This window comes from Exiguobacterium sp. s11 (genome assembly GCF_018619015.1).
In the GTDB taxonomy this organism is placed as follows: domain Bacteria; phylum Bacillota; class Bacilli; order Exiguobacteriales; family Exiguobacteriaceae; genus Exiguobacterium_A; species Exiguobacterium_A indicum.
On sequence record NZ_JACSNF010000006.1, the window covers coordinates 172,105 to 223,798 of the forward strand.

50 protein-coding genes and 1 pseudogene (1 of these 51 cut by a window edge) are annotated in these 51,694 nt (G+C 47.2%); 24 read left to right on the forward strand and 27 right to left on the reverse strand.

What is annotated here, in order from left to right:
- The 7 genes from KNQ12_RS15835 to KNQ12_RS15865 all read right to left on the reverse strand — a co-directional run.
- On the reverse strand, nucleotides 1-749 hold the beginning of the coding sequence (locus tag KNQ12_RS15835; RefSeq protein ID WP_214749610.1) for a GGDEF domain-containing protein. It extends 1,039 nt beyond the left edge of the window; the window shows 749 of its 1,788 coding nt (coding positions 1-749); it begins with the start codon at nucleotides 747-749; its stop codon lies off the left edge, out of view.
- A gap of 10 nt (nucleotides 750-759) precedes the next feature.
- Nucleotides 760-2,601, reverse strand: a complete 1,842-nt coding sequence (locus tag KNQ12_RS17260; protein WP_214749606.1) for a diguanylate cyclase domain-containing protein — start codon at nucleotides 2,599-2,601, stop codon at nucleotides 760-762.
- Between the two features lie 171 nt (nucleotides 2,602-2,772).
- A complete protein-coding gene (locus KNQ12_RS15845; RefSeq protein WP_483298099.1) occupies nucleotides 2,773-4,668 on the reverse strand; it encodes an ABC-F family ATP-binding cassette domain-containing protein in 1,896 nt (631 codons plus the stop codon).
- Nucleotides 4,669-4,675: 7 nt separating this feature from the next.
- Entirely contained in the window at nucleotides 4,676-5,374 is a 699-nt protein-coding gene (locus KNQ12_RS15850) for a lysophospholipid acyltransferase family protein (RefSeq protein ID WP_058713981.1), read from the reverse strand.
- A 77-nt stretch (nucleotides 5,375-5,451) separates the two neighbouring features.
- Nucleotides 5,452-5,709, reverse strand: coding sequence for a hypothetical protein (locus KNQ12_RS15855; protein WP_023467272.1), 258 nt, complete (start codon nucleotides 5,707-5,709; stop codon nucleotides 5,452-5,454).
- 38 nt (nucleotides 5,710-5,747) lie between these two features.
- Nucleotides 5,748-6,053, reverse strand: a complete 306-nt coding sequence (locus KNQ12_RS15860) for a hypothetical protein (protein WP_023467273.1) — start codon at nucleotides 6,051-6,053, stop codon at nucleotides 5,748-5,750.
- A gap of 125 nt (nucleotides 6,054-6,178) precedes the next feature.
- Nucleotides 6,179-6,346: a hypothetical protein gene (locus tag KNQ12_RS15865; RefSeq protein WP_023467274.1), complete on the reverse strand. Its 168-nt coding sequence runs from the start codon at nucleotides 6,344-6,346 to the stop codon at nucleotides 6,179-6,181.
- Nucleotides 6,347-6,579: 233 nt separating this feature from the next.
- On the opposite strand from KNQ12_RS15865, the gene KNQ12_RS15870 reads away from it, so the two are divergent.
- The 5 genes from KNQ12_RS15870 (at nucleotide 6,580) to map (ending at nucleotide 11,737) form a co-directional block, all read left to right on the forward strand.
- Nucleotides 6,580-7,434 carry a CvfB family protein gene (locus KNQ12_RS15870; protein WP_023467275.1) on the forward strand — a complete coding sequence of 285 codons (855 nt, stop codon included), beginning with the start codon at nucleotides 6,580-6,582 and terminating at the stop codon, nucleotides 7,432-7,434.
- Nucleotides 7,435-7,766: 332 nt separating this feature from the next.
- On the forward strand, nucleotides 7,767-9,326 hold the full coding sequence (gene cshA, locus KNQ12_RS15875; protein ID WP_035398788.1) for a degradosome RNA helicase CshA: 1,560 nt from the start codon (nucleotides 7,767-7,769) through the stop codon (nucleotides 9,324-9,326).
- A 106-nt stretch (nucleotides 9,327-9,432) separates the two neighbouring features.
- Entirely contained in the window at nucleotides 9,433-9,699 is a 267-nt protein-coding gene (locus KNQ12_RS15880; protein WP_023467277.1) for a hypothetical protein, read from the forward strand.
- Between the two features lie 72 nt (nucleotides 9,700-9,771).
- Entirely contained in the window at nucleotides 9,772-10,962 is a 1,191-nt protein-coding gene (locus KNQ12_RS15885) for an EAL-associated domain-containing protein (RefSeq protein ID WP_023467278.1), read from the forward strand.
- 13 nt (nucleotides 10,963-10,975) lie between these two features.
- Entirely contained in the window at nucleotides 10,976-11,737 is a 762-nt protein-coding gene (map, locus tag KNQ12_RS15890; protein ID WP_023467279.1) for a type I methionyl aminopeptidase, read from the forward strand.
- A 290-nt stretch (nucleotides 11,738-12,027) separates the two neighbouring features.
- Here the strand turns inward: map and menC are convergent, their stop codons facing one another.
- From menC to KNQ12_RS15920, 6 genes are all read right to left on the reverse strand, one after another.
- A complete protein-coding gene (gene menC, locus KNQ12_RS15895) occupies nucleotides 12,028-13,098 on the reverse strand; it encodes an o-succinylbenzoate synthase (RefSeq protein ID WP_058713979.1) in 1,071 nt (356 codons plus the stop codon).
- Complete coding sequence (gene menE, locus KNQ12_RS15900) at nucleotides 13,095-14,468, reverse strand: o-succinylbenzoate--CoA ligase (protein WP_214749603.1); 1,374 nt, start codon at nucleotides 14,466-14,468, stop codon at nucleotides 13,095-13,097. The genes menC and menE overlap by 4 nt, the downstream gene beginning before the upstream one ends.
- Before the next feature lie 72 nt (nucleotides 14,469-14,540).
- Nucleotides 14,541-15,365 (reverse strand): 1,4-dihydroxy-2-naphthoyl-CoA synthase, encoded by an 825-nt coding sequence (gene menB / locus KNQ12_RS15905; protein WP_023469886.1) that lies wholly within the window; start codon nucleotides 15,363-15,365, stop codon nucleotides 14,541-14,543.
- Nucleotides 15,366-15,383: 18 nt separating this feature from the next.
- Nucleotides 15,384-16,160, reverse strand: a complete 777-nt coding sequence (menH, locus tag KNQ12_RS15910) for a 2-succinyl-6-hydroxy-2,4-cyclohexadiene-1-carboxylate synthase (protein ID WP_214749600.1) — start codon at nucleotides 16,158-16,160, stop codon at nucleotides 15,384-15,386.
- Nucleotides 16,157-17,800: a 2-succinyl-5-enolpyruvyl-6-hydroxy-3-cyclohexene-1-carboxylic-acid synthase gene (menD, locus tag KNQ12_RS15915; RefSeq protein ID WP_058713976.1), complete on the reverse strand. Its 1,644-nt coding sequence runs from the start codon at nucleotides 17,798-17,800 to the stop codon at nucleotides 16,157-16,159. The genes menH and menD overlap by 4 nt, the downstream gene beginning before the upstream one ends.
- Nucleotides 17,790-19,175, reverse strand: a complete 1,386-nt coding sequence (locus tag KNQ12_RS15920) for an isochorismate synthase (RefSeq protein WP_023467283.1) — start codon at nucleotides 19,173-19,175, stop codon at nucleotides 17,790-17,792. Before KNQ12_RS15920 ends, menD begins: the two co-directional genes overlap by 11 nt.
- A gap of 159 nt (nucleotides 19,176-19,334) precedes the next feature.
- On the opposite strand from KNQ12_RS15920, the gene KNQ12_RS15925 reads away from it, so the two are divergent.
- The 4 genes from KNQ12_RS15925 (at nucleotide 19,335) to KNQ12_RS15940 (ending at nucleotide 22,770) form a co-directional block, all read left to right on the forward strand.
- Entirely contained in the window at nucleotides 19,335-20,228 is an 894-nt protein-coding gene (locus KNQ12_RS15925) for a 1,4-dihydroxy-2-naphthoate polyprenyltransferase (RefSeq protein ID WP_058265775.1), read from the forward strand.
- A gap of 178 nt (nucleotides 20,229-20,406) precedes the next feature.
- Complete coding sequence (locus KNQ12_RS15930; protein WP_058265776.1) at nucleotides 20,407-21,318, forward strand: guanosine-inosine kinase; 912 nt, start codon at nucleotides 20,407-20,409, stop codon at nucleotides 21,316-21,318.
- A gap of 28 nt (nucleotides 21,319-21,346) precedes the next feature.
- Nucleotides 21,347-21,775: an NUDIX hydrolase gene (locus KNQ12_RS15935; protein ID WP_214749598.1), complete on the forward strand. Its 429-nt coding sequence runs from the start codon at nucleotides 21,347-21,349 to the stop codon at nucleotides 21,773-21,775.
- An 86-nt stretch (nucleotides 21,776-21,861) separates the two neighbouring features.
- Complete coding sequence (locus KNQ12_RS15940) at nucleotides 21,862-22,770, forward strand: YihY/virulence factor BrkB family protein (protein WP_023467287.1); 909 nt, start codon at nucleotides 21,862-21,864, stop codon at nucleotides 22,768-22,770.
- A 49-nt stretch (nucleotides 22,771-22,819) separates the two neighbouring features.
- Here KNQ12_RS15940 and KNQ12_RS15945 read toward each other — a convergent pair whose 3' ends face one another.
- On the reverse strand, nucleotides 22,820-24,769 hold the full coding sequence (locus tag KNQ12_RS15945; RefSeq protein WP_214749595.1) for a heavy metal translocating P-type ATPase: 1,950 nt from the start codon (nucleotides 24,767-24,769) through the stop codon (nucleotides 22,820-22,822).
- Between the two features lie 185 nt (nucleotides 24,770-24,954).
- Between KNQ12_RS15945 and KNQ12_RS15950 the strand changes: the two genes are divergently transcribed.
- Nucleotides 24,955-25,884 (forward strand): DMT family transporter, encoded by a 930-nt coding sequence (locus KNQ12_RS15950; protein ID WP_050677392.1) that lies wholly within the window; start codon nucleotides 24,955-24,957, stop codon nucleotides 25,882-25,884.
- Nucleotides 25,885-26,047: 163 nt separating this feature from the next.
- A complete protein-coding gene (locus KNQ12_RS15955) occupies nucleotides 26,048-26,335 on the forward strand; it encodes a hypothetical protein (RefSeq protein WP_023467290.1) in 288 nt (95 codons plus the stop codon).
- Between the two features lie 41 nt (nucleotides 26,336-26,376).
- Here the strand turns inward: KNQ12_RS15955 and KNQ12_RS15960 are convergent.
- From KNQ12_RS15960 to yfkAB, 3 genes and pseudogenes are all read right to left on the reverse strand, one after another.
- Nucleotides 26,377-27,531, reverse strand: a pseudogene (locus KNQ12_RS15960) (MFS transporter); the annotation flags it as partial.
- A gap of 68 nt (nucleotides 27,532-27,599) precedes the next feature.
- A complete protein-coding gene (locus KNQ12_RS15965; protein WP_023467292.1) occupies nucleotides 27,600-27,782 on the reverse strand; it encodes a hypothetical protein in 183 nt (60 codons plus the stop codon).
- 87 nt (nucleotides 27,783-27,869) lie between these two features.
- Entirely contained in the window at nucleotides 27,870-28,982 is a 1,113-nt protein-coding gene (gene yfkAB / locus KNQ12_RS15970) for a radical SAM/CxCxxxxC motif protein YfkAB (RefSeq protein ID WP_214749592.1), read from the reverse strand.
- A gap of 84 nt (nucleotides 28,983-29,066) precedes the next feature.
- On the opposite strand from yfkAB, the gene KNQ12_RS15975 reads away from it, so the two are divergent.
- The gene (locus KNQ12_RS15975; RefSeq protein WP_023467294.1) at nucleotides 29,067-29,279 is read left to right on the forward strand and encodes an SE1561 family protein; all 213 of its coding nucleotides are present in this window, start codon (nucleotides 29,067-29,069) and stop codon (nucleotides 29,277-29,279) included.
- Nucleotides 29,280-29,319: 40 nt separating this feature from the next.
- Nucleotides 29,320-30,705 carry a 23S rRNA (uracil(1939)-C(5))-methyltransferase RlmD gene (gene rlmD / locus KNQ12_RS15980; RefSeq protein ID WP_055966696.1) on the forward strand — a complete coding sequence of 462 codons (1,386 nt, stop codon included), beginning with the start codon at nucleotides 29,320-29,322 and terminating at the stop codon, nucleotides 30,703-30,705.
- Between the two features lie 50 nt (nucleotides 30,706-30,755).
- On the opposite strand, the gene KNQ12_RS15985 is transcribed toward rlmD, so the two are convergent.
- The 7 genes from KNQ12_RS15985 to KNQ12_RS16015 all read right to left on the reverse strand — a co-directional run bounded on the left by KNQ12_RS15985 (nucleotide 30,756) and on the right by KNQ12_RS16015 (nucleotide 37,289).
- Entirely contained in the window at nucleotides 30,756-31,634 is an 879-nt protein-coding gene (locus tag KNQ12_RS15985) for an aldo/keto reductase (RefSeq protein ID WP_075643178.1), read from the reverse strand.
- 32 nt (nucleotides 31,635-31,666) lie between these two features.
- Nucleotides 31,667-32,233 carry a TVP38/TMEM64 family protein gene (locus tag KNQ12_RS15990; RefSeq protein ID WP_244150250.1) on the reverse strand — a complete coding sequence of 189 codons (567 nt, stop codon included), beginning with the start codon at nucleotides 32,231-32,233 and terminating at the stop codon, nucleotides 31,667-31,669.
- A complete protein-coding gene (locus tag KNQ12_RS15995) occupies nucleotides 32,230-33,624 on the reverse strand; it encodes a sensor histidine kinase (RefSeq protein WP_023467298.1) in 1,395 nt (464 codons plus the stop codon). The genes KNQ12_RS15990 and KNQ12_RS15995 overlap by 4 nt, the downstream gene beginning before the upstream one ends.
- Entirely contained in the window at nucleotides 33,621-34,304 is a 684-nt protein-coding gene (locus KNQ12_RS16000; RefSeq protein WP_023467299.1) for a response regulator transcription factor, read from the reverse strand. Before KNQ12_RS16000 ends, KNQ12_RS15995 begins: the two co-directional genes overlap by 4 nt.
- Before the next feature lie 127 nt (nucleotides 34,305-34,431).
- Nucleotides 34,432-34,992 (reverse strand): GNAT family N-acetyltransferase, encoded by a 561-nt coding sequence (locus KNQ12_RS16005; protein ID WP_023467300.1) that lies wholly within the window; start codon nucleotides 34,990-34,992, stop codon nucleotides 34,432-34,434.
- Between the two features lie 230 nt (nucleotides 34,993-35,222).
- Nucleotides 35,223-36,362, reverse strand: a complete 1,140-nt coding sequence (locus KNQ12_RS16010; RefSeq protein ID WP_055966708.1) for an amidohydrolase — start codon at nucleotides 36,360-36,362, stop codon at nucleotides 35,223-35,225.
- A gap of 18 nt (nucleotides 36,363-36,380) precedes the next feature.
- Entirely contained in the window at nucleotides 36,381-37,289 is a 909-nt protein-coding gene (locus tag KNQ12_RS16015) for a TIGR01777 family oxidoreductase (protein ID WP_055966711.1), read from the reverse strand.
- 133 nt (nucleotides 37,290-37,422) lie between these two features.
- Between KNQ12_RS16015 and KNQ12_RS16020 the strand changes: the two genes are divergently transcribed.
- The 5 genes from KNQ12_RS16020 to KNQ12_RS16040 all read left to right on the forward strand — a co-directional run bounded on the left by KNQ12_RS16020 (nucleotide 37,423) and on the right by KNQ12_RS16040 (nucleotide 43,012).
- On the forward strand, nucleotides 37,423-38,238 hold the full coding sequence (locus KNQ12_RS16020) for a RecX family transcriptional regulator (RefSeq protein ID WP_058265788.1): 816 nt from the start codon (nucleotides 37,423-37,425) through the stop codon (nucleotides 38,236-38,238).
- A gap of 321 nt (nucleotides 38,239-38,559) precedes the next feature.
- On the forward strand, nucleotides 38,560-40,287 hold the full coding sequence (locus KNQ12_RS16025; protein WP_214749588.1) for an ABC transporter ATP-binding protein: 1,728 nt from the start codon (nucleotides 38,560-38,562) through the stop codon (nucleotides 40,285-40,287).
- Nucleotides 40,288-40,301: 14 nt separating this feature from the next.
- Entirely contained in the window at nucleotides 40,302-42,362 is a 2,061-nt protein-coding gene (locus KNQ12_RS16030; protein ID WP_214749585.1) for an ABC transporter ATP-binding protein, read from the forward strand.
- A 60-nt stretch (nucleotides 42,363-42,422) separates the two neighbouring features.
- On the forward strand, nucleotides 42,423-42,743 hold the full coding sequence (locus KNQ12_RS16035; protein ID WP_214749582.1) for a DUF1811 family protein: 321 nt from the start codon (nucleotides 42,423-42,425) through the stop codon (nucleotides 42,741-42,743).
- Nucleotides 42,740-43,012: a YfhJ family protein gene (locus tag KNQ12_RS16040; protein ID WP_023467307.1), complete on the forward strand. Its 273-nt coding sequence runs from the start codon at nucleotides 42,740-42,742 to the stop codon at nucleotides 43,010-43,012. The genes KNQ12_RS16035 and KNQ12_RS16040 overlap by 4 nt, the downstream gene beginning before the upstream one ends.
- Nucleotides 43,013-43,057: 45 nt before the next feature.
- Here KNQ12_RS16040 and KNQ12_RS16045 read toward each other — a convergent pair whose 3' ends face one another.
- Nucleotides 43,058-44,041 (reverse strand): metal-dependent hydrolase, encoded by a 984-nt coding sequence (locus KNQ12_RS16045; protein WP_058265791.1) that lies wholly within the window; start codon nucleotides 44,039-44,041, stop codon nucleotides 43,058-43,060.
- A 103-nt stretch (nucleotides 44,042-44,144) separates the two neighbouring features.
- Here KNQ12_RS16045 and mutY point away from each other — a divergent pair, with 103 nt between their 5' ends.
- The 4 genes from mutY to KNQ12_RS16065 all read left to right on the forward strand — a co-directional run bounded on the left by mutY (nucleotide 44,145) and on the right by KNQ12_RS16065 (nucleotide 48,069).
- Nucleotides 44,145-45,161 carry an A/G-specific adenine glycosylase gene (mutY, locus tag KNQ12_RS16050; RefSeq protein ID WP_023467309.1) on the forward strand — a complete coding sequence of 339 codons (1,017 nt, stop codon included), beginning with the start codon at nucleotides 44,145-44,147 and terminating at the stop codon, nucleotides 45,159-45,161.
- Entirely contained in the window at nucleotides 45,161-45,586 is a 426-nt protein-coding gene (locus KNQ12_RS16055; protein ID WP_023467310.1) for an SRPBCC family protein, read from the forward strand. Before mutY ends, KNQ12_RS16055 begins: the two co-directional genes overlap by 1 nt.
- 116 nt (nucleotides 45,587-45,702) lie before the next feature.
- Nucleotides 45,703-46,245, forward strand: a complete 543-nt coding sequence (gene ntdP, locus KNQ12_RS16060; protein ID WP_023467311.1) for a nucleoside tri-diphosphate phosphatase — start codon at nucleotides 45,703-45,705, stop codon at nucleotides 46,243-46,245.
- A gap of 90 nt (nucleotides 46,246-46,335) precedes the next feature.
- On the forward strand, nucleotides 46,336-48,069 hold the full coding sequence (locus KNQ12_RS16065) for an ABC transporter ATP-binding protein (protein WP_055966722.1): 1,734 nt from the start codon (nucleotides 46,336-46,338) through the stop codon (nucleotides 48,067-48,069).
- Nucleotides 48,070-48,118: 49 nt separating this feature from the next.
- Here the strand turns inward: KNQ12_RS16065 and KNQ12_RS16070 are convergent, their stop codons facing one another.
- Nucleotides 48,119-49,417, reverse strand: a complete 1,299-nt coding sequence (locus tag KNQ12_RS16070; protein WP_214749579.1) for a glutamate-1-semialdehyde 2,1-aminomutase — start codon at nucleotides 49,415-49,417, stop codon at nucleotides 48,119-48,121.
- Nucleotides 49,418-49,592: 175 nt separating this feature from the next.
- Between KNQ12_RS16070 and perR the strand changes: the two genes are divergently transcribed.
- Nucleotides 49,593-50,015: a peroxide-responsive transcriptional repressor PerR gene (perR, locus tag KNQ12_RS16075; protein WP_369792039.1), complete on the forward strand. Its 423-nt coding sequence runs from the start codon at nucleotides 49,593-49,595 to the stop codon at nucleotides 50,013-50,015.
- A 14-nt stretch (nucleotides 50,016-50,029) separates the two neighbouring features.
- On the opposite strand, the gene KNQ12_RS16080 is transcribed toward perR, so the two are convergent.
- The gene (locus tag KNQ12_RS16080) at nucleotides 50,030-50,392 is read right to left on the reverse strand and encodes a DUF2614 family zinc ribbon-containing protein (protein ID WP_029340912.1); all 363 of its coding nucleotides are present in this window, start codon (nucleotides 50,390-50,392) and stop codon (nucleotides 50,030-50,032) included.
- A gap of 114 nt (nucleotides 50,393-50,506) precedes the next feature.
- Here KNQ12_RS16080 and KNQ12_RS16085 point away from each other — a divergent pair, with 114 nt between their 5' ends.
- The gene (locus KNQ12_RS16085; protein ID WP_035398755.1) at nucleotides 50,507-51,376 is read left to right on the forward strand and encodes a nucleotidyltransferase-like protein; all 870 of its coding nucleotides are present in this window, start codon (nucleotides 50,507-50,509) and stop codon (nucleotides 51,374-51,376) included.
- Nucleotides 51,377-51,694 lie beyond the last annotated feature (318 nt).

Here is a 51,694-nt window from a genome sequence, read left to right on the forward strand (position 1 = left end):
TCTTCGATATGATCAATATGCCATAGAATAGCTGCACTTTGCACCAAACGGATCAAGATCGGGAAAAACAATAGATAATTCGCTGAGAAGTCCGGGAAATAAACACTTGAGACTTCGTAGATACCGCGAATAAAAATGGATAAAAACAATAAGAACAATGCCATCCTTGATACCCAATGGGTTTCTTGGATGAACGTGAAATAGAAGAAAACGAATAAACCGAGTGATGTATTCGTGATGACGATGATGGCATAAGGAACAGTTTGCAGTCCAGGATTCGTCAATTCATTGAGGACGTGAAACGCGACAAGTCCAATGAAAACGACGATGATCGCGGCATCGACGAAAGCGAGTACGTGTTGTCCGAGTGTCCGTTTTGTGATGATTCGGTAAAAAATCGCGTATAAGAATACGTAATGGGATATTGAAAATAAAATTAGGCTATAAATAGATGAAACTGGAAAGTCTGGATTGAAGAAATGTAATGTCTCAAGAACGGAACCGATACAGGATAAAACTAGTGATCCTAAAGCGATCAGCCAGAATTTTCGTCTTGGTACGACTAATGCTTGTTCCTTACGATAAGCAGTAAGAATAAAATAAGCAATCAATCCAAGAGAGGCATACTGTAGTACTTGTTCAACGATCCGATTAGAGATGGAAGGGGTCCATGTGGCAAGGATCATTAGAGCAAAAGACATGACGAGCATGGCAGGAAACCAACGGATGAAATAGTTCGATTTAAGCATGGACTCCCTCCTAACGTTTAATTTGAGTAGCGAACAAAAAATTGTTTTTTTCGGTCTTCTTAATATGGTACATGGCTTCATCTGCTCGAATCAATAATTGTTCTGAGCTTTTACCATCTTCAGGGTATAAGGAAATTCCGATTGATGGTGTGACTTGAAGCGTATGTGTCTGAATATAGAACGGATGATTTAGAACTTCGAGAACGTGTTCGGCAAACTGACGTGTTTCCGAAGCAGATGCCTGAATGAAGATCAAGAACTCATCTCCTCCAAGACGTGCAACGAGATCAGTTGACGTCGTCATCGATTGAAGGCGGCTCGCCGTCTCTTGTAACACGAGGTCACCAACATCATGCCCATAAGTGTCATTGATTTGTTTGAAACCGTCTAAATCAATGAATAGTAAGGAGCCGTATTCTAACGTCGGCAGAGTTAGATAAAGTTGTTCCTCGAAGTAACGTCGGTTTGGCAAATGCGTGAGCGAATCATGGTACCCCATACGTTCTAGCCATACTTCCTGTTGATAATCTTCCGTGATATCCGCCAAGATGACGAAATAGCGTTGGTGATCCGGGATATCGATGATTGTCGTATTCAAAAAGATTTCCGGATGTTCCTCCGTGGCCGGTACATGTAGCAAATGAGAGGGATAAATCAGCTGCGCTTGTTGAAGTAATGGAATGAGTCGATCGAGTTGTAGCCGTTGGCTCGGTCCGAGCGGTAAATCGCTCCATCCAGCTTCGACAGCAGCTGGATTGACAGATCGAATCTGATACGTAGCATCGATTTCAAGAACAACTTCTGGATAAGATAGAAAAAGCGACGTTAGTTCTTTTTCGCGTAACTGTAAGAGTGCTGTCTTTTGATAGACGATGTCTTCTAGATTCGTTTGCAGTGCTGTTGTTTCCTGTAACAACCGCAGATTTTCCTGATATGAAAAAAGCTGTCGTGTTAAAAATAATAAAAACGTAATGCCGACGGAAAGTGAGAAGAAGGTTTGGGAGACAGGGAAGAATGTAATATAGAGAATCAGTACAGATAATAAGATGTACGACATCAAGGAACGCGTAAGTGTTTCGACCCGAATAAGAGTTGCTTGTTGTTCATGACTGATGGGAAGAGCGCGAGTATTCATGAAGGCAAGGATGAAGAGTCCGCTGAGTGGGTATAGCGGAAGCAATAAACCAGCTATTCGCGGTTCACCGTTCAATAACAACGTATAAAAAATAAAGTTCGTCATACCGAGCACGAACGTTCCGAGTACGAGAAAGAGGAATCCTAATCTCGATACGTTTCGCTTTAGTCCAGAAGCATAAAGTAAGAAAAAGAACAGCGTCAACAGAATCGTCAAGAAGGCATAGAAGGTCCAACTGATTTGCTCGAGCACCGTTCGCGTATAAGAGGGGACAAAGCGGAAAATAGCGATGTATCCAGCAATCATCGATACAGTGAACAATGTTAAAGAATCAAGAATCAATAATTTTTGTTTTTGAAACAAAGTCAAATCCAACTGCCGAAATAAGAAGATGACTATCATCGTTAAATGAACCGTGTAAGGCAAATCCAGTAAGACGTTCAGGTTAACAGCGTTCCATTGAAAAAGACGACCAATCATATTGAGGAAATCGCCTAGAAAATACGAGAAAAAGGCGACCGATAACCATTTATATGGAATGGAAGATTGTTTGAAAGCCTTCGATTGACTAAGTAGGAAAATGACGAAAGAACCGACTAGACTAATGATCGCTGAAAGTTGTAACGAGCGATCTTGTGGTAATAGCCAGAGCAGGGTGTACGTGACAACTAAGTAGAATGCGACGGTAGGGTAGATGTTTTGAACGATCCGTTTCACCGGAACTCCTCCTTTCGCAAGCCTTCCATAAAAACGAAATATGCTATAACATTACCCGATATTTAGTTTGAATTCACATTTATTTTCAGATTTAAAATGAAAATAAGAGGTGATTCCCATTTCATGAAAAAAGCGGGGTTCTTCTTTAAGGAAGAACTCCGCTTATCGAAATTATTGATTAGATTGACGATAGTTTTCAAATGCCTCGATTTTTTCAGAAAGGTACGTCCAATACTCCATCCGTTCATCAAGCATCGCTTTCGTTTTTTCAATGGCTTGATACAGTTCATTGACTTTACCAAGATCGCTTCCTGCCGAAGCAAGTTCGGCTTCTAATTGCTCCAGTTCTGTCTCACTTTCTTCGATTTGTTGTTCAATGATTGCCCAATCTTGTTGTTCCTGATAACTTAGTTTTTTTGGCGTCTCTATCTTTGGTGCTGTAGCAACCTCAACCGTCTTTTCAACAACGATTGATGGAACGGGTGCTGTCATTTGCTCAAGATAGTCTGTATATTGTCCATAATAAAAGACGACATTCCCGTCTTCAAATGCAATCAAGCGATTGACGACCCGGTCGAGGAAGTAGCGATCGTGGCTGACCGTGATGACGGTGCCTGGGAATGATTCTAAATAATCTTCGAGGACGGATAACGTCTCAGTATCCAAGTCGTTCGTCGGCTCATCAAGGAAGAGGACGTTTGGTTCTTCCATCAAAATCGTCAACAATTTCAGACGTCGTTTTTCGCCACCGGACAGCTTACCGATTTGTTTATATTGGGCTTCCGGTTTAAAGAGAAACTGTTCGAGCATCTGACTTGCCGTGATCTCCTCACCAGCGAGTGTCGTGATGACTTTTGCGATTCGTTCGACCTCATCGATGACACGGCGTTCGGGATGCGTGAATTCGGCAAATTGCCCATAAAAGCCGATCTTCACCGTTTCGCCGTGAATGATTTCACCGGTTGTTGGTTCTAAGCGTTGCGCAAGTATTGAAAGAAGTGTTGATTTTCCACTCCCGTTTCGTCCTACGATGCCATACCGTTCTTTCCGTCCAATCAAAGCGTTAAACGATTCAAAAAGGGTCCGTTCACCAAATCGATGAGAGACATCATGCGCTTCGATGACTTTTTTACCAAGACGGGTCGAACCGACCTGTACTTCGAGTGTTGATTCTTCTTCCTCGTATGAGAGGTCTTGTAAAGCATCCACGCGCTGGATCCGCGCTTTTTGTTTCGTCGTCCGCGCCTTTGCTCCGCGACGCAACCAGGCGAGTTCGCGACGGAGGATGTTTTGACGTTTTTCTTCCATAGAAGCCGTCCGTTCACGACGTTCGGCACGTTTCTCAAGAAACGATTCATAGTTTCCGACATAGAAATAAGCTGTACCGTTCGCGATTTCCATCATATGATTCGTCACACGATTCAAGAAATAGCGATCATGGGTAATCAGTAGAATCGCACCACGGTATTCCTTGATTTGAGTCTCAAGCCAACTGATCGTCTCAGCATCGAGTTCGTTCGTCGGCTCATCGAGCAGGAGAAGATCGGCTTCGTCAAGTAAAGCTTCAGCGAGTCCGACACGCTTGCGTTGTCCTCCGGAAAGCGAGCCGATCAACGCGTTCAAGTCGAGGATACCGAGTTTGTTTAAAATCATCTTTAAGCGTGATTCCGTGTCCCAAGCTTGCGCAGCATCGACTTCTGTCTGAGCTGTGATGAAGCGATTGAGTAACGTTTCACTCGTCGGATCTTGTTCGAGTGCTAGACGCGCCGTTTCATAGTGACGTAAGGCGTTAATCGTTGGTGTATCACCAGACAATAGTACTTCCATGACCGTTTGGTCTTCCGGATAATCGGTCGTTTGCGATAGCAAGCGGATCCGATAATCATTCGGGTGATGCATCGTACCAGCGTCTGCCGTCTCTTTACCTGCCAAGATATGCAGGAGAGTCGACTTACCGGTACCATTGACACCGATGATGCCAATCCGGTCGCCAGGTGAGACGGAGAATGTCACATCTTCGAAGACGATTTTATCAGCGAATTCTTTTTTAAGATTTTCTGCTTTCATTAACATATTAGACACCTTCTACAATCTGTTTAATTTGCTGTTCGACTGTTTGGACGAGTTCTTTCTGTGTCATCGTACTCGGATCAATCGACGGTAAGATCGTAACGTCGACCGTGGCAGGGCGAATTTTACCCGTTTCCTCCATAACGCGATAGCTCCCCGAAATTGCGACGGGTACGACACGAGCACCACTTGATGTCGCGAGTGTGAAGCTTCCCGCTTTGAACTCCGCCATTGGACCGCCTTTAGAGCGTGTTCCTTCCGGGAAGATGATCATTGATTGTCCGTCCTTGATCGTGTCGACACCAGAACGGATTGCTTTCAGCGATTGGCGTCGATCTTTTCGATCAATCATGACACACCCCATCAGATTCATCCAAACATTGACGATCGGAATTTTATTCACTTCGATTTTTGAGATGAATGCTTTCGGTTTATCGATTTTTCCTAGTAGGATCGGAACATCGAAGTTCCCTTGGTGATTCGAGATGAAGACGACAGGTTCATTTGCCGGGATATGTTCACGTCCCGTCACGTTGACACGAACGCCAGCGAGTCGGAGAAGAGAGTTTGCCCAGACGCTCGCTACACGCTGAACGAATGCATAGCGCGCGAGATGCGTTCGACGTTTTGCGCTTGGTAAAAACGGTAAGGTACAGGGTAAGACAAGTCCAAAATAAATGAACCAAATGACAGTACGGATCATGGTGAAGTGACAGCTCCTTTTTCATTGCTGATGTTATTGTACAAAAAAAGACCGGGCGTCGCACCCAGTCTGCGTGATTATTCCCAGTAACGAGGCTCAGATTCCTCTTCGCTTTCTCCAAGTTCAAAGGTGAGGCGACGTGTCGTCGGATCAACAGAGAACGTGGCGTTCGTATTGTCGATCTGTTTGATTTCCATCGTTTCCTCATCCAAAATGAGAGTCAAGCGGACCTTATCTTCGTGATCTACGAGCAGTACGCCATCTTCCTTCAACCATAAATCGATGACAGGAGAGTAGCGAAGTGTCCAACCGTTTGATAAAGGGATTTCGTTCATAATGAATCTGTTCCTCCTAGGTGATGAAATCGTGTTCTTTACTTATCATGCTGGTCTGTCGCGGAGAATGCAAGTGGTGTACTCGAATCTCGATGAGGATAGCCGATTTGATAAGATTGTTCTCGTTTCTTCATCCGTTCGTACTGTTTTTTGACACGACGGTGTTGAATGTATTCAATGTAAGTCAGATAGGACGTACGGATCAACTGGCGGATCGATGATAGTGACAGACAAATCGCTAGTGTAAAGACGAATACACCGATCGAACTCGTATAATAACCGGTAACAAAACTTAAGTATGTAGTGATGAGACCCGTAATCGTCGTAAATAAGTAGAAGAGCACGTCCGTTTCCTCCTCAAAAATTAAAATGATGGCATGTTCATTTAATTCGAGGTCAAACACAATTTTCCTTTATCGTCCTGTAAATGTCCGGAAAAAATAAAAAATCCACACGGAAGGTGTAGATTTTAAGGGCGGTCGATTTGCTGAAGCGCTGGTGTCTTCGGTGTCATATCCGTACTGTTCGATCCTTCTGCGAAGACAATTCCAATCGTAGCAAGGAACGCGAAAAATGCAAAAACCAATGTTTTCGTGAAGCGTCGTGCGAACGAACGCGATTGAATGTTATGAAACATTTTTATCCCCCATATTTACCTAAACTAAACCTTCTTTTTCCTGTTATTTAATCATATATCTTTTTTTCAAAAAAATCACGCAAATGTGTTCCGTTCACAAATATGTCACAACTGTCACCATTGTGTCGATATCAGAGATGAATGGAAAAAGAGTATAGTATGGTAGGGAAAGAACAGCAGAACGATTCACAAGGACTGGAATCGATTCAAATAAAGAGAGGAGATGACCCGAAATGGGATTACGCGCAGGACAGGTTGTCACATTAAAAGTAGAACGCGAAGCAGAGTTCGGAGTTTTTCTGACAGATGGAAATGAAGACGTGTTGTTGCATAACAATGAACAAACACGGAAAGTAGCCCTCGATGAAGAGGTAGAAGTCTTCTTGTATCAAGATAATGAAGGGCGTCTAGCATCATCGATGACGATTCCAGAAGCTTCATTTGAAGACTATGTCAAGACGACGATTAATGGAACACGCTATAACACAGGAGTGTTCGCGAATATCGGTATTCAAAAAGACGTTCTCGTCTCACTCGACGATTTGCCGCAGCGCCGGATGTTCTGGCCAGAAGAAGGCGATCAACTCTTCATTCGTCTGAAACATGATCAGAAGCTTCGGTTACTCGGAGACCCTGCACCTTATGCATACTTCAACTTACGTGCGAAGCCAGCTCCAGAGGAGTGGAACAACATGGACGTCGAAGGTCTCGTCTTCTCACAACGTGAACCAGGCGTTAACGTCTGGGTCAACGATCAATCGATCGGATTCTTGCATGAACGTGAGATGGAACGTTGGCCGCGTCTTGGAGAAGTCTTGAAATTACGAGTGACAAATGTAAAACCAGATGGTACAGTATTACTTTCAGCACGACCACGTGCCTTTGAAGCCATTGATACAGACGCGGAGTTGATTCTGAACCATCTACTTGAACATGATGGTCAGATGCCGTATGGTGATAAGACAGCTCCCGAGACGATCGATGAAGTATTCGGTCTCAGCAAGGCAGCATTCAAACGAGCGCTCGGTCGCCTGTTGAAAGATAAAAAAATAGAAAAAAATGAAACGGGTATTCGGTTGACGAAATAATCAGACCGAGTAAGCCTGCGTTTCGAATAGATAGTAAGGAATTCATCATTTTGGTGGTTGCGGCTGGTTTGATTACCGGCGACCATTTACTGAATATACCCCATCACTAGTGGGGGCACGCGATGACGTACATCGCACGGTCCGGGCACTTCGCCTTTCCCTCGCCCTTATGGCAACGATTATGATGGTGACTTCCCTAAACATTATTATAAGAGAAACCACTCTATCTTTATGTGATAGATTCTGTTATAATAGGTAGTCGATTGTATTCGTTACGGTAGCGTCTGTTTAGTGGCAGACGCTTTTCATATGACAAAGGAGAGTATTTAGCATTGACAACATTTCGTGAATTAAATCTTAGTGAGGCACTTATCAAAGGTGTCCTAAAAATGGGCTTCGAAGAAGCAACACCAATCCAAGCAGAAACAATTCCAGTCGGACTCAGCGGCGTTGACTTAATTGGTCAAGCACAAACAGGTACTGGTAAAACTGCAGCATTCGGTATCCCAACAATCGAGCGTCTTGACGCAAAATCACGCAACATCCAAGCGTTGATTCTTGCTCCAACACGTGAGCTCGCAATCCAAGTAGCAGAAGAATTGAACCGGATCGGTGAAGTAAAACGCGTTCATGCACTTCCTGTTTACGGCGGTCAGCAAATCGATCGTCAAATCCGCGCACTTCGCAAAAATCCACAAATCGTCGTTGCGACACCAGGACGTTTGATGGACCACATGAACCGTAAGACGTTGAACCTCGATCACGTTCAAACGGTCATCCTTGACGAAGCAGATGAGATGTTGAACATGGGATTCGTCGAAGACATCGAGAAAATCCTCGGTGCACTTCCTGAAACACGTCAAACACTCTTATTCTCAGCAACGATGCCACCGCAAATTCGTAAAATCGCAGATCGTTTCATGACGACTCCGACACACATCAAAGTCAAAGCAAAAGAAATGACAGTTGAAAACATCGACCAGTCATTCATCGAATTGAAAGAAAGCCAAAAATTCGACGTTCTTTGCCGTTTGATCGACACGGATTCTCCGGAACTCTCAATCATCTTCGGTCGTACGAAAAAACGTGTTGACGAAATGACTGAAGGCTTGATCCAACGCGGATACACAGCTGACGGTTTACACGGTGACTTAACGCAAGCAAAACGTGACCAAGTCATCCGTCGTTTCAAAAAAGGAACGATCGATATCCTCGTCGCGACAGACGTTGCAGCACGTGGTCTTGACATCTCTGGTGTCACACACGTCTACAACTTCGACGTCCCACAAGATCCAGAGAGCTATGTTCACCGGATCGGTCGTACGGGTCGTGCTGGTAAAACAGGATCGGCTGTCACATTCGTTACACCACGTGAATTCGGTCAAATCAAAACAATCGAACGTGTCACGAACAAAAAAATGTCACGTCGTCATGCACCAACACTTGATGAAATCTTAGAAGGCAACTTGAAGCTTGCTGCACAAGAACTCATCAAACGCGTTGAAGCAAAAGACTCAAAAGAATATACGACACTTGCACAAGAACTCTTAGAAGAGTACGAAGCAGTGGAACTTCTTTCAGCAGCACTTAAAGGATTGACGAAAGAGCCGGATGCAACACCAGTCCAAATCTCTTCAATCGAACCAATCCGCGTGAAACGTTTCGGTAGCAACGGTGGTGGAAACCGTCGTCCTTACGGAAACAAAGGTGGAAGTGGAAGCGGCAACCGCAGTGGCGGATACCGTGGAAACAACCCGCGCGGTGGCGAGCGTCGTGAAGGTGGTCGTTCATCTTCTTCATCAGATCGTCGTGAAGGCGGTTATGCTGGACGTAGCAACCGTAGCGAAAGCGATCGTAACCGTGGTGGACGTAAACCACGTTTTGAAAAGTAAACGATTCGAACCGATTTGTCACAGACAAGTCGGTTCTTTTTTATGATTTATCTGAGCGGTCATGATAAAATGAGCCATGAACGATAGGGAGAGGGCTGAATCATTCGTGTATACCATTTATGTAGCAGCATCCGTCTGTCTCGTTGCACTGATCGTCGCGACGAAAAAGATTTGTGAGCGGACGACAAAAGGACATTTTCGTTATATTCCGTTGGCGACCTTATTATTTGGCGGCATCATTTTTCTTGTGCTAGCCATCGGTAAGGGAGGAGCCGTCGGAATCCAATACGGTGTCCTGAGTATCATCTACTTGACGGCGACATTCGGTGTGTACTTGTATATCGCATTGCGGAAAGATACGACGTTATCGTAAAACAGGGGCTCTCTCGTTACAGAGAGGCTCTTTTTTTGTTAAGATAGAACAAGAGTACAAGGGGGGAATAGAATGGATGCATTAGATGTCATCGTTCATCCCGAAGAGATAGAGGCATGGTTTCAACCGATCGTAGGCGCTGCCCCTTTTAAGGTGGAAGGGTATGAAATCCAGTCCCATTTTCGTGGAGAACCGTTAAAACCATTTTTTCAGGAAGACGATGTTCCAATCGAGTATCAACTCGAAGTCATGGGGCATGTCGTCCGTCAAGCATTCCAAAAAGTACCCTCCGATGCACAAGCGTTTATTCTGATCCGTTGTCGTCCAGCTTGGCTGTTTGAAAACGGTGGGGAGGACTTCTTGCATGTCTTACGGACGGTCGACTCGTCGTTTCCAAAAGAGCGGATGTACGTTACTTTGACGGATGTCCAAGTCGATGATTTTGACCGTCTGGGTCGGATCGTCGCGTATTACCAGAACTCTGGACTGAAGGTAGCGCTGGACCGTGCGGAAGCAACGAGTCTTGAACGTGTCTTTTCGATGTCGCCGGATATGTTGATCGTCGATTTATCCTCCATGATTGAAAAAAAGACCGTCTCAGCGTCGTATCCACATCTCTTACAGACGATGGAGCATCTTTGCGACCAGCTTGGAGCGCCACTTTTGTATAAGAATATCAGTCATCTCGGTCAACTTCGGTATGCGTGGCAACACGGAGGACGTTACTACATGGGGAATCTACTTGGAGAAGCATCACCTGAATGGGTCATGACCTGTCCTGGTATGGAAGTGTTGATCCATGAAGTCCCGATGTTTTATAAATATGATCGCGAGCAGATGAATCGCTTGTTTCAGCTAGAGCAAGACTGGACGGTTCGATTTAATGAAGATTGTCAGTCCTTGAAGCCGGAGCAAGATCTCGATCAATGGTTGCTGACGCTCGCCCGGAAGATGGAGCCGGAATTCATCCGGTTTTATATCACGGATGCGAATGGATTCCAACAATCTTCAAACGTCAGTAAAAAGAGTGGGGAGTGGAAACTGTATTCCTTCTACAAAGGGTACAACTGGAGTTTCCGTCCTTACTTCATCCGGACGACGGTAGCGATGGAACGAAGACATAGTGGATATTTGTCCGAACGGTACGTCGACTTCAGCTCGAGTGAACAAACGCGGACATTTAGTATGCCGCTCAGTAATGGGATGTTCTTATTTGCGGATATCTCTGCAGATTATCTATATCAAGAACGATTGAGTGAATGAGGAGGAAATGAAAGTGTTAGATTATGATTACGAGGCATTACGAGAAATTGGACGAATCGTCGCCATGGCACGCGATGAGATGGCGGATGCCGTCAAACCGGGAATCACGACGAAGGAACTCGATGACATCGGAGCACGCATCCTGAAGGAACAGGGAGCAGAGTCTGCTCCAATCGTCATGTACGATTTCCCAGGAGCGACATGTATCAGTGTCAACGATATCGCAGCACACGGTATCCCAGGGAAGTATGTCATTCAAGAAGGTGATATCGTCAATGTCGATGTCTCGGCTGTGAAGAACGGCTACTACTCAGACACTGGGAAGACGGTCATCGCAGGAGAAGCAAAACGTCCGGAAGATGTCCGACTCGTTGAAGTGTCATTGACGGCGCTTGAGAAAGGACTTGAAAAAGTCAAAGCCGGAACGAAGGTCAACCAGATCGGAAAAGCAATCTATGCCGAAACACGTAAGAGCGGTTTCACGGTCATCCGTAACTTAGCGGGACATGGTCTCGGTAAGACACTCCATGGTGAGCCGGAATCCATCTCGAACTACTTCAATCGTGAAGAGAATGATTTGTTGAAGGAAGGGCAAGTCATCGCTGTCGAGACGTTCATTTCAACAGGAGATGAGTTCTGTATCGAAGATGAGCGGGACGGTTGGACGTTATATACACCGAACCGGAGTCTCGTCTCACAATTCGAGCACACGGTCGTCGTCTTAAAAGACGGGTATGAGATTTTGACGAAAGTCGAAGGCAAAGAATCGTTCTAAGAAAAGCTCATATAGTAAAACACGAGAAGGGGGCTGACTCAAAAGTCAGTTTCCACAAAAGTAAGGGTGGCAGAATGATAATCTGCCACCCTATCTCATAACAAAAAGAATGACGCGTTTCACGCAACTCCTACAGGAAAAAGCGCATCTTTGCGCTGTCAGAGACAAACAAGACCCGCTTTCCTGCTTGAATAAGGCAGGAAAGCGGGCTTGTGTCTCGACTGAGGAAAGGGCGTGAAAGACGCGTCATTCTTTTTGAGTCAGCCTTCTTTTTCGTCGTAGTGCTCCTATTATAAGGATATCCGGGACGTTGCCAATTTGTTTAACTGTGACTCGGATACGGCTGGAGCGGAATAACGAATGTGTCCGTGTTCGACATGATACGGGGTCTCAAGCAAATCTTCTTCGAAATAATCGGCAGTACTTGCCATATCGATCGGATAAGCGAGTCCAGGCAGTGTTGCAAAAGCAAGGGTCTGACGACGTCCGATACCGCTCTCGAACATCCCACCGAGCCAGTAGGGTGCTTTTGTTCGAAGGGACAAAGCGTTCGTCAGTCCACCGACGCGTGCCGGCTTGATGTTTAGAATCTGACCAGCGTGGAGCGTCTGCATCAACTCGGCATCCACTGGAGCGACGATGGATTCATCCAGACAAATCGGTGTCTGTAAGAGTCTAGCGAGACGTTGATGTCCGGACCAATCCGACGCTGCGAGCGGCTGTTCCATCATAACGAGACCGAATGAATCCCACTGTTGTAATAGAGGGAAGTCTGCTTCAGTGAAGCTGCCGTTAGCGTCAAACATCAAGGGCGCATCAGGGAAAGCGGCAAGTACTTGCTCAAGAACGACGGTATCCGTCGGAGCGAGCTTCAGCTTGATCCGTCCATATCCGGAAGCGATCGCTTGTCCGACGGCTTCGACGGTCTGTGCTGCAGAAGCCCGTCCGAGTGCTTTCCCGCAAGGTACGAGAGATGATTCATCACCTCCGAGATACGTGGCGAGCGATTGACCGGTAGCTGCTGCGAATAATTCATAGATCGCTCCTTCGAACATCGCCTTTGCCATCGGATTACCTTGGACGATGCGGAAACGATCCGTAACGTCTGCTGGATGATGGAGCGGTTGTTCAAGTAATCGATACAGCAGCGGAGCGATTCCTTGAAGAGAGTGCTGTGTTTCTGATGTATACCACGGTGTATCAAACGCGACACCTTCCCCGTAACCGATTCGTCCTTCCGAATCAGTCAGACGCAAAATCGTCGTCCGACGTACTGTCAGCGTCGAGAGGGCGGTTTGCATCGGACGACGAAAGACGAGCGGAACATCGAACAGTTCGGCAGACCGGAGAGTGATACTCATAATGACTCCTTCAGTTGCTTCCGCAATAGTTTACCGTTCGCATTGCGTGGCAGCGCGCTACGATAGATATAATCAACCGGACATTTATATTTAGCGAGCAATTGACTGATTTCCGTTCGGACGATGACTTCATCGAGTGTACTGACAATGAAGGCGACCGGAACTTGTCCCCATTTAGCATCAAATCGTCCGACGACACCTGCTTCTTGAATTCCATCAATCGAGAGAAGTGCTGATTCGACTTCAGCTGGATAAATGTTTTCCCCACCTGAGATGATGAGGTCGCTTCGACGATCGAGGACATAGAGGTATCCGTCGGCGTCCAGACGTCCTAAGTCACCAGTCTTGAAAAAACCATCTGCCGTAAAGGCGTCTGCCGTTTTCTCTTCCTCATGAAAATAGCCTTTCATGATCGTCGGTCCTTTGACTTCGATTTCTTGATGACGTGTAATGCGAATTTGTGTCGGATGAATCGCTTGTCCGGCCGATCCAATCTTTCGTAAGGCATCCTCAGGCAAGAGGGTTGCGATTTGAGAAGCGGTTTCCGTCATCCCGTATGTCTGCATGACCGGGATATTGCGGTCGAGTGCACGCGTCAGAATCGGTAATGGTACAGGACCGCCTCCTGTCAGTACGACGCGAAGTGCGTGGCGACGTAGCCCGGCTTCGAGCAGCCGATCAAGCATGACCGAGACGAGTGAGACATGGGTGATCTTTTCCGTCGTAATCCAGTGTAAGGCGCGTTCTGGTGAAAAATGTGGCTCGAGAATGATTGGTACTCCATATATAACCGCCCGGTAGACGACAGCTAACCCACTCATGTGGAACAGCGGCGTGACGATCAAAAAACGATCCTCTGGCAGTGATCCAATATGACGCGCGGCGTTCGTTGCACTCGAGAAATGATTCAACATCGTTTGTTCGACGGCTTTCGGATGTCCGGTCGTACCACTCGTAAAGAGCATCGATTGGACGTATTGCTTTGGCATATGGCGTATTAACAGGTCAGGTGCTTCTTTTTCATAAGAGAAAGCCACGCACGGAATCCTTGTATCGAGTGTCCGGTCCGTCACGATGAGCCGTACATCTGCCTGCTTGAATTGACGTAATACTTCTGTCTGCGTCAAACGTGTGTTGATCGGGACGACGGTCAGTTCGAGCAATTGAGCTGCGTGAAGTGCGACGATGTAGCGCGCACTCGATGGACCGTAAAGGGCGATCCGGTCTCCGCGTGTCACGATCGTCGCCCAAGTACTCGCTAAGCGATGCGCGCGTGCATATAGTTCGGACCACGACCAACGCTCTGTTTCCGTAATGAGTGCGATGTCATCCGGCTGTTCTTTTGCCCGTGTATAGATCCAAGGATACAAAATAGTCACTTCCTTTTGAGATGAATATACGAAAAAGGTTCAATGTCGTAAGACGATTGAACCTTTTTTTCATTATGGGAAACGCGGGAACTGTCCGAAGTCCGGATTACGTTTTTCTTTGAACGCATCGCGTCCTTCTTTTGCTTCGTCCGTTGTGTAGTACAGCAATGTTGCATCTCCTGCGAGTTGCTGAATCCCTGCAAGACCATCTGAATCAGCATTGAATGCCGCTTTGAGGAAACGAAGAGCCGTTGGCGAATGTTGAAGGATTTCAGCACACCATTGAATCGTTTCTTGCTCGAGATCTGCGAGTGGAACGACCGTGTTGACGAGTCCCATATCAAGTGCTTGCTGTGCGTCATATTGACGGCAGAGGTACCAGATTTCACGCGCTTTCTTGTGTCCAACAACGCGTGCGAGGTAACCAGAGCCATATCCAGCATCGAATGAACCAACTTTTGGACCAGTTTGTCCGAAGCGGGCGTTGTCTGCAGCGATCGTCAAGTCACACACGAGGTGAAGGACGTGTCCGCCGCCAATCGCATAACCTGCGACCATAGCGATGACTGGTTTTGGGATGACACGAATCAAACGTTGAAGATCAAGAACGTTCAAGCGTGGAATTTCATCGTCACCGACATATCCACCATGTCCACGTACCTTTTGATCTCCGCCAGAACAGAATGCGAGATCGCCTTCACCTGTTAAGATGATGACGCCGACATTTTGATCGTCACGTGCACGTGAAAATGCGTCGATGAGTTCGTGGACCGTGTGTGGTCGGAACGCATTGCGAACTTCAGGACGGTTGATCGTGATTTTCGCGATCCCGTTCCATTGTTCATATTTGATGTCTTCATAGCTGCGGGCTGATACCCATTCCGGAGCATATTTCATGTGAATTCCCCCAATATGTTAGTGATGAATAAGTAGATTCTCTACCATTGTAACAAACTTTTGCGGTTGGTCGATATGTGGGGCGTGCGAAGCGTGCAAAATCACGTGAATTTTTTCAGGTGATGCCGCTCGCGAAGCGATGGCACGGAATTTTTCATCCTCTGCCCCAACGATCCAATCAATCTCTTTTGGAAGGCATGACCAAAGGGATGGCATGCTCCCTGTACCTTGTGCACGTAACGAAGCACTCAGACCTTCCACCGTTTGGGACAGGCGCTCCTGACGCAGTCGCGTACGTTGCGATTCCGGGAGAAGGGCTTGGGGTTTAAATAGTCCAAGTGTCTCCCAGTGATCGATGAAAGCTTCGAGTCCGCCTTTTTCGAGTCGCTCCGCAAGCAATCGATCCGATGTACGACGTACTTTTCGCTCGATTGCCGTCTCGATACCCGGTGTCGTACTAACAGCGATCGTCCGAGCGATTTGCTCAGAGACGACGCTCAGCATTAAAGCGATTCGTCCACCCATCGAATATCCGAGGACGATCCATGGCTCGGATCGCATAGCGAGCAGTGCCTCGAGATCCTTGACCTGTTGCGTCAAACGCATTCGTTGCTCAGACGCCGGTGTCGTTTTTCCATGTCCCATCAAATCGAGGCGATAGACGGTGAAGTGAGTCGATAAATGCTCACTTAGCATGTCCCACGTCGAGAGGGAGCCTGTAAAACCATGAAGCAATAGGAGCGGTGGACCCGATCCCTCGATTTTCACATGATACGTATGGCCACGCAAAATCATTGGAACACCTCGGCTAACGCATGATTCGTCACGTCCCAGATCGAACGGTGCATCTGTACGTTTTCTGTTCGTGTCGTCTTGACTTCAAGAATCCGAGTGACGTTCGTCTCTTCCGCAAGTGCTTGACGTAACGCGGCGATGGAATCGATCGCCTGATAGGTTACGCCATATCCGGAAGCGAGAGAAGCGAAGTCGAGATGCTGCGGTGTACCGAAAAGTGGTTCGAACACCTCTTGCTCGAGTTGCTGTTGTGGTAAAAAGCTAAATATTCCGCCACCCGCATTGTTGACGAGAATGATCGTTAACGGAAGCGTCCGTGCTGTCATCAGACCGTTGATATCATGAATGAACGCTAAGTCGCCGACGAGTAAATAGCGGTGTGTGGCGTCAAACGTTGCTCCTAGAGCGCTTGAGAGAATGCCGTCAATTCCGTTCGCACCTCGGTTCGCGAGTAGACGAAGCGGTGTTCCTGTCGGTAGGAACGTATCGACATCCCGTATCGGCATACTGTTCGAAACGAAGAGACTTCCGTCCTGTAACGTCGTCAACGCACGGACGACGTTATACTCCGTCATCTCCTCTAGATCGATTGTCGCAAAAGCAGCGGCGACGCGTCGCTCCGCCTGTTGCAACAGTGTCAGATACGCAGGATCATGCGGAACAGATATATAATGCGTGAGTTGTCGCGCGTGACCAATTACGAAATCCGAATGGAGTTGAGGGTCACGCCAATTTCCTGGATGACCGACGACCGTCGTCGGAATATCCCGAGACCAAAGCAGATAAGGTTTTGACGTCGGCATGGCACCGAAACGAATGATTCGGTCTGGTCGGACGTACTGAGCGGTAGCTGGATGTTTGAGCCATGTATCGTAATAGGCAAAAACGTGAGCATCATGCGATTGTCGTCCTTGACTGAGTGGATCCGCCAATACCGGAATCCCTGCTTGTTTCGCATACGAGATGACAACCTGACTGTCCGCCGCAGTAAGTTGTGGTCCAAGTACAAAAAGAAGACGCTCTTCTTGAAGTGCGGTCGCTAAAGCGTCGTTTACGCCCGGTGTCGGTTCAGGTAAAACACCGACCGGGCGTCCTGTCCGTAAGAGATCGAGTTCCGGCACGAGTGGTTCACGTAACGGAACATTGATTTGAACCGGACCAGCTGGTTCCGTTAGAGAGAGTAGGGTTGCGCGTTGTGCAACATGAGCGACGTAAGGAAGGCTCGCTTCTTCTGCTAACGGAAGATCAAACGCATGCCGAACCTGCTTCCCGTACAGACCAACCTGATCAATAGCTTGTGGCGCACCGACATTCCGTAATTCATGTGGTCGATCGGCGGTCAAGACGATCAGCGGAAGTTCAAAAATATTCGCTTCGGTCACTGCTGAATAATAGTTCGTCGCAGCGGTACCGCTTGTACAAATCAACGCAACGGGACGAACGCGTTCTTCCGTCCGTGTTAGACCTAAAGCAAAAAAACTAGCCGACCGTTCGTCAACAAGGACGTGGGTACGGCTAGAAGGATGCAGAAAAGCAGCAATGGCAAGTGGTGTCGAACGGGAGCCGGGACTGATGACGAAGTCCCGGACACCAGAAGCGACGAGCGTATCGATTAACGTGTGCATCCACTTAGTCAACATAAATATCATCCTTTTCAATCGAACCGACGTGTCCAAGTGCTTGTACCATCGGTGATAGTTTAGTTTCCGTCTCTGCCAGTTCACTATCGAGATGAGAGCCTTCGACGAGACCGCAACCGGCGTAAAGAATGACCGCCCGTTCTGTAAACAATCCAGATCGAATGGCAACGATGAATTCCCCGTCATCCTGTCCGTTCATCCAACCAACAGGTGAACCGTACCATCCTCGTTCGAACGTTTCGATTTCTTGGATGGCATCGACTGCTAACTGCTTAGGTTCGCCCCCAAGTGCAGGTGTCGGATGCAGTTTTTCGATTAATTGGAATAACGTCACATCTTCTTTTAAATGAGCTGTGATCGGTGTATAAAGATGTTGAATATGGCGATTCTTCAAGAGAATCGGCGTATCCGGACAATCCAGTTCCTCTGAAAATACAGATAATGTCCGTTCGATCGAATCCGCGACGATTCCGTGCTCTACCCGGTTCTTTTGATCTTGTAATAACGATTGACCGAGTGCTTCGTCCATCTCATCCGTTGCGTGGCGTGGTGCAGAACCAGCGACGGCTGCCGTTTCAAGACGACGTCCACGTTTTAAGACGAGTCGTTCCGGTGTAGCGCCGATAAAGGCTTCTTCCGGATTTGGTTGGAAACAGAAGACGTAGCTGCCGGGCTGCGTATCTTCGAGTTCAGCGACGACAGCGGCTACGTCGAGTGGACGATCCAGCTCATAGACGACTTCGCGCGCCAGGACGATTTTTTCAAGTGTCGTCTCCAAGTAGTGCATCGCTTGATGGAACGAAGCTTCAAAGGCTTCATTCCCATCTCGCGATAGTCGTAAGCGCGTGACGCCTGCCGCAGTCGATGGTTGCGGTTGATTGACTTTGGCAAAATCGAGTGCGAGTTCATTTAAGATAGAATCGACTTGATCCATTGGCTCGACGCGAGCAAAAATCGTCACACGTGTCTTGCCATCTTGTTCTAGAAATAAAAACTTCGGAATCGTCATCGAAGCGTCTCCGAAGGAAGACCAACGATAATCCGGTTGTTTAAGTTCGGTAAACGAAAATCCGCTGAACGCAAATAAATCATGACCGACATGATCGCGATTCAAGTTTGCCCATTGCGATTGAATTCGTAAAAAGCGATCCGTTCCTGAAGCCTGAAGTTGTTGTACGATGCCAAACCCGATGGCCCGCATCGAGCGATCAGGTGTCGCGAAATAAAATCGTTCCTCGATACCCTGCTCGAGGGAACGCATGTCAGTTGCTTCGATTTCCCATGAATACGAAGCGAGTATAGGTCGTTGTGAGGCGTTCGCCTGACTGACGGCCTGTTCGATACACTGTTTTAGCTCTTGTTGAGCGTAAGCCATACCGCTCATTGCCCCCTAGTCTATAGATACTGTGATATGTTTCACTTAATCTAAGTGTAAACTTTTTGCGGACAAAAAAGAAGGAATAAGCTATCTCGGATTGAACATTGACAGCAAAAAACGAAACCCGATACACTTAGACAGGAAAGGGGTTATTATATGAATAAATCAATCGCTGTCTATTGGCGAATGACACGACCGCATACATTAACAGCAAGTTTTGTTCCGGTCGTCGTCGGTACGGCAGTTGTCGCACCACGCGTGGAATCGATACGCTTGGATTTGTTCGTGGCGATGTTGATCGCATCGATGTTGATTCAAATCGCAACGAATCTGTTCAATGAATACTACGATTACAAACGTGGTTTAGATACGGAGGAGTCGGTCGGAATCGGTGGATCGATCGTTCGTGACGGATTCAAGCCGGGAACGATCCTAGCGTTCGCACTTACATTGTATGGCATCTCGGCATTACTCGGTGTGTATCTGTGCATCGAGACATCGTGGTGGTTACTTGTCGTAGGACTCATTTCGATGTTCGTCGGATATATCTATACAGGAGGACCGCTTCCGATTGCCTATACACCGTTTGGAGAAGTTGTTGCAGGCTTTTTCATGGGGTATATTATCATCGCGATTTCGGCGTACTTGCAAATTGGTTATGTTCCGACAGAAGCCGTTGCGATTTCGGTACCAGTCGCCATCTTGATTGGTTCAATCCTACTTGCGAATAACATTCGGGACTTGGATAATGATAAGGTCAACGGACGAAAAACGATTGCCTGTCTCGTCGGACATCGCCGTGCCGTGTACGTCTTGATCGGATTTTTTGCGGCAGCTGTCCTGTCTCTCATTATTGCTGTACTCGCATTTGACGTTTCATGGTTTGCGTTACTCGCGTTATTGAGTATTCCGCTCATGATCAAAGCAGTACGTCTCTTCTGGGAAGACTTACCACCGGAAAAGCTGATGCCTGGCATGGCACAGACCGGTAAAGTGAACACGATTTTCGGACTCTTACTCGCAATCAGTCTCGTGATCGCGAATATCTAATCTTTAATCAAAGCAGCAGGCGATCCGCTTGCTGCTTTTTTAACGTGAAGATAGCAAACAGTTAGAAAAAAACTACTTCGGTTGTCACTGATTTAAAATTTTACTATAATTGAAGCAATGTGCCTGAAAGATCAAACAAGGTCGGAAATCAGGAAATATGGTTAGAGGTGGAACTGAAATGAATAAAATCGCGGTAATCGGAAAAGTATTCGTCGACATAAAAGGAACTTCGTTCGCTCCTTTGCATAAGGATGCGAAAAACGTAGGAGACATCACGTTTTCAAATGGAGGAACAGGACGCAACGTAGCACAAAATCTAGCCGTCCTCGGGAATGAAGTTCGCTTTATCTCGACGGTTACGAATGATCAGATTGGCGTGGGAGTGCTCGATGAGCTGAAATCTTACGGTGCAAATGTGGATCACGTCGAAATGTTAGAAGATCATGGAATGGGCATGTGGCTAGCTGTCATGGATAATGAAGGCGATTTGCAAACATCGATCTCAAAACAACCAGATGCCAAGTTGCTCGAAGAGGCGATTTTACGTCAATCAATCTATGCACTCGATGGAGTCGATGCCGTTGCAATCGATCTTGATTTGTCCGTTACGGTCTTAGAACGTTTGATTCATTTATGTCGCAAAATGGAGTTGCCATTGTTTGGTGTTTGTGGTCACTTGAGCGTCATCGAACGAAATCGTCATCTGCTACAAGGGTTCACTGGATTCATTTGTAGCCGAGAAGAGGCGGAAATTCTGTCTGATCTGTCGATTGTGACTGTTGAAGATGCGATTCATGTAGCGAATGAGCTAGCGAAAAAGGGTGCTCCGTTCACGGTCGTGACGATGAGTGAACTCGGGGCGGTCTACGTTGATCGTCGTACAGCGACATCAGGTCATGTCGGAACGAAAAAAGTAAAAGTCGTCGACTCAACGGGAGCAGGCGACTCATTCTTCTCTGCTGTCTTGTCTGAATTGACACAAGAAAAGTCAGCAGAAGAGGCATTGAAGCTTGGTATGAAGGTTGCAGCAGAAGTCATCGCTTCGACAGAGAATGGACTCGTTCCTGAAATGCTGGATGCTCTTCGATAAGTCGAAATAATAAAAGGGAGGTGGCGTCATGCCGATTCAACGAAGTGCAATCATTTTACGAAACGAACAAGATAAAGTTGCGTTGATTCGTCGGGATAAACCGAACGAAACGTATTATGTCTTTCCAGGCGGTGGGAAAGATGATGGAGAATCGTTAGAAGAAACAGCGATTCGTGAAGCACATGAAGAACTTGGAATCGACGTGGAGTTGACCGGTATTGCCGCCATCGTCCGTTTTAATGGATTCGACAATCCTTATTTTTGGGCGAAAACAATTGGGGGTCGCTTTGGAACGGGTACGGGTGAAGAGTTCGAAGAGGAAGGATCGGGTTATACACCGGTCTGGATCAAGCGTTCGGAGCTACCTTCGTTACCGATTCGTCCTCCGTCACTTGCCAAACAGCTGGCAGAAATGACAGAACCATTCTATGAATTAATCCTTTCTGAAAACGAATGAGGTTTTAGTTGAAATAAAATGGGAAAAGTATATTAAAACAATGAGGTGGTCGTTGACTGCCTCTTTTTCATGAAGGAGAGATGACGATGGCGCATTCACGCGATCCAAAAGGGCTTGCCCTGAACTTAAAGCAACGAATGTCCGATCATAACATCACGGATTATGCAGGGACACTCGCTTATTACTGGTTTTTATCCATTTTCCCAGGAATCATTTTCGTCATTTCCGTCTTATCATTCTTTGACATCGATCGTCAGACACTCGAGTCACAAATTCGCGACTTAGCGCCAGGTGGAGCCGTCAACACATTCACGGATACGATTTTCCAAGCCATCAAGGAACCACAAGGTGGTCTGTTATCGATTGGTGCGATTCTTGCTGTCTGGTCCGCTTCAAAAGGAGTCGATCGTTTGATTACGACGGCGAACCATGCCTATGGTGACTTCTCGCCCCGTGGTTTCGTCGCAGCACGTGGGATTGCCTTGTTACTCACGATCGTACTCGGAATCGGGATGTTGCTGCTGATCGTCTTGAATGTGCTCGGTGGTCCGATCATCACGTATCTTGCCAATTTCGTGTTGCCGATTGATATGGGGCAAAAAATCCTACTGACGGTCTTACGCTATGTCGTGTCGACGATTCTATTGATCGGTATCTTATCGATCTTTTACCGCGTCGCACCAAAGCGCCCGATTACATTCAAAGAAGCAATTCCGGGAGCTGTTTTTGGTGTCATCGTCTGGCAATTATTATCGGTTGGATTCGGATTTTACGTCTCGAACTTCTCGAACTACAATCAGACGTACGGTTCGCTCGGTAGTGTCGTCATCTTGTTATTATGGCTCTACTTCACAGGGCTGATCATCTTACTCGGTTCTGAATTGAACGCGTCATGGGAACGGTTCATGAAAAAAGCGGATCCGAAGAAAATGGAAGAAAAGCGCTTGAAGGAACAAGCTGAACTTGATGCGATTCCGACGAATACGTTCGGATGAAGGTACAAAAAAGCCTGACTGCCATGTGGCGGTCAGGCTTTTTTGATGGTTAAGCAGCTAATCGTTTTTCAGATGAACGCTGTGGAAGACTTGGTAAAGCATCCTGTTGAAGAAGGCGTAAACCGTTCAGGATGACGAGAATCGTTGATCCTTCATGTCCGACGACGGCGAATGGCATGATCAAGAATTGTGACAAGTTCGATGCGATCAATAGGAGGATGACACCGATCGCAAGCGTGATGTTTTGTTTGACGATCCGGTTCATCTTCCGGGCTTTATGCACAGCATAGGCAAGACGACCTAAATCATTTTTCATCAAGACGACGTCAGCGGTCTCAAGCGCAGCGTCCGTTCCTTCACCCATCGCAATCCCGACATGTGCTAATGCAAGGGCTGGGGCATCGTTAATGCCGTCACCGACCATCGCGACGGTCCGACCTTCTGTTTGGTATTGTTTGATATACCGGACTTTATCTTCCGGTAGACATTCAGCGACGAAATCCGTTAATCCTGCTTCACGCGAAATAGCAGCTGCCGTGACCGGATTGTCACCAGTTAACATGATCGTTGCGATGCCGAGATCATTTAAGGCAGCAATCGCTGTTTTGGCTTCCGGACGAATCGTATCACGTAACGCATAAAGCGCTACGATCTGTGCTCCATTGCTGACATAAACGATCGTATGCCCTTGCTCTTTCAATGACTGTTCGATCGCGATGAATGGATCGTCTAAACCATCATGGAATGCCCGTTTACCGATACGATACGTGACACCATCGACAGTTGCTTCAATCCCGTATCCTGTCACATCTTTAAACGTTGATGGTTCGCGGACATCGGTTTTTAAGTGATCGACGATTGCTTGTGCGAGTGGATGGTTCGACTGCGCTTCGATGGAAGCAACCGCTTGTTGGACTGCGCGGACGTCCATGCCTTCCGCATAACGACTTTCGGTGACGACAGGTTTACCAGTTGTCAGTGTTCCCGTTTTATCAAAGACAATCGTGTCGACTTGACCGAGCGTCTCGATGTGGGCGCCTCCTTTAAAAAGAACGCCATTTTTCGCAGATGCGGCAATTGCAGATAAGGCAGCAGGTGTAATCGACGCAACGAGGGCACAAGGTGAGGCGACGACGAGAAGAATCATCGCGCGGTAAATACTTGTCTCAAATGTCCAGCCAACGACGTAATGAGGGAGGATCATCATCAGTGCGACGACGAGGAGGACGATTTTGACATAACGGCTTTCGAAACGTTCGATGAACTGAGCAGATGGAGACTGTTCACTTTGTGCGTTTTGGACCATATGAATGATTTTTTGGAACAACGATTCGTCAGCAGCTTTCGTCATCTCAATCGTCAAGACACCATTCATGTTGACAGTCGAGTTATAAACCGTATCACCTGTTTGTTTTTCAACCGGAATCGATTCTCCTGTAATCGATGCTTCTTCGATCGCGGCTTGACCTCGTACGATGACACCATCGACTGGAATCCGCTCCCCAGGACGAACATAGACGAGGTTACCGATCGCTAATTGTTCGATTCCTACGACTTCGAGTTGACCGTTTGCATTCAGACGTGTTGCTTCCTCCGGTTGTAAGGACATCAAGCTTTGCAAGGCACGTTCGTTTTTATTCATCGTGTATGTCTCAAGGGCGCCGGATAACGCGAAGATGAAGATGAGGATCGCACCTTCCATCCAGTAGCCGATGGCAGCCGCACCGATGGCAGCTAAAATCATCAACAATTCGACGTTCAACGTTTTTTCTTGATACGTCTCTGTCAATCCTTCCTTCGCTTTCGCATATCCTCCGATTACATAAGCCGATAAGTACAATGTGACATAAACGGCAGACGCCGTATTGAATTTTTCGAGTCCGTAAGCAACCAAAATCAATATTCCGCTAAACAATGCTAGAATCAATTCGTGATGCTCATCCCAAGCATGACGGAATACGGAACGCTGTTGAACATCGGTAGTAGTGGAAGTCGTCATATTAAAACTCCTTTCAAAATGTAAATGAGAAATGAAATCATTATAGAAAGAGAATGAGAATGTGATATATCAATGAATTTAACTGATTGATAATGAGTTTCATTGTCTCTAGATTATAATTATTATTATCTGTAGAATTACTATACCATGCTTCAGTGAAAAGGAACAGGAAAGGAACTAGAAAGATGCAAAAAATTTTAACCCATCGGATTGGACTCGTCGTCTTTGCGTTACTGACGACTTTTTTGTGGGGAAGTGCGTTTCCCTTCATTAAAAAAAGTTATGACTTATTACAGATCACATCTTCCGAATACGGAGAGCAATTACTGTTTGCGAGCTATCGTTTCTTTTTAGCAGGTGTGTTATTACTTGTCGTCAGTGTCTTCGTCTTCAAACAGACGATCACACTGAAGGAGCGGACCTACGCCTATAGTCGTCTCGGCTTCTTTTTGACGTTCTTGCAGTATGTCTTCTTCTATATTGGTCTCTCTTTATCGACGGGAGTGCAAGGATCAATCATCGCTGGATCGACCTCATTCTTCCAGATGTTACTGGCTCATTTTCGATACGAAGACGATCGACTGAATCGATTTAAAGGACTCGCCTTATTTCTTGGATTCACAGGTGTCATCTTGGCTAACTGGCCGCAAGGTGGACAAGGTGTCTCGTTCGGTATAGGGGAAGGGCTGTTGATTGCGGCAATGGTTTCCGGGGCGTTCGGTAACTTGATCGCGAAAGAATACTCAGCACGTTATCCGGTGGCGCCGATGACAGGATGGGCGATGGTCATTGGATCAATCGGTCTCTTTATCGCAGGAGTCATTCTCGATGGTCATGTCGCACCGTTTACCTTTTCAACGACAAGTGCTTGGATGCTCGTGTATCTTGCCTTCTTATCAGCGACTGGATTTACGCTTTGGAACTTACTAATGAAATATAATCCAGTCAGTAAAGTGTCGTTGTTCATGTTCTTCGTACCGATCTATGGTGTCAGTTTATCGGCCTTGATTCTTGGCGAGACGATTCCACCGCAAGCGTTGCTTGGGTTACTCTTCGTCGTCAGTGGTATCTTAGTCTCGACGTACCTTCCTGTATGGTTTCAAAAGCGAGGTTGACGAAGATTCAGAATCGTGCAAAAATAGTTTCAATCAAAGTAACTCCCAATCGTTCGTTGCTCAAGCCGACCCGTTCGGCTTTTTTCTGTACGGTCAAGTGAAGACCGATTCGGCCTTGTCTGAAAGGCTAGTGCGACTATAAAACGGAAGGAGATGAAAACGAATGGAACGGAATGAGATCGTTCGAAAGATCATTGCCACTCGTCGTCCACGTGATGAGTTTGCCCGGTTCGTCGTAACGTGCGTCAGTCAGCAGTTGAAGGAAACCCATGGAGATGTGGATGTGGAAATCATCGAGGCGGAGAGAGGTTACGATTCAGTGTGGTCAATCAACGGTCGAGAGGTCGTCGTGCTGCTCGAGACAGAAGAGCTGAAGCGTGCAAAAGAACAGCCGTATGCGATCGACGATAAGCTCTGGCGGAGTTTTCGGCAAGAAGGAATCGTGAAATAAAACAAAGGATCTTGCGCATCATTAGCGCAAGATCCTTTGTTTTAGATCCGGGATGATTCGTGACGTTTCGCGTATCGTAAGAGAAACGCAAGTGTCGCTAGAACCAGAACGAATAGACTGAAATAAAGCATAGCTGGAAGCAGAACGAACAAGCTGCCAGCAATCGGTCCAAGGATTGAACCAAGACTAAAGGCAATCCCTGCAAGCAAGTTGCCCGTCGGAAGAAGGTGTCGCGGTAACTGTTCCGTCATATAGGCGACACCGAGCGAGTACGTCGAGCCAAGTGCCATCCCGCTAATAGCAAAAATCGCGAATAACCAACCGTATCGTTCGAAGACGAAGCAAGCGATAAGGAAAGCAACGGAGCCAATCGAAAGAACGGTTACTAACGTCCGACGTTTTCCGAAGTGATCAGCAAGTCGTCCAAGTGGAAGTTGCATGATCAACGAGCTGACGACGAATGTCGTGATCAAGGTACTCGTCTCAGATAGACCGTACCCGTTACGCGTCGCAAAAACGGGAAAACTGGCATTCAGTGTGGCTTCGAGAAAACCATATGTAAAGCCAGGAAGTAACGTGAACCAAGCAGTTGATAGGACAAGTTTATACCGTGAGGCGGCGCTTTGCAGCTCCTCCGGCATGACGGATGACGGTTTTTCGTTCGGCATACGCGATAACAAGATCAGGACGATGACAGTCAATGTACCAGTCAACACGAATGGTAGCCAGTTGATGACATCGACGAGAGGTGCCGCAAGAGGACCGAGAGCAAAACCGAGACCGAATGCCATCCCGTATAGTGACATCGTTCGTCCTAACCGTTCATTTGGGGTAATGGACGTCACCCAAACCTGTGATCCATAGTGTAACGTCTGATCACCAAATCCGACGAGGAACCGTAAAATCATCCAAGCAATGACGCTTGGAAGAAGTGGAAATAAGAAAACCGCCACTGCAACAAGAGCGAGTCCAAACGAGATGACCGGAATATAACCACGTCGTCGTAGTGGACCTTCCATGAGAGGGGCGGCGACGATGACACCGATATAGAGAACGGCAGCGCTGAGACCGTTGATGAAAGCGGGGGTTCCCTGGCGTTCAAGTAAAATAGATAACAGTGGAATCAGCAGACCTTGCGTGAATCCGGAAATGAAGACGATCGATAAGATAAGAGCAAAACGACGTGACACAAGTAACGACGACCTTTCTTTTTTCTTTTAGCATAACACGCCCCGGTCTCTGAAACGGGAGATCGGGGCGTGCTTCATTTATTTTCTTGTTCAAAACGTGTCGGACGCGGCATATGCAGAAGATGTTCGTCCCAGTCTGTCTGGTCGAATACTTCATCATGTTCGATGCTGTGTGAAGCGCGAATACCAACCATCATGACGAACAAGACCATACTGAACGTACCGATGATTGCGACAATACCTACGAGCCATTCCATCCCGGTCACCCCTTTTAGAAAAACAGAATGTGTCTACTTTGTGACATTTTTCCCGGGATGCCATCGTTCAAAACCTTTTTTTTAGTTTTAAAGCCGGCTGGACTGTTTTGTGAAATCAATCTCAGGGTAATATGCGTTTTTCACAAGCGCGTTCGGTCCAAGGCATTGCACCGCAGGGCAGTGACATGACAAGCTTTTATTCAGTTCTGTCTCTTGCCACTCGGCATAAGCATCATTGAAGGATGTCTCATGAATCGTACCTAGCGAAGCAAGTTCGTCACCGAAATCCGTTACGATGATCTCGCCATCAAAGATGTTGACGTTGAGACGGGAACGTCCATCAGGGTCATTGCGAACAGAGACGTTTTTCTCTTGACGCAATCGACGATGAAGTTCTAAATCCGCCTCTTCCATCGAACAAGCATAGAAGGGGAGTGTTCCGAATAACATCCAGACGTTCGGATCCCGGACGTCAAGCAAACGATGAATTCCGTCACGGATTTCAGATAAACTAGCTGCTTCGATCATTGACGCGAAGTCAGCGGGGTACATCGGGTGCACTTCATGACGGACACACCCCATATCGACGATTTCCTTATGAATCGCTTCAAGGTGTGGTAATGTCCGTTTATTGATCATCGTCTCTGCAGAAACGATGACACCACGTGCATTCAGAACACGGGCATTCTCTTTCATCGTCTCGAAAAGTTTCGTCCGTGCTTCACGTGACGGTTTTCGTTCCATCATCGCAAAGCCACCATCGATGAAATCGTCGGCTGTTCCCCAGTTATGTGAGATGTGCAAGACATCTAGATAAGGAATGATTAATTCATAACGGGATAACGGAAGTGTTAAATTTGAGTTGATTTGGGTTTTAGCGCCACGTTCGTGGGCATACTTAAGTAAAGGGACGACATACTCCTTGACGGATTTCATTGAAAGCATCGGTTCTCCGCCGGTGATTGAGAAGGCACGCAGATGTTCGATTTCATCCAGACGTTGAATGAGTAGTTCGACTGGGATTTCAGGTGACTCGCTACTGGATAACATGTAACCGACGGCGCAATGTTCACAGCGCATGTTACACAGTTTTGTCGTCGTGACTTCGATGTTCGTCAAACGGACGGTGCCGTATTGTTCAATGTCACGATAAGCTTCCCACGGATCGTTTGCGATCGTGATGGGTGATGATTGTGGCATAGGTACTCCTCCTTTTTAGTGCTCCACTTCGTATCGTATGCTAAAATAACGTCGGAATCCAGCGGAAGAAAGGAAGTCTGAATAATGGGAAAAGCAAGAACTGATAAACTTGGTCAAATGAATGTGCTAAAATCAAGAATGCAGCTTCTCTGTCATACAATCGATTCACTCGATGAATCATCAGATATCGAAGATTTGGAACGACTGATCGTATCACTGGATCAACTCAAGGCGAAGGTCGTTCGATATGCGAAGGATATGAAAGAACAAGAAGAAACGAAAAAAGCGGTAGATTGAGACCGCTTTTTCATTTGCACAAACGGAAAGGATGAAATCAATGGCAACAAAAATCAAATTAAAGACAGGTGAGGTCCGTTCGGTCACGTGTCTTCGGATGGGGATCAACGGTGAAGGGATTGCAACACTCGAGCGACAAATCGTCTTCATCCCAGGACTGCTCGTCGGGGAAACGGCACAAATCGAGATCACGGAAATTCATGCGAACTATGCGAATGCAAAAATCTTAAAGCGTGACGATCGTTCACCGGACCGTGTTACTCCACTTTGCCCGGTCTATAGTGTCTGTGGCGGCTGTCAATTACAACACATGAGTTACGATGGACAATTGCGTTATAAGGAAGAAATGCTTCGCAACGCTTTCTTGAAATCAACGAAGTTGAATGTCGAAAAAGCCGATATCCGCCCGACGATTGGTTCGAAGGAGTGGGGATACCGCAACAAGTCGCAATTCGTCGTCGGGAAACAAGGCAATGAAATCGTTAGCGGTCTCTATTCTGCGAATTCGAATCGTTTGGTCGCAATCGATGATTGTGTCGTCCAAAATAAGGATACGCTTCGCGTCAACCAAGCTGTTACGAAATTACTCAACGACTATAAAGTACCCGTTTACCATGCATCAAAACAAGATGGTGTCATGCGCCATATCGTCGTCCGGACAGGAATCAAAACGGGCGAAATTCAAGTCGTGCTCGTTGCCTTTAAAGACGGCTTCCGTGATCTAGAGGGCTTATCGCGCGATATCATGGACATTCCAGGTGTCGTCTCGGTTGCACTGAACATCAATGATAAGTTGACATCACGTGTCTTCGGAGAAGAGACGGAAGTCTTGCGTGGCGTGGAACGGATCGAGGAAGAGATGGGGGAATTCACGTATCAATTGTCTCCGCGTGCCTTCTTCCAATTGAATCCGGAACAAGCAGAGCGGATGTATGAAGAAATTGCGCGTGCTGCTGCTTTGACAGGCGAAGAACGTGTCGTTGATGCATACGCAGGTGTTGGTTCAATCGGACTTTGGATCGCTAAAGGAGCAAAAGAAGTCCGCGGTATGGAAATCATTGAAGAAGCTGTCGAAGATGCCAATGCGCACATGAAGCAATACGGATTCGACCATGCCCACTACGTCGTCGGTAAGGCAGAAGCGTGGATTCCACGTTGGGTCAAAGAAGGCTGGATTCCGGATGTCTTCATCGTCGACCCACCACGCTCAGGTTGCGATACACAATTGTTGAACGCGATGATCTCGTCTAAAGCGAAAAAAATCATCTATGTCTCGTGTAACCCGCAGACGCTTGCACGCGATTGCGATCACTTGATGAAAGCGGGATACAAGGTATCGTACATTCAACCGTACGATATGTTCCCACAAACAGCGCACGTCGAAGCAATCGTCGTGCTCGAAAAAAAGAAAAAGAAAAAGTTCTAAGTAACAAGCCCGTATGCACTCTTTGAACGAGTGGACATACGGGCTTTTTGTCATGTTTGCGAAAGATAACCGAACGTCGCGTCACACTCAGCGAAGCGTTCCTTCAACCGAGCAACACGATCAACAGGAAGTGGACCGCGCTCGATCAGTTGCTGATTCAGCGCGAGGTGTTCTGGTCGAGATGTACCGATGATGGCTGTCGTGATCCCTGGCTCAAAGACCGTGAAACGAAGTGCAGTTTCAAGCCAACTGGATTCCTCGAGTGGATAAGCGAGTTGTTGCGCACGTTCCCAGTAGGGTTCGACGTACTGTCCGACCGGACGCTCCGTGAAGCGCCACGGGGCGTTACCGATTGGACGCTTGGCGATGACACCGTGATCTAGAAGAGTGGGCAGGACTTCATCGACACGTTGATCAAATAGATTGAATGACGTTTGGAAACTGTCGAAGCGATTCGTTTCGATAGCATATGTTAAGTCTTCCCGATCACCGGAATAAGCGATGACGCGGACTTTTCCAGCTTGTTTTGCTTGTTCAAGCGCTTCGATGACATCTCCCTGGGCGAGAATTTCTCGACTACAAGAATGGAGGTGTACGATGTCGAGATGATCCGTTTGCATCGTCTGTAAGGCTTGATCGATGCCACCATGGACCGCTTCAAAGGTCCAGTCCTGCGTACCGGGAACATCGTAGCCGACTTTCGTCGACAGAATGACGTCGTGGCGACGATTCTTTAGAAATTGCCCGACGCGTTGCTCCGATAAGCCATAGCCGCGTGCTGTATCGATCAGATTGATGCCGAGATCACGTGCTTGTTCGAGTAAATAAACTGCTTCGCGATCCGTCATCTGTTCTGCGCCGATGTGACCAGCTCCGAACCCAAGCGGGGATACGAGTAGGTCGGATGTTCCAAAACGTCTTAACTCCATGAACGATACTTCCTTTCAGAAAACCTGTAGTTTTATATCGATGATGCTCGTTTTTGTTGAATACGATAGACCAGATAACCAACGAGTGCCACGCCTGCAATCGACCATTGGATGATGGATGAGGATTGCATGAACTGATGGACGGCGAACACTTCGATTAACATGGCTGGAATTTTTCCGATCGTACTCGCAGTCAGGAAAAGTAGGATGGAAATACCACTAGCAGCACTGACGATGTTGACGATGCCAGACGGGACGAACGGTAACAGCCGCAGCAAGATGATCGTCCAAAATGCTTCATGTCCTCGTTGTGCTTGCAGTTTTTGTTGCAACCGAGCGAATCGATCGGGAAGTGGGCGACGAAGGGCATACCGCAGTCCTTTTCGGTAAAGTAGAAACGCACAAACCGCACCTAGGACTTCACCGATGAAAGAGAGCAATGTGCCCATCCATAGACCGAAATAGACGAGATTCGCAGCGGTGACGAACGTACTCGGTAGGACACCAAGTACACTGACGACGACGCCGACTAAGATACTAACGAACGGAGCGAACGGTCCGAAAAGTTCAAAGGTTTGGATGACATGATGTTCCATCATTCGAATCCATCCTCTTCATCCGGAAGAAGCGGTAACTCGATGTGGACAGTCGTTCCTTCTCCAAGAACGGAGTCGAACCGGATTGTCCCATCATGACGATCGATGATGTGTTTCGTGATGGCAAGACCAAGACCGGTTCCGCCATCTTTACGCGTCCGTGATTTATCGACACGGTAAAAACGTTTTGTCAGTCGATCAAGATGCTCTTCCGGAATGCCTTCTCCTTCGTCCCGGATAAGACAATGCGTCCGGTCGCCGATCGTTTCAGTCGATAAGAAAATCTGTTTTCCAGGCGGTGTGTACCGTAAGGCGTTATCGAGTAAATTGCCGAAGACTTGCTCGAGGCGGTCCGTATCGCCTAAGACGATTTGATCCGGGTCGAGATTCATGACGAACGTGACTCCTTTTGACTGGGCGATGGGTTCCATCCGGTAAATGACATCTTCAAGTACTTGACTGAAGACAAGTGGTTGTTTCGACATCGGATAGGAATCGCGTTCAAGTTGAGCGAGATCGAGCAGATCATTGACGAGACGTTGCAGACGTTCCGTTTCCCGCTCGATGATTTGGTAATACTGCGCACGCTTTTCTTCCTCGAGCGAATCATCCTGCATCATCTCCGTATAGCCACGGATGTAGGAGAGAGGTGTCCGTAATTCGTGGCTGACGTTCGCGAGGAACTCTTTACGCTGCTCGTCGACTTCTCCGAGCGATTCCGCCATCTTATTTAATGTTTCTGCGAGCTCCCCGATCTCATCGTCTGATTGAATCGGAATCCGGTAATCAAAGTCACCTTGCGCATAAACAGTCGAGGCGCGCTTCATGTCAATCAACGGACGGATGATCGTATCGATGATTTGTCGTCCGAAGATGACGAGATTCAAGACGATCAGTCCGATCATGAAGAAGATCATCAGACGGAGTGGGCGGAATGGTTCACTGATTTGGCCAAGTTCCAGATATAAAATCAGTGTACCGACCAGTCGATTGTTTTCGATGATCGGAAACCCGGTCATCAAAATGTCCGTTCCTTCAATCGGATGGGTCCGACTGGAGACGACGGTTTCACCGTTTCGAAGTTCTTCGATATCCGCATTCGTCAAAAAGCGCAGTCCAGCTGGATTTTTCTTCAGGAAATCGATGAAGAAGACTTTCGATTCCGTCAACTCATTCGTATAAGTCATTCCATCGTAAAAAGCACCAGATAATCCTTCAGATTCATAAATGTTGATCAGCTTTTCGCCTCGGTTCAATAAGATATCTTCCTGCGTCTGAAGATAGAACCGGTCGTAGAGATAGAAAGTGAGCAGGACGAATAAAATAGCGGAAAAAACGCTTGTGAACCAAATCGTGATCCAAATCCGGCGCCGGATCGTATAGCGCTTAATCATACTTCCTCGAATTTATAACCGATGCCCCAGACCGTTTGAATCGAGCCACCAGCTTCCCCGAGCTTTAAGCGAAGTGTTTTGATGTGTGTATCGACCGTCCGTAAGTTCCCGATATAGTCCGCACCCCAGATTTGATCGAGTAACTGTTCGCGAGAAAAGACCTTATCATTGTTTTGAGCGAACAGGTGCAACAAATCAAATTCCTTACGCGTCAGACTGACCGGCTTGCCATTGACGTGGACACTCCGACTTTCAGTGTCGAGTTCAAGCATGCCGAGCGTCAAGGTAGCCGATTGATCAACTGTAAAGCGATGAGAACGACGAAGCGTCGCTTCGATGCGAGCAAGCAATTCTCGAGGGCTGAATGGTTTTGTGATATAGTCATCAGCTCCGATTTTCAGACCGTGAATACGATCGAGCTCGTCCGAACGTGCCGTCAGCATGATGATCGGAACGTTTGAGAATTCACGGATGCGCATACATGCTGTCAAGCCGTCCATTTCCGGCATCATGACATCGAGTAGAACGAGATGGAATGTATTTTGTTGAATGAGATGGATCGCTTCTTGTCCGTTAGAAGCTGTCATCGTCGTGTAGTGTTCTTTTTCAAGATTCGAGACGAGAAGGTCACGCATTTGTGCTTCATCATCTACTACGAGAATGTTAAACGATTCTGGCATTAGTCTTCGCTCCATTTCCTGTAGAAGAAAGTGTTTCTTCCATAAAGATGAGTTTTCTTATTTATCATACCATTTCAAACTTTAGAAGCGCATGCGTGGACACAAAAAAGCATGAGAGACAAGGCTCTCATGCTTCGAGTTGTTGGTGATCGTATAGTGTTTCGAGCTCCCGACCATGAATGTACATGTGGAAACTAGATTTTGAGACTTCATATAGCGTGAACTGTGTCTCGCCGGCATTCAATTGCTCAAGAAGCGCAGGACGCAACTCATCCGCACAGAACGCATACGGCAATTTTTCAGCTGCTTTTTGTGACCGAATATTGCTTTTGCGAATTTTCATGAAGACACTTTCGTATCCAAGCTCAAAGAACAGCTCAGAGAAGAAGGCTTCTTTCGCTAAATGATTGTATCCTTTACCATGATACGGTTTACCTAACCATGTACCGAGAAACCCATATTGTCCTTCGATATCGAGTAAACTAATCGTACCAATCGGTTGATCGAATTCATCTAGGATGGTACGTGATACGATTTCACCACGTTCTTCCTCTTCGATTGCCTGCTTTGTAGTAAACAGAAATTCATCAAAGTACCGTGTTTTTTGGCGGACGTACGGATATACGTCTTGATGCTGCATCAGTTCGAACAAATCAGCGCAGTCGCTCAGCTCCCGTTGCTTGAGCATACTTCCATTCCTCCTTTTAGGACCGCAAGAATGATTGTCGAAAGCTACCTGTCTGACTCGTTTGAACCGCGCATGGTATGCCTTCTTCAGTTGTCGGATAAGATAATATTACCTTCTTTTTTTAAAATTGCAAGAAAATAATTTTTGTGAAAAAAGATACAAAAACAAGATGTTTTCCGTAAGCGTCTAAAACCCCCGAAAGGTGCAAAAAACACCTGGCGGGGGTGGGGTTAAGTCAAGTTCAGTTGAGCGTGTTCAAAAATGATTTTTCCGTCAATCATCGTCATGAGCGGCTTCGCTAAATAGTCGAGTGGGAAGTGACTCCATAGGACGAGATCCGCGTCTTTTCCGACCTCGATCGATCCGACGCGATCGTCCACACCGAGCGAGCGGGCTGGATGAATCGTGATCGCGCGCAAGGCGACATCGACCGGTAGACCTTCTCGTGCAGCTAGACCGGCACAGAGATTCAAGTACTGGACAGGGGTGTACGGATGATCGGTCGTAATGGAGATTTCAAGACCATGCTCATGAAGAATTCGATACGTTTCCCATGTCTTATTCTTCAGTTCGATTTTAGACTTTCGCGTGAAGGTGGGTCCGACCGTCACTTTTTCAATCGGTAATTGTTCCATCTCTTTTGCGACGAGATGACCTTCCGTACAATGTTCGATACGTAAATCGAGATCGAACTCTTCCGCAAAACGAATGGCGGAAAGAATATCATCTGCTCGGTGCGCATGTACACGAAGCGGCATTTTATGATCAAGGACCCGTTTGATCATCTGATGGGCGAACGTTTCGGAAACTCGTTGTGTCCGAACTTCAAGAAAGGCTTCGCGCAACATCCCCATGATGCCCATCCGTGTCAGTTCACCGGCGCGACCAGCACTATGGACACGCTTCGGGTTTTCACCGAGCGCCACCTTCAGACCCGCATACTTTCGAAGAATCATATCATCGATGAACCGTCCGTGCGTCTTGATGACACTCGTGACGCCGCCGATGATGTTCATGCTACCAGGCATGACTTGAACGGTCGTGATCCCGTGTTCGACGGCTTCCTTAAAGCCTTCATCCAGCGGATAGACGCCATCAATGGCACGCAGATGAGGAGTCATCGCGAAAATCGTCTCATTCGCATCATTTCCGACGGTTCCGGTACCTTCGTCATATAATCCGAGATGTGTATGGGCATCGATGAAACCGGGCAATAAAAAGTGACCTTCTGCTTCAATGACTTGATCGTTGTCTAAATGATCCAGTAATTCACCGATTTCAATGATTTTTCCATCACGAATACGGATGTCCCCGTAAAAACTGTCCGAAGTAATCGGATAGATATGTGCATTTCGAATTAAGATATCCAAGTATCGTCCACCCCTGTACTAGTTTGAATGCTCGATTGCTCGCAATGCATCCTTTAGTTCAGCATACCGAAACTTGTATCCGTTTTCGAGCGCTTTTTTCGGGATGACACGAGCTCCTTCTAGTACAATCGTACTCTTTTCACCGAGTGCGAGCTCTAACGCGAAGCGTGGCGCCGGGAGCCAGTGTGGGCGATGTAAGACTTTTCCGATCGTCTGTCCAAAACGGCGCATCGTCTCCGGGTGAGGCGCAGTGATGTTCAGTGGTCCTTCGACTGTCGGGGTCTCAAGTGCGAATAGGAATAAATCGACTAAATCATCGATGTGGACCCAGGAGACCCACTGTTTTCCGTCGCCCATCGTCCCACCACCAAACAAGACATAAGGCAGGCGCATTAACGGATAAGCGCCACCGGCTTTCGTTAAGACGACACCGATTCGTGGATGGACGAGTCGAATGCCAGCGTCGGCAATCGGACGGGCAAGATCTTCCCACGCGACACAGACATGACTTAAGAAGTCAGCGGTCGGTGGAAGGGGGTGATCTTCAGAGAAGGTTTGATGCCGATCTTGTCCGTAAATGCCAACCGCAGAAGCAGACAATACGACATTTGGCTTTTGATCGAGTGCTTCAACGATTCGAACGAGCTCCTTCGTCGTGCTGACGCGACTGTCGAGAATGACGCGTTTGCGTTCATCTGTCCAACGTCCGTCGTTGATCGAAGCACCAGCCAGATGAATGAATGCATCAACGCCCTCTAAGTGCTGTTCCGGTTTTGCGTCTTCTGTCATCCACTTGATATATGTGACATGCGCGTCATTTGCTTTCGGATGACGCGTTAAGATAAAGATATGATGTCCTTGCTCGAGTAAACGCTTCGTCAAGGCTTGACCAATCATACCGGTTCCACCGGTAATCGCAATGTTCATGTAATCCATCCTCCCTGAAATAAGTAAAAGTAGCTTCTTTCCATTTGTTCCCGTTCCATGGTTTCACTCAAACATAGACCTGCCTGTTCATGATATCGTAGAACTACTGAATCAGGTTAGGAGAGGGAACGACATGAAGATCAAACGGATCTCGACGCAGAAAAAGAACAGCGAACGATTCAATATCTATGTCGAGCGTGATGGCAAAGAAGAATATGCCTTTGCCGTAGACGTTGATATCTTAATTAAATACAATCTACAACGCGATAAGGAACTCGATGACGATTTCGTCAAGGAAGTGTTGACGGCTGAAGAACAGCAAAAAGCGTATCGTCTCTCGTTGAATCATTTATCGTACCGCATGCGGGCGACGAGTGAAGTCGTCGCCTATTTAACAGAGAAAGAGACACCGGAGCATGCGATCAAACATGCAATCGAGCGATTGACGGAGCAGCGCTATCTGGATGATCAACAGTTCGCACTTGCTTATACGGCAACGAAAAAAGCGACGACACCTCAAGGACCGGGACGGATTCGACGCGACCTTGAGGCATTGAAGATACCGAAGACGGCGATTGATGAAGCGATCGTAACGTTTACGGATGAAGAGGAATACGAAAAAGTCCTGAAGTTTTTGCGGCAAAAGCAAAAAGAGCTGCAACGGCGTTCCGTGCGGGAACTGACACAAAAGTTACAGATGACGCTCATGCAACGCGGATTCTCGTCCGACTTGATCAAGGCGGGCATCGAAGAGGTGTTTCGAGCTGAAGAAGGGGACGAAGAAGAACAAGCGGCCCTTTATCAAGCACGCAAGTATTATCCGAAATACCGGCAACTTGAACCGTTCGAACGCGAACAGAAAGTGAAACAAGCGCTCGTCCGAAAAGGATTTCCATACGGTCTAGCGGCTCAAGTCCTCGAACAAGTCAAAGAAGAAGAGGCGGAATAATAAAAGCAAGACGAAAAATTGACAATTATCCGACAATTGTGCTATTCTACGCACAGACTAAGAAAAGGAGGAACCGTCCTATGAAAAAGCCAATTGGTTTCACTCATATCCAACAGCTGAATACGACGGAGACTCTTGAGCACGTATAAGTAATTCATTTCATGTGCGAGCAAGGGGATTCGTCTCCCGAGCGCGCAGACGAACAAGAATGCATCATGCCCATTTCAAGGCATACTGATTCTCGGACTGCATCCGGAAATCCGTATGCCTTTTTGCGTGCTCGGAAAAAGTACTTCATTTCACAGTAAAGGGGGGACCCTCATGCGTTTATTTCGGCAATTGAGTTGGTTTCTAAAAGAACACAAATCATCGTATCTCGTAGCAGTCGTCTTATTGATCATCACCGGCTTCATCGATTTAACGCCGCCATGGCTGATCGGTAAGGTCATCGACGGATTGCGGTCGGGATCGATGGACCAGGCGACGCTCTTGCAATACGTCATCGGATTAACAGTCATTTCCATCGTTTCCTTCATCTTGACGTATCTGTGGTTAGCGAAATTATTCGGAACGGCATTTTTATTAGAACGGACACTTCGGAGTCGCTTCTTTATGCACTTATTGAAACTGACGCCGACGTTCTACCAAAAGAATCGGACGGGAGACTTGATGGCGCTCGCGACGAACGACTTGAAGGCGGTCGAGCGGACAGCCGGATTTGGTGTCTTGACGCTCGTCGACTCGTTGAACATGACGGCAATCACGCTCGTCGTCATGGGGGTGGCGATCGATTGGAAGTTGACGCTTGCTGCCTTGTTACCGATGCCCCTTCTCGCCTACGCGATGAATAAGCTCGGAAGTCAAATTCACGGACGTTTCATCACTGCCCAGGATTCATTTGGAACGATGAATGACCAGGTCGTCGAGTCGATTTCCGGACTGCGTGTCATCCGCTCGTTCGTACAAGAACCAGTCGATGTTAAACGGTTCGACGATGTCACGACGGATGTCTTTGAGAAAAATATGCACGTCGCAAAAATCGACGTCTTATTTGAACCGATCATCAAGCTGCTCGTTGGCTTCAGTTACTTGATCGGCTTATCGTTCGGGACATATCTCGTCTTTACGAACGACATCACGCTCGGACAATTGGTCGCCTTTAACATCTATCTCGGGATGCTGATCTGGCCGATGTACGCCTTTGGTGAATTGATCAATGTCATCCAGCGCGGAACAGCGAGTCTTGACCGCTTAGAAGCAACGATGCGAGTCAAACCGTTGATTGCTTCGACACCGCGGGAACACGTCGATCGCCCTGAACGGATCGAGATGAACGATTTGACGTTTACGTATCCAGAGACAGCCCATCCGGTCTTGCGAGATTTGAATATGACGATCGAACAAGGAACAACGATCGGTATCGTCGGACCAACGGGATCCGGGAAAACGACGTTCTTGCGTCAATTCTTACGTGAGTATCCAATCGGACGGGATATGCTGACGGTCAACGGCGTACCGTATGAAGATGTTGCGCTAGAGACGGTTCGCGGATGGACCGGTTACGTCTCACAAGAACATTTATTATTTTCAAAATCCGTTCGGGACAATATTCTATTCGGTGCAGGTAAAGCGACAGAAGAAGAATTGCAGGAAGCGATTCGTCTCGCATCGTTTGAAAAAGATATCGAAACGCTGGAACAAGGACTTGAGACGATGGTTGGTGAACGTGGCGTCACGTTGTCGGGAGGACAAAAGCAACGTCTCTCGATCGCGCGGGCGATGTTAAAAAAACCAGAGTTGCTGTTGCTTGATGATTCACTATCAGCGGTAGACGCGAAAACGGAATCACATATCATTGATTCGATTCGATCGAATCGCCACCAATCCACGACATTGATTGTTGCCCATCGTTTATCGGCAGTAGCACATGCGGACGAAATCATCGTCTTGCAAGACGGAATGATTTCTGAACGAGGAACACATGACAGCCTGATGGCACAAAATGGCTGGTACGCTCAACAATTCGAGCGACAAAGTGAAGAGATGTAAGGAGGTGCCTCTGCATGAATGAATTAGAATTATACCAACTCGATCCGGCACGTCGGAAGACGACGATCCGTTCGTTGATCCGCTATGCGATGCATGAGAAACAAGCGATCTTTTTAGGATTATTTTTACTCGTACTGGCAGTCGGAGCGGAATTGACAGGTCCGTATATCGCCAAAGTCATCATTGATGAACATATCGTGGCAATTGAGAAGGACTGGGTCGAAGTTAAATCGGACGGTGCGGTCACGTATGACGGCCGTCAGTTCGCCAAAGCACAAGACGTCTCGAAAATTCAGATCGTTCAATCCGTCTCGATCGTCCAAACGACCAACGGCTACTTTTTCGTACCGAAACAAGTCGTCAGTGGAGGAGAGCGGAAAATCAGTGGAAATACGATGACGGTCACGCGTGGAGACGACGTCTACACGTATGATAATATTCAAAAACTGACACAAGGACAGGTCTATGATTTTTATTCAAAAGACTTAAAAGCAATCGGCTGGTTGTCCTTGATCTACGTCCTCTTGCTGCTAGTAGCAGCTGGTTTGAACTGGATTCAGCAAATCTTGCTCCAGCGATCTGCTCATAAAATCATTAAACGGATGCGTCTTGATGTCTTTACGCATCTGCAACGGTTACCGGTTCGTTATTTCGACCAGACACCGATCGGGAAAATTGTCAGTCGCGTCACGAATGATACGGAAACGATTCGCGATCTATATCTCGGTGTGCTCGCCCGGGTCTTCTCGGGAATCATCACGATGGCGGGGATTCTCGTCGCGATGTTCTTCCTCGATTATCGATTAGGACTAGTCTCACTAATCATCATTCCAATCGTCTATTTCTGGATTCAGCTATTCCAGAAACTCGCGACGAAGAACAACTTCAAGGTCCGCTCCCTCGTTGCCAACATGAATGGTCAACTGAATGAGAACATCCAGACGATGCCGATCATTCAGGCTTATGCACGTGAGAAGGAAGTCCTTGCTGAATTCGAACAAAAAAACGAAGAGAACTATCAGACCCGGGCAAAGTTGTTACGACTCGATGCCCTGATGTCCCATAACTTATCCTACTTTTTGAAAAACTTGACGCTCGCCTTATTGATTTGGGTCGTCGGCGGAAAAAGTCTGACGAACGGCTCGTTTTTATCGCTCGGGATCTTATATGCGTATATCGATTACGTGTCCCGTTTATTCGAACCCGTCACCCAAATCATGAATCAGCTGTCACCACTACAACAAGCACTCGTGTCAGCGGACCGGATGTTCCAGTTGCTCGACGAAAAGGGAGAGCCGGTCGAACAAGGTCGCGTTGCTCGGTTTAAAGGAGCGGTGTCCTTCAAGGACGTCGAATTTAGTTATGAAGCGGGAAATCCCGTGTTACGTGAAATTCAAATCGATGCTCGTCCTGGCGCGACGATTGCTCTCGTCGGACACACGGGTAGTGGGAAAAGTTCGATCATGAACCTGCTGATGCGTTTCTATGATCCGTCAAAAGGACAGTTGTTGATTGACGGACAGGACGTGACGCGTTTGCCGAAACAAGCGGTCCGTGAGCATATGGGCATCGTCCTACAGGATCCGTTCCTCTTCACAGGAACGATTCGCTCGAACATCACACTCGGCAATCCTGACATTTCCGAGGAACGTGTTCGCCAAGCGATCGAAGCCGTCGGCGCGGATCGGTTCATTGATCGTTTACCGAGCGGACTCGATGAACCAGTCATCGAAAAAGGTGCCACGTTATCAGCGGGTGAACGACAGTTGATCAGTTTTGCCCGTGCGTTAGCGTTCGACCCTGCGATCCTAGTTCTTGACGAAGCGACAGCGAGCGTTGACTCGGAAACGGAAGCGGTCATTCAGGATGCCTTGCTGACGTTGACGAAAGGGCGGACGACGTTCATCATCGCCCACCGCTTGTCGACGATCAAGGATGCGGATGAGATTCTTGTTCTCGATCATGGTCGGATCGTCGAGCGAGGATCCCATGATGTGCTCCTTGCAACGTCCGGGATTTATGCGAAAATGTATGCGTTACAAAGTAAACGGAATCTTGAATTGAAATCAAGCTAATCCATCCAGTTTCTCCTCCTTTTCGTTTATACTGAAAAACGAAGAGGGGGAGTTTTTGTAATGGAGACACGGATGAGTCAATTATCGAAATACGAGCTTGAGATGTTGATCACGAAATTAAGTGAACAAAAACGAAAAGCGGAGCAACATGGGAATATGAGTGAAGTGGAAGTCGTGACGCGAAAAATCGCCATTGCGAAAAGTTATTTGATCGATTCGGCACGATTCGAACGGGGAGCCTTTTACCGAATCGAAGGAGAAGAGGCACGATTTGAGTTACATTTCGTCAATGGGGTCATGGGCTGGGGACATTTTGAAGGAACCGCTCAGGAAGTCGCGATTCCGCTCGCGTTATTCACAGGAGAGGGAGAACAGACATGACGAATCGAGAACAAGCCCTTCAGCAATTGGCTGAAGAATTATTGCAAGTGAATGAAGTACTGACACCGGAAGAAGCACTGACGTGGGTGGAAGTGCTTTGGGAAGATTTCGAAGCGACACTCGCGCGCGCGGGTGAGAAATATCAAGGTGAAGCCGTCGCAGTTCATTTCGTCGAACAACAGATTAAACAGCACGGGGCAATGTTACACCGGTTTAATACGACGAACGAAAAATTCAAGCATTTGATGACAGGTCGAAACGTCGAATGAAAAAAGCTCCGCACATCGGGATTTCCGTTGCGCGGAGCTTTGTCTTTATAATGCAGGGATGAACAGTTTTTTCTGCAAGGTCCGTTCGCTGAAGACCCAGCCGGTATAGGAGCTGACGATCTCTTGTGTAGCAGCGTCGATTCTGACGACGGCAACGAATGGATAGACTTCCTTCGTGAAGTAACGTAAGTTCGTAAAGCGGTATTCGACAATACCGTCCTTTCGTGAGACCGTATACGTATGAATCTTCGAAAACTCAAGAAACGCTTGCAAGTCCGCGTTTTGTTTGACGATTTCGTACAAGGCGTCACCGTGTGGTTCGTCCTTGATGCGGAAGTTTCCGCATTCGACGACCGTTCCACTGTTGATCTTAACGACAGAATACTCATCGCGTAAACGTGCCGCGACATGCCACTCATCCCATTTCATGCCAGGGGAGATGAACAGTTTATGCGCGCCGCGATAATAGCGGGCTGCGGTCGCGAGGGCATCGTTTCGTAACTTGAATTGAACAGCGTAGTAGATAATGACGATGGCGATTAAAATCGGGAAGATGACGATCGTTGCTCTCGTTAGTAGCCAAATCCCGAACGCGGCATAATACATCGTGAACAGATACGGATCAAATGTGTTGATGACGCCCCAACCAATCCAGGATTGTTTGAACGGGTGTAAAGCTTGTGTTCCATAAGCGTTAAACAGATCGACGAAGACATGGAGGGCGACAGCGATCTGCGCCATCAGCCATAATGAAGTCGGAGGTACACCAAACAATGTACCGATGACGATTGAAAGTAATAATGGCCAGGCGAGCAAAGCGATCAACCCGTGCGATTTTCCGCGGTGTTGACGCAAGTAGGCGCTGTTCCCTTTAAACTTAAAGACAGTATCGAAGTCCGGTGCGTGTGAACCGACGAGCGCCGTCGTCGTCACGGCAGCAAACATCGTCGTGCTCGCTGCGACGTCAGGGTGTAGCGTCGAGATGGCGGCGAGACAAAGTCCCATGCCGATATGCGTACCAGTATCCAATGCGAATTCGCTCCTTCTATAAAATCGTGATGGTGAATCCATCGAGGTTCTGCCGAGTAATTTTTAATAAATATATCGTATCCAAGAGAAAAGAGGTAACCTTTTGACTGTCGTTCAAGAATATTTCACAAACTTTAATAAAACACAATTTACCACAGAACTGATTGCCTGGTTCCTTCGTGAACAGCGGGATCTCCCGTGGCGAAGAACCAAAAACCCATATCATATCTGGATTAGTGAGATCATGCTTCAACAAACACGCGTCGATACAGTCATTCCGTATTACGAGCGCTTTACGAAACGTTTTCCGACACCGCATGATTTGGCAGAAGCGGATCAAAGTGAAGTTCTGAAGCACTGGGAGGGCTTAGGGTACTATTCCCGTGTCAAGAATCTTCAAATCGCGGTTCAGGAAGTTGTTGAAAAATATGATGGAATCGTTCCGGACGAAAAGGAATTGTTCAGTCAGCTGAAGGGCGTCGGTCCGTATACGACAGGAGCGGTTCTATCGATTGCTTATGGGCAAGCAGAACCAGCTGTAGACGGAAATGTGATGCGCGTCCTCTCGCGTGTACTTGGGATTTATGAAGACATTGCTGCACCGAAGACACGGAAATTGTTTGAGGCGGCGGTACATCAATTGATTGATCCGGCTGACCCGTCCAGCTTCAATCAAGGCTTGATGGAACTCGGTGCGATGGTCTGTACACCGAAGTCTCCGATGTGTGGACTCTGTCCTGTTCAAGACGTTTGTTTTGCATATGATCGAAATGCACAGGAAGAACTACCTGTGAAGACGAAGAAAGGGAAGACGCAAATTATTCCGTATGATGCTCTCGTCTATGAAACGAACGGAAAAATCGCAATTGAACAACGAGCAGAAACAGGTTTGCTCGCAGGGATGTGGCAATACCCACTTCGAGAAGCAGAAGAAGATCGTAATGGGACGCTTGTCGGGCACGTTCGACATATCTTCTCACACCGGATTTGGGAAATTGCCGTCTATCGCGTGACGGAACAGCCGGACCAGACGGTACTAGTTGATCAGGAAACGTATGCGACGCATCCAGTATCTGTCGCGCAAATGAAGATTGATCGACTATTAAAGGGGGAGATCTAATGCATACTTTTCGTTTTGAGACACGTGTCGATACATCAAAGGAGCAAGCGTGGGATTTTTTAAGTGACGCCAAGGCCTTAAGTCGATTGACGGTATTTCCGCAAGTGAAGACGTCGGGTGATACGCGGACGCGAGCAGGAAATACGATTCGTCTGCGCGTTGGTGTTCCTCCACTATTTGTCTCGTGGACGTCTTGGATTCCTTTCGTAGAAGAATATGTCTTCGTCGATGTCGGTACAAAAGTTCCGTATCCATTCCGGGCATGGTGCCACGTGCACCGAGTCGAAGAACGTGAATCTGGCGTCTATTTCGTGGATGAAGTGACGTACGCATCCTTCTTGCCAGCCTTCGTCATTGAAGCATTCATCTTGAAACCGATGTTCAAACAACGAAAAAATGCGATTTTGAATCACTTTCAAGCCTGAATTCCGTCATTTTTCTGAAAAAATACCCTTTCGTTTTTCATGCGTTCTGAAAATGGGTATAATAAGCACGAGAGTATAACAGAATGGAAGAAAAACGCTTTAGAAAGGAGTAGCACATGAGTCGATTCCCAAAAGAAAGTAGCAAGATTGAGATTCAAAGTTTCAAACATAACGGGAGCTTACACAGAGTTTGGGAAGAAACGCTCGTGCTGAAATCGACGGAAGAAGAATTGATTGGGTTCAATGACCGCATCATGGTCAGTGAATCGGATGGTCGTCAGTGGCGAACACGAGAGCCTGCAATCTGTTACTTTTCAACAGAACTCTGGTTCAATGTCATTTGTATGATTCGGGAGGATGGCATTTACTATTACTGCAATCTTGGATCACCTTCTACGTTCGATGAGAAAGATCGAGCAGTCAAGTACATTGATTACGATTTAGATATCAAAGTGTATCCGGACATGTCCTACATGATCCTCGATGAGGACGAGTATGAGAAGCATCGCCGCGAGATGAACTATCCGAAGGCGATCGATCGTATTTTGAAAGACAATGTCCAAATCCTGATTCAATGGATCCGCAGTCGCAAGGGTCCATTTAACCCGGCTTTCGTGGATATGTGGTATCGTGAATATGAAACAAGATATCGGAGATGATGGTTCGCCATCGTCTTTTTTTAATTGAAGGAAGTGAAACACGTGGCAACACAAGCAAAACGTAAGAAACAAGGTTCGATCCGCCGCTATATGGCGTTCGTCAAGCCGTATCAAAAACAGATTCTCCTGACGGTTTTCGTCGGGATCATCAAGTTCTCGATCCCACTTGGACTTCCGTTGTTGTATAAGTACATCATCGACAATATCCTAACTGGAAACACGATGCCGATGGCGGAAAAAAGTAAACAATTAGCGTATTTGATCGGAGCGGGTGTCTTCATCTTCCTGATCGTCAAGCCACCGCTTGAATACGTCCGTCAATACCTCGCGCAATGGTCAGCGTCGAAGATTTTATTTGACGTTCGTAATCGATTGTTTGATCATGTTCAGAAATTATCGCTTCGTTTTTATTCGAATACGAAAACCGGAGAAGTCATCTCGCGAATCATCAATGATGTCGAGCAGACGAAAGACTTCGTCGTCACGGGATTAATGAACCTATGGCTTGATATGATTACGATTTTCATTGCGATCGCTATCATGTGGACGATTGATCCGAAGTTGACGCTCGTCGCCATTATTCCGTTACCATTCTACGCCCTCGCCGTTAAGTTCTTTTACGGTCGCTTACGCGGATTGACACGGGAACGTTCGGCAGCACTTGCGGAACTACAAGGTCATTTGACGGAACGGGTCAACGGCATGGCAGTCATTCGTAGTTTTGCACTCGAACCGCACGAGAACAAAGCGTTCAAACATCAAAATGATGGGTTCTTAAAAGCGGCGCTGCGTCAAACGAACTGGAATGCGCGGACGTACGTCGTCGTCTCGACGATTACGGACTTCGCACCAATCCTTATTTTCGGGACAGCGGCGTTCTTCGTCTTGAACGGACAAGTGACACTCGGGACGATGGTTGCGTTCATTGGTTATATCGACCGTCTGTATGCGCCGCTCGGTCGTCTCGTTAACTCCTCAACGACGTTGACACAGTCGATCGCTTCGATGGACCGGATGTTCGAGTTTTTAGATGAGCCGTATGACATCACGGAAAAACCGAATGCACGCGATCCAAAAGATGTCCGCGGAAACGTTCAATTCGAAAACATCAGTTTCGCTTACGAAGAAGGCGGCGAGCTAGCGATTGATCGCTTAACGCTTGACGTTCAGGCAGGTGAACGGATTGCTTTCGTCGGGATGTCAGGTGGTGGGAAATCGACGCTCGTCAGTTTAATTCCACGCTTCTATGATGTGTCTGCCGGTCGGATCACGCTTGACGGCGTTGATATTCGTGACTTGAAGTTACGTGGTCTTCGCGATCAGATCGGGATGGTCATGCAGGAGTCGATTCTCTTCAGTGAGTCGGTTCAGATGAACATTAAGATGGGGAATCCGGAGGCGACGGATGAGGAAGTCGTCGCAGCGGCAAAAGCAGCGAATGCCCACGAATTCATCGAACGGTTACCGAACGGCTATCATACGCCGGTCGGTGAACGAGGCGTCAAGTTATCGGGTGGTCAAAAGCAACGTCTAGCCATCGCTCGGGTCTTCTTGAAGAACCCGCCGATTCTGATTTTGGATGAGGCGACGAGTGCGCTCGATTTAGAGAGCGAAGCGATGATTCAAGATTCGTTAGCGCGTCTCGCGAAAGGACGGACGACGTTTACTGTCGCGCACCGTTTATCAACGATTACCGATGCCGATAAGATCGTCGTCATCGAAAATGGTCAAATTACGGAAATCGGAACACACGAAGTCCTCATGCAAAAACGAGGCGCTTATTTCGAACTGTATGCCATTCAAAATCTGGAACTCGTCGAATAACACAAAAGCAGCGACCTTTGCGAGGTCGCTGCTTTTTTAGTGGGGGGACTTAGAGTCGAGCAAAGGCACGATCGACTGCTGCGATCGTCTCTGTGATGTCGGCTTCCGTATGTTCTGTCGTCAAGAACCACGCTTCGTATTTCGAAGGAGCAAGGTTGACGCCTTCTTCTAACATCAATTTGAAGAAACGTCCGAACATCTCGCTATCTGCACGTTCTGCACCATCGTAATCGATGACTGTTTCATCCGTGAAGTAGACCGTCATGGCACCTTTTAGACGGTTGATCGTAATCGTGACGTCATGACGTTTTGCTGCTTCTAGCACACCTTGTTCGAGTAAGGCGCCAAGGTGATCGAGTTGTTCATAGACACCAGGCTTCTCAAGTAATTCAAGACAAGCGATACCCGCAGCCATGGATGCTGGGTTACCTGCCATCGTACCTGCTTGGTAAGCCGGACCGAGTGGCGCGACGTGTTCCATGATTTCTTTGCGACCGCCATAAGCGCCGATCGGTAAACCACCACCGATGATTTTGCCGAGTGCCGTCATATCAGGACGGATATCGAGTAACTCTTGTGCACTGCCGTACGTGAAGCGGAAGGCTGTGATGACTTCATCATAGATGACGAGTGCGCCGTGTGCATGCGTGATTTCGTTGACCGCAGCAAGGAATCCAGGTTGCGGTTCGACGATACCGAAGTTTCCGACGATTGGTTCGACGAGTACACAAGCGACCTGATCGCCCCATTGTTCCATGATTTGACGATACGATTCGATATCATTGAACGGTGTCGTGATGACTTCTTTTGCCGTCGCTTTCGTGACGCCGGCTGAATCTGGGGAACCAAGTGTCGCTGGTCCGCTTCCTGCTGCAATCAGCATCAGATCCGAGTGACCGTGGTAACAACCACTGAACTTCACGACGAGCTCACGACCTGTATACGCTCGTGCGACACGAATCGTCGTCATGACGGCTTCGGTTCCCGAGTTCGTAAAGCGTACTTTTTCAAGCGAAGGGATCGCTTTTTGTAGTTTATGTGCAAAGTCAATTTCTAGACGGTGTGGTGTGCCGTAAAGAAGACCATTTTGGGCAGCATGGGTGATCGCTTCCGTAATGTGAGGGTGACCGTGTCCCGTGATGATCGGACCATAGGCTGCTAAGTAATCGATATAGCGATTGCCATCGACATCATAAAAGTAAGCACCTTCTCCGCGTTCCATATAGACAGGTGCGCCGCCACCGACGGCTTTGAATGAACGGGATGGGCTGTTGACGCCACCAACGATACACTTTTGTGCGATTTCATATAACGCCTCTGAAGTAGGACGTGTAGTGTGGGTAGACATGAGGATTCCTCCAATCGATGATTCGTGAAAAATATCACGATATGATTGTATCATGGACGTCAAATCCGGTGCAGAGCCGTTGACGGAATGCCTATTTGTAGGTAGACTAATTATAAAGATTACAATCTGATAATCAATGAAAGATAGAAATGAGGGGATGGACGTGGCTAACGAAATGCTGGATGACGCCGTGAAGTCACTTCGGGAATCAGGCGTTCGAATGACACCACAACGTCACGCGATTTTGGAATATTTAACGACGGGACACACGCATCCGACAGCGGATGAGATTTATCGTGCACTCGAACATCGTTTTCCAAACATGAGTGTGGCGACTGTATATAATAACTTACGCGTGTTTCGAGAAAAGGGAATCGTTGAGGAAATGAATTACGGAGACGCTTCAAGTCGCTTCGATTTCGTTACGACACGCCATTACCACATGATCTGTGAGAACTGTGGAAAGATCGTTGATTTCAACTATCCTGTGCTCGATGATGTTGAGACGGTTGCGGCGCACTTAACGGGCTTTAAAGTCGATCGTCACCGATTAGAAGTGTACGGAACTTGTCCGGACTGTCAATCGAATGTCCAATAAAAAAACGAGCTGCCTTAGCGGGGAGCTCGTTTATTATGTTTATTATATTTTTCATCGAATTCTTTTCCTTCAAGAGACGGATCCATCGTCAGTGGTTCATCGCAATGCATACATAAGTCGACGCGACCAAGGACTTTTGTTTCTTTTCCGCAGTTCGGACAAGTGACGACAGCTGCCTTCGTTGATGTCAGACCAATCAAGAAATAGAGTGCCGTACTGGCGAGAACCATGACGAAACCGAGAAGCATGAGTAAGACCATGATGATTTCAAATTGTTTGAGTAATAGACCGCCATACATGACGAGCATCCCACCGAACACAAGAAACATAGCTAAGTTTCTCGCGCGGTTTATTTTATTTTTACGTTGTTTTTTCAAGTGAATTCCCCCTGTTGTCAGTCTAGCATAAGAAGTGGGATTGCCTGAAGAAGGAAAGCTTGTTTTTTTGTCGAAAATGGTAACGACGAGTTCGTATAGAAGGGTGAGAAGTACATGGAACAAGCAACACGAACGATTTATTCGGAGTACGCGGCTTATCGCGAAACACAAGGGATCATTGCTGTTGAGAAACGGCAACCACGGGATTCCCTGACGGATCAATTTGATACACTTCTTGTCGTCATCACGAGAGACCCAGAAGTCGAGTGGACAATCAAACATTATCGACTGAATACACTAAAGGTATCATTACACCTCGTACATGAAGATGTGTTATCACGCTGGATTTTGTTAAATGCGAATCGACGCGCGATTCACTGGATTGCAGAAGGAACGATCGTTTTTGAACGAAATGATTACTTAGTTGATTTAAAACGGCAGCTATTAAACTTTCCTGATGAGGAAAGATGTTTACAGATGACGATTTCGTTCGCTAAACTTTTGCGTCGTTTCCAAGACGGAAGGAACTTGTTCAGTCGCGGACATCATTATGATGCCTATACACACGTCCATCACGCATTACATCATCTCGCGCGATTATCTGTTCTGGAAAAAGGAAAACATCCCGAAACAGTCGTCTGGGAACAAGCGCGACTCGATGATCCGGATGTCTATAAACTATATGAACAATTATTGATGAGTGAAGAGACATTAGATCAACGTATTCACCTAGCCTTGATTGGACTTGAGCATCTTCTGCAGTCGAAGGTCTTATCGGGAGGACGCTATTTATTTGAAATCATGCGTGAGCGGACAAGTCCTTGGACAATGTATGAATTGATGGAAGAAGAGCGACTGCAAGAAGTCAAAGTGGATTTAAGTAGTCTGATTGATTTCTTTATGCGAAAAGGTCTAATCAGGATTTCGTATCAAACAACTAAAGGAGCAGGGGTCGAACTCGTAACGTATGAGCCGGTCGTATGACGATCGGCTTTATTTTTTTCTATGTGTTGTTTTGGCTATATATAGAAGGAAAAAGATTTCAAAAGTTTTTTTAGAAAAACTATTGACGGTATTATACCGAGATAGTATATTAATACATGTCGACAGGGCAACACGCACTGGACGGTGACGAGAAAGAAAAAAGATTTCAAAAAGGGATTGACGCTTAAGTTATTCCGTGATATCTTATTAAAGTCGCTGAAAACGACACGACGAACTTTGAAAACTGAACGATGAGGCAAAAATCGTATTCTACGGAATACAAAAACGAATGAAGCGCAAGCTTCGTCAATCGTGACT

Excerpts from the sequence above, each read along its gene's own strand:
- KNQ12_RS15845 (WP_483298099.1), bottom strand. The coding sequence starts at position 4,668 with ATGAAAGCAGAAAATCTTAAAAAAGAATTCGCTGATAAAATCGTCTTC.
- KNQ12_RS15850 (WP_058713981.1), bottom strand. The coding sequence starts at position 5,374 with ATGATCCGTACTGTCATTTGGTTCATTTATTTTGGACTTGTCTTACCC.
- KNQ12_RS15855 (WP_023467272.1), bottom strand. The coding sequence starts at position 5,709 with ATGAACGAAATCCCTTTATCAAACGGTTGGACACTTCGCTACTCTCCT.
- KNQ12_RS15865 (WP_023467274.1), bottom strand. The coding sequence starts at position 6,346 with ATGTTTCATAACATTCAATCGCGTTCGTTCGCACGACGCTTCACGAAA.
- KNQ12_RS15870 (WP_023467275.1), top strand. The coding sequence starts at position 6,580 with ATGGGATTACGCGCAGGACAGGTTGTCACATTAAAAGTAGAACGCGAA.
- KNQ12_RS15885 (WP_023467278.1), top strand. The coding sequence starts at position 9,772 with ATGGATGCATTAGATGTCATCGTTCATCCCGAAGAGATAGAGGCATGG.
- menC (WP_058713979.1), bottom strand. The coding sequence starts at position 13,098 with ATGAGTATCACTCTCCGGTCTGCCGAACTGTTCGATGTTCCGCTCGTC.
- menB (WP_023469886.1), bottom strand. The coding sequence starts at position 15,365 with ATGAAATATGCTCCGGAATGGGTATCAGCCCGCAGCTATGAAGACATC.
- menH (WP_214749600.1), bottom strand. The coding sequence starts at position 16,160 with ATGATTTTGCGTGGCCATACGTATCATGTGAAAATCGAGGGATCGGGT.
- menD (WP_058713976.1), bottom strand. The coding sequence starts at position 17,800 with ATGTTGACTAAGTGGATGCACACGTTAATCGATACGCTCGTCGCTTCT.
- KNQ12_RS15920 (WP_023467283.1), bottom strand. The coding sequence starts at position 19,175 with ATGGCTTACGCTCAACAAGAGCTAAAACAGTGTATCGAACAGGCCGTC.
- KNQ12_RS15925 (WP_058265775.1), top strand. The coding sequence starts at position 19,335 with ATGAATAAATCAATCGCTGTCTATTGGCGAATGACACGACCGCATACA.
- KNQ12_RS15930 (WP_058265776.1), top strand. The coding sequence starts at position 20,407 with ATGAATAAAATCGCGGTAATCGGAAAAGTATTCGTCGACATAAAAGGA.
- KNQ12_RS15935 (WP_214749598.1), top strand. The coding sequence starts at position 21,347 with ATGCCGATTCAACGAAGTGCAATCATTTTACGAAACGAACAAGATAAA.
- KNQ12_RS15940 (WP_023467287.1), top strand. The coding sequence starts at position 21,862 with ATGGCGCATTCACGCGATCCAAAAGGGCTTGCCCTGAACTTAAAGCAA.
- KNQ12_RS15945 (WP_214749595.1), bottom strand. The coding sequence starts at position 24,769 with ATGACGACTTCCACTACTACCGATGTTCAACAGCGTTCCGTATTCCGT.
- KNQ12_RS15950 (WP_050677392.1), top strand. The coding sequence starts at position 24,955 with ATGCAAAAAATTTTAACCCATCGGATTGGACTCGTCGTCTTTGCGTTA.
- KNQ12_RS15955 (WP_023467290.1), top strand. The coding sequence starts at position 26,048 with ATGGAACGGAATGAGATCGTTCGAAAGATCATTGCCACTCGTCGTCCA.
- KNQ12_RS15965 (WP_023467292.1), bottom strand. The coding sequence starts at position 27,782 with ATGGAATGGCTCGTAGGTATTGTCGCAATCATCGGTACGTTCAGTATG.
- yfkAB (WP_214749592.1), bottom strand. The coding sequence starts at position 28,982 with ATGCCACAATCATCACCCATCACGATCGCAAACGATCCGTGGGAAGCT.
- KNQ12_RS15975 (WP_023467294.1), top strand. The coding sequence starts at position 29,067 with ATGGGAAAAGCAAGAACTGATAAACTTGGTCAAATGAATGTGCTAAAA.
- rlmD (WP_055966696.1), top strand. The coding sequence starts at position 29,320 with ATGGCAACAAAAATCAAATTAAAGACAGGTGAGGTCCGTTCGGTCACG.
- KNQ12_RS15985 (WP_075643178.1), bottom strand. The coding sequence starts at position 31,634 with ATGGAGTTAAGACGTTTTGGAACATCCGACCTACTCGTATCCCCGCTT.
- KNQ12_RS15990 (WP_244150250.1), bottom strand. The coding sequence starts at position 32,233 with ATGATGGAACATCATGTCATCCAAACCTTTGAACTTTTCGGACCGTTC.
- KNQ12_RS15995 (WP_023467298.1), bottom strand. The coding sequence starts at position 33,624 with ATGATTAAGCGCTATACGATCCGGCGCCGGATTTGGATCACGATTTGG.
- KNQ12_RS16000 (WP_023467299.1), bottom strand. The coding sequence starts at position 34,304 with ATGCCAGAATCGTTTAACATTCTCGTAGTAGATGATGAAGCACAAATG.
- KNQ12_RS16005 (WP_023467300.1), bottom strand. The coding sequence starts at position 34,992 with ATGCTCAAGCAACGGGAGCTGAGCGACTGCGCTGATTTGTTCGAACTG.
- KNQ12_RS16015 (WP_055966711.1), bottom strand. The coding sequence starts at position 37,289 with ATGAACATTGCGATTACCGGTGGAACCGGTATGATTGGTCAAGCCTTG.
- KNQ12_RS16020 (WP_058265788.1), top strand. The coding sequence starts at position 37,423 with ATGAAGATCAAACGGATCTCGACGCAGAAAAAGAACAGCGAACGATTC.
- KNQ12_RS16025 (WP_214749588.1), top strand. The coding sequence starts at position 38,560 with ATGCGTTTATTTCGGCAATTGAGTTGGTTTCTAAAAGAACACAAATCA.
- KNQ12_RS16030 (WP_214749585.1), top strand. The coding sequence starts at position 40,302 with ATGAATGAATTAGAATTATACCAACTCGATCCGGCACGTCGGAAGACG.
- KNQ12_RS16035 (WP_214749582.1), top strand. The coding sequence starts at position 42,423 with ATGGAGACACGGATGAGTCAATTATCGAAATACGAGCTTGAGATGTTG.
- KNQ12_RS16040 (WP_023467307.1), top strand. The coding sequence starts at position 42,740 with ATGACGAATCGAGAACAAGCCCTTCAGCAATTGGCTGAAGAATTATTG.
- KNQ12_RS16055 (WP_023467310.1), top strand. The coding sequence starts at position 45,161 with ATGCATACTTTTCGTTTTGAGACACGTGTCGATACATCAAAGGAGCAA.
- ntdP (WP_023467311.1), top strand. The coding sequence starts at position 45,703 with ATGAGTCGATTCCCAAAAGAAAGTAGCAAGATTGAGATTCAAAGTTTC.
- KNQ12_RS16065 (WP_055966722.1), top strand. The coding sequence starts at position 46,336 with ATGGCGTTCGTCAAGCCGTATCAAAAACAGATTCTCCTGACGGTTTTC.
- KNQ12_RS16070 (WP_214749579.1), bottom strand. The coding sequence starts at position 49,417 with ATGTCTACCCACACTACACGTCCTACTTCAGAGGCGTTATATGAAATC.
- perR (WP_369792039.1), top strand. The coding sequence starts at position 49,593 with ATGCTGGATGACGCCGTGAAGTCACTTCGGGAATCAGGCGTTCGAATG.
- KNQ12_RS16085 (WP_035398755.1), top strand. The coding sequence starts at position 50,507 with ATGGAACAAGCAACACGAACGATTTATTCGGAGTACGCGGCTTATCGC.